This window comes from Arthrobacter sp. P2b (assembly GCF_900168295.1).
GTDB lineage: Bacteria > Actinomycetota > Actinomycetes > Actinomycetales > Micrococcaceae > Arthrobacter.
The window spans coordinates 1-56819 of record NZ_FVZL01000023.1; the positions used below are offsets into that span (position 1 = coordinate 1).

54 protein-coding genes, 2 tRNA genes and 1 riboswitch (1 of these 57 running past the window's edge) are annotated in these 56819 nt (G+C 66.0%); of the genes, 44 read left to right on the plus strand and 12 right to left on the minus strand.

Features of this window, described 5'->3' with window-relative positions:
- The first annotated feature begins 193 nt into the window (after positions 1-193).
- From B5520_RS20575 to B5520_RS20590, 4 genes are all read left to right on the plus strand, one after another.
- Positions 194-265, plus strand: a tRNA-Gln gene (locus B5520_RS20575).
- A gap of 128 nt (positions 266-393) precedes the next feature.
- Positions 394-469 (plus strand) — tRNA-Glu (locus B5520_RS20580).
- 86 nt (positions 470-555) lie between these two features.
- The gene (locus B5520_RS20585) at positions 556-2325 is read left to right on the plus strand and encodes a dynamin family protein (protein ID WP_079598975.1); all 1770 of its coding nucleotides are present in this window, start codon (positions 556-558) and stop codon (positions 2323-2325) included.
- Positions 2322-3938: a GTPase gene (locus B5520_RS20590; RefSeq protein WP_079598935.1), complete on the plus strand. Its 1617-nt coding sequence runs from the start codon at positions 2322-2324 to the stop codon at positions 3936-3938. The genes B5520_RS20585 and B5520_RS20590 overlap by 4 nt, the downstream gene beginning before the upstream one ends.
- A gap of 27 nt (positions 3939-3965) precedes the next feature.
- On the opposite strand, the gene B5520_RS20595 is transcribed toward B5520_RS20590, so the two are convergent.
- Together B5520_RS20595 and B5520_RS20600 are read right to left on the minus strand one after the other, a co-directional pair.
- On the minus strand, positions 3966-4511 hold the full coding sequence (locus B5520_RS20595; RefSeq protein WP_079598936.1) for a DUF1697 domain-containing protein: 546 nt from the start codon (positions 4509-4511) through the stop codon (positions 3966-3968).
- 37 nt (positions 4512-4548) lie between these two features.
- Positions 4549-5268, minus strand: coding sequence for an IclR family transcriptional regulator (locus tag B5520_RS20600; protein ID WP_058266868.1), 720 nt, complete (start codon positions 5266-5268; stop codon positions 4549-4551).
- Positions 5269-5381: 113 nt separating this feature from the next.
- Here B5520_RS20600 and leuC point away from each other — a divergent pair, with 113 nt between their 5' ends.
- The 6 genes from leuC (at position 5382) to B5520_RS20630 (ending at position 11898) form a co-directional block, all read left to right on the plus strand.
- Complete coding sequence (gene leuC, locus B5520_RS20605; RefSeq protein ID WP_079598976.1) at positions 5382-6836, plus strand: 3-isopropylmalate dehydratase large subunit; 1455 nt, start codon at positions 5382-5384, stop codon at positions 6834-6836.
- Positions 6837-6844: 8 nt separating this feature from the next.
- Positions 6845-7456: a 3-isopropylmalate dehydratase small subunit gene (gene leuD / locus B5520_RS20610; RefSeq protein ID WP_079598937.1), complete on the plus strand. Its 612-nt coding sequence runs from the start codon at positions 6845-6847 to the stop codon at positions 7454-7456.
- A gap of 137 nt (positions 7457-7593) precedes the next feature.
- Positions 7594-8919: a UDP-N-acetylglucosamine 1-carboxyvinyltransferase gene (gene murA / locus B5520_RS20615; RefSeq protein WP_079598938.1), complete on the plus strand. Its 1326-nt coding sequence runs from the start codon at positions 7594-7596 to the stop codon at positions 8917-8919.
- A gap of 11 nt (positions 8920-8930) precedes the next feature.
- Complete coding sequence (locus B5520_RS20620; RefSeq protein WP_079598939.1) at positions 8931-9710, plus strand: lysophospholipid acyltransferase family protein; 780 nt, start codon at positions 8931-8933, stop codon at positions 9708-9710.
- Between the two features lie 11 nt (positions 9711-9721).
- Positions 9722-10756, plus strand: a complete 1035-nt coding sequence (locus B5520_RS20625; protein ID WP_079598977.1) for an NAD(P)H-dependent glycerol-3-phosphate dehydrogenase — start codon at positions 9722-9724, stop codon at positions 10754-10756.
- Positions 10757-10758: 2 nt separating this feature from the next.
- Complete coding sequence (locus tag B5520_RS20630) at positions 10759-11898, plus strand: D-alanine--D-alanine ligase family protein (RefSeq protein ID WP_079598940.1); 1140 nt, start codon at positions 10759-10761, stop codon at positions 11896-11898.
- A gap of 56 nt (positions 11899-11954) precedes the next feature.
- Here the strand turns inward: B5520_RS20630 and B5520_RS20635 are convergent, their stop codons facing one another.
- Complete coding sequence (locus tag B5520_RS20635; protein WP_079598978.1) at positions 11955-12431, minus strand: DUF3515 domain-containing protein; 477 nt, start codon at positions 12429-12431, stop codon at positions 11955-11957.
- A gap of 290 nt (positions 12432-12721) precedes the next feature.
- Between B5520_RS20635 and B5520_RS20640 the strand changes: the two genes are divergently transcribed.
- The 6 genes from B5520_RS20640 to rsmD all read left to right on the plus strand — a co-directional run bounded on the left by B5520_RS20640 (position 12722) and on the right by rsmD (position 20545).
- A complete protein-coding gene (locus B5520_RS20640; protein WP_139386285.1) occupies positions 12722-13975 on the plus strand; it encodes a hypothetical protein in 1254 nt (417 codons plus the stop codon).
- Between the two features lie 101 nt (positions 13976-14076).
- Positions 14077-15444: a hypothetical protein gene (locus tag B5520_RS20645; protein ID WP_139386286.1), complete on the plus strand. Its 1368-nt coding sequence runs from the start codon at positions 14077-14079 to the stop codon at positions 15442-15444.
- 206 nt (positions 15445-15650) lie between these two features.
- Positions 15651-16601 (plus strand): thiamine-phosphate kinase, encoded by a 951-nt coding sequence (gene thiL, locus B5520_RS20650; protein ID WP_254865656.1) that lies wholly within the window; start codon positions 15651-15653, stop codon positions 16599-16601.
- Between the two features lie 22 nt (positions 16602-16623).
- Positions 16624-17610, plus strand: a complete 987-nt coding sequence (locus B5520_RS20655; protein ID WP_079598944.1) for a DAK2 domain-containing protein — start codon at positions 16624-16626, stop codon at positions 17608-17610.
- Positions 17600-19873 carry an ATP-dependent DNA helicase RecG gene (locus B5520_RS20660; protein WP_079598979.1) on the plus strand — a complete coding sequence of 758 codons (2274 nt, stop codon included), beginning with the start codon at positions 17600-17602 and terminating at the stop codon, positions 19871-19873. The genes B5520_RS20655 and B5520_RS20660 overlap by 11 nt, the downstream gene beginning before the upstream one ends.
- A gap of 42 nt (positions 19874-19915) precedes the next feature.
- The gene (gene rsmD, locus B5520_RS20665; protein WP_079598980.1) at positions 19916-20545 is read left to right on the plus strand and encodes a 16S rRNA (guanine(966)-N(2))-methyltransferase RsmD; all 630 of its coding nucleotides are present in this window, start codon (positions 19916-19918) and stop codon (positions 20543-20545) included.
- A gap of 43 nt (positions 20546-20588) precedes the next feature.
- Here the strand turns inward: rsmD and B5520_RS20670 are convergent, their stop codons facing one another.
- Positions 20589-21377, minus strand: a complete 789-nt coding sequence (locus B5520_RS20670; RefSeq protein WP_079598945.1) for a spermidine synthase — start codon at positions 21375-21377, stop codon at positions 20589-20591.
- The gene (locus tag B5520_RS20675; RefSeq protein ID WP_254865655.1) at positions 21377-22606 is read right to left on the minus strand and encodes an aminotransferase class I/II-fold pyridoxal phosphate-dependent enzyme; all 1230 of its coding nucleotides are present in this window, start codon (positions 22604-22606) and stop codon (positions 21377-21379) included. Before B5520_RS20675 ends, B5520_RS20670 begins: the two co-directional genes overlap by 1 nt.
- 43 nt (positions 22607-22649) lie before the next feature.
- Here B5520_RS20675 and coaD point away from each other — a divergent pair, with 43 nt between their 5' ends.
- The 7 genes from coaD (at position 22650) to ftsY (ending at position 30812) form a co-directional block, all read left to right on the plus strand.
- Positions 22650-23150, plus strand: a complete 501-nt coding sequence (gene coaD / locus B5520_RS20680; RefSeq protein ID WP_079598947.1) for a pantetheine-phosphate adenylyltransferase — start codon at positions 22650-22652, stop codon at positions 23148-23150.
- A 122-nt stretch (positions 23151-23272) separates the two neighbouring features.
- Positions 23273-23797 (plus strand): YceD family protein, encoded by a 525-nt coding sequence (locus B5520_RS20685; RefSeq protein WP_079598948.1) that lies wholly within the window; start codon positions 23273-23275, stop codon positions 23795-23797.
- A gap of 36 nt (positions 23798-23833) precedes the next feature.
- The gene (rpmF, locus tag B5520_RS20690; RefSeq protein WP_009356569.1) at positions 23834-24037 is read left to right on the plus strand and encodes a 50S ribosomal protein L32; all 204 of its coding nucleotides are present in this window, start codon (positions 23834-23836) and stop codon (positions 24035-24037) included.
- Between the two features lie 21 nt (positions 24038-24058).
- Positions 24059-24787: a ribonuclease III gene (gene rnc, locus B5520_RS20695; RefSeq protein ID WP_079598949.1), complete on the plus strand. Its 729-nt coding sequence runs from the start codon at positions 24059-24061 to the stop codon at positions 24785-24787.
- Positions 24788-24792: 5 nt separating this feature from the next.
- Entirely contained in the window at positions 24793-25764 is a 972-nt protein-coding gene (mutM, locus tag B5520_RS20700; protein ID WP_079598950.1) for a bifunctional DNA-formamidopyrimidine glycosylase/DNA-(apurinic or apyrimidinic site) lyase, read from the plus strand.
- A gap of 171 nt (positions 25765-25935) precedes the next feature.
- The gene (smc, locus tag B5520_RS20705) at positions 25936-29523 is read left to right on the plus strand and encodes a chromosome segregation protein SMC (protein ID WP_079598951.1); all 3588 of its coding nucleotides are present in this window, start codon (positions 25936-25938) and stop codon (positions 29521-29523) included.
- An 83-nt stretch (positions 29524-29606) separates the two neighbouring features.
- Complete coding sequence (gene ftsY / locus B5520_RS20710) at positions 29607-30812, plus strand: signal recognition particle-docking protein FtsY (protein ID WP_079598952.1); 1206 nt, start codon at positions 29607-29609, stop codon at positions 30810-30812.
- A 31-nt stretch (positions 30813-30843) separates the two neighbouring features.
- Here ftsY and B5520_RS20715 read toward each other — a convergent pair whose 3' ends face one another.
- Complete coding sequence (locus tag B5520_RS20715; RefSeq protein WP_079598953.1) at positions 30844-32085, minus strand: MFS transporter; 1242 nt, start codon at positions 32083-32085, stop codon at positions 30844-30846.
- A 226-nt stretch (positions 32086-32311) separates the two neighbouring features.
- Here B5520_RS20715 and B5520_RS20720 point away from each other — a divergent pair, with 226 nt between their 5' ends.
- Both B5520_RS20720 and B5520_RS20725 read left to right on the plus strand, forming a co-directional pair.
- The gene (locus B5520_RS20720; protein ID WP_079598954.1) at positions 32312-33676 is read left to right on the plus strand and encodes an ammonium transporter; all 1365 of its coding nucleotides are present in this window, start codon (positions 32312-32314) and stop codon (positions 33674-33676) included.
- Positions 33673-34011 carry a P-II family nitrogen regulator gene (locus tag B5520_RS20725; RefSeq protein WP_015937412.1) on the plus strand — a complete coding sequence of 113 codons (339 nt, stop codon included), beginning with the start codon at positions 33673-33675 and terminating at the stop codon, positions 34009-34011. The genes B5520_RS20720 and B5520_RS20725 overlap by 4 nt, the downstream gene beginning before the upstream one ends.
- A 116-nt stretch (positions 34012-34127) precedes the next feature.
- Here B5520_RS20725 and B5520_RS20730 read toward each other — a convergent pair whose 3' ends face one another.
- Positions 34128-35537, minus strand: a complete 1410-nt coding sequence (locus B5520_RS20730; RefSeq protein ID WP_079598955.1) for a glucose-6-phosphate dehydrogenase — start codon at positions 35535-35537, stop codon at positions 34128-34130.
- A gap of 84 nt (positions 35538-35621) precedes the next feature.
- On the opposite strand from B5520_RS20730, the gene ffh reads away from it, so the two are divergent.
- The gene (gene ffh, locus B5520_RS20735; RefSeq protein WP_079598956.1) at positions 35622-37205 is read left to right on the plus strand and encodes a signal recognition particle protein; all 1584 of its coding nucleotides are present in this window, start codon (positions 35622-35624) and stop codon (positions 37203-37205) included.
- A gap of 101 nt (positions 37206-37306) precedes the next feature.
- On the plus strand, positions 37307-38041 hold the full coding sequence (locus B5520_RS20740; protein WP_079598957.1) for an alpha/beta hydrolase: 735 nt from the start codon (positions 37307-37309) through the stop codon (positions 38039-38041).
- 71 nt (positions 38042-38112) lie between these two features.
- On the opposite strand, the gene thiC is transcribed toward B5520_RS20740, so the two are convergent.
- On the minus strand, positions 38113-39915 hold the full coding sequence (gene thiC / locus B5520_RS20745) for a phosphomethylpyrimidine synthase ThiC (protein WP_303048446.1): 1803 nt from the start codon (positions 39913-39915) through the stop codon (positions 38113-38115).
- 27 nt (positions 39916-39942) lie between these two features.
- A riboswitch (TPP riboswitch) is annotated at positions 39943-40050 on the minus strand.
- Positions 40051-40126: 76 nt separating this feature from the next.
- Here thiC and B5520_RS20750 point away from each other — a divergent pair.
- The 17 genes from B5520_RS20750 (at position 40127) to B5520_RS20835 (ending at position 53463) form a co-directional block, all read left to right on the plus strand.
- Complete coding sequence (locus B5520_RS20750; protein ID WP_079598958.1) at positions 40127-41209, plus strand: amidohydrolase family protein; 1083 nt, start codon at positions 40127-40129, stop codon at positions 41207-41209.
- Between the two features lie 103 nt (positions 41210-41312).
- Positions 41313-42188 (plus strand): VOC family protein, encoded by an 876-nt coding sequence (locus B5520_RS20755; protein ID WP_079598959.1) that lies wholly within the window; start codon positions 41313-41315, stop codon positions 42186-42188.
- Between the two features lie 94 nt (positions 42189-42282).
- Positions 42283-42723, plus strand: a complete 441-nt coding sequence (locus tag B5520_RS20760) for a hypothetical protein (protein ID WP_079598960.1) — start codon at positions 42283-42285, stop codon at positions 42721-42723.
- Positions 42724-42927: 204 nt separating this feature from the next.
- Entirely contained in the window at positions 42928-43338 is a 411-nt protein-coding gene (gene rpsP, locus B5520_RS20770; protein WP_079598982.1) for a 30S ribosomal protein S16, read from the plus strand.
- Position 43339: 1 nt separating this feature from the next.
- The gene (locus tag B5520_RS20775) at positions 43340-43582 is read left to right on the plus strand and encodes an RNA-binding protein (protein ID WP_009359302.1); all 243 of its coding nucleotides are present in this window, start codon (positions 43340-43342) and stop codon (positions 43580-43582) included.
- A gap of 106 nt (positions 43583-43688) precedes the next feature.
- A complete protein-coding gene (rimM, locus tag B5520_RS20780) occupies positions 43689-44237 on the plus strand; it encodes a ribosome maturation factor RimM (protein ID WP_104443653.1) in 549 nt (182 codons plus the stop codon).
- Complete coding sequence (gene trmD / locus B5520_RS20785) at positions 44238-45047, plus strand: tRNA (guanosine(37)-N1)-methyltransferase TrmD (RefSeq protein ID WP_079598962.1); 810 nt, start codon at positions 44238-44240, stop codon at positions 45045-45047.
- Between the two features lie 269 nt (positions 45048-45316).
- Positions 45317-45676: a 50S ribosomal protein L19 gene (gene rplS, locus B5520_RS20790; protein WP_079598963.1), complete on the plus strand. Its 360-nt coding sequence runs from the start codon at positions 45317-45319 to the stop codon at positions 45674-45676.
- A gap of 86 nt (positions 45677-45762) precedes the next feature.
- On the plus strand, positions 45763-46440 hold the full coding sequence (gene lepB / locus B5520_RS20795; RefSeq protein WP_079598964.1) for a signal peptidase I: 678 nt from the start codon (positions 45763-45765) through the stop codon (positions 46438-46440).
- Positions 46441-47283, plus strand: a complete 843-nt coding sequence (lepB, locus tag B5520_RS20800; protein WP_079598965.1) for a signal peptidase I — start codon at positions 46441-46443, stop codon at positions 47281-47283.
- A 1-nt stretch (position 47284) separates the two neighbouring features.
- Positions 47285-48130, plus strand: a complete 846-nt coding sequence (locus tag B5520_RS20805; protein WP_079598966.1) for a ribonuclease HII — start codon at positions 47285-47287, stop codon at positions 48128-48130.
- Between the two features lie 52 nt (positions 48131-48182).
- Complete coding sequence (locus B5520_RS20810) at positions 48183-48509, plus strand: DUF2469 domain-containing protein (RefSeq protein ID WP_009359307.1); 327 nt, start codon at positions 48183-48185, stop codon at positions 48507-48509.
- A gap of 108 nt (positions 48510-48617) precedes the next feature.
- Complete coding sequence (locus B5520_RS20815; RefSeq protein ID WP_079598967.1) at positions 48618-48974, plus strand: YraN family protein; 357 nt, start codon at positions 48618-48620, stop codon at positions 48972-48974.
- Entirely contained in the window at positions 48975-50519 is a 1545-nt protein-coding gene (locus B5520_RS20820) for a YifB family Mg chelatase-like AAA ATPase (protein ID WP_079598968.1), read from the plus strand.
- Positions 50516-51715, plus strand: coding sequence for a DNA-processing protein DprA (dprA, locus tag B5520_RS20825; protein ID WP_079598969.1), 1200 nt, complete (start codon positions 50516-50518; stop codon positions 51713-51715). Before B5520_RS20820 ends, dprA begins: the two co-directional genes overlap by 4 nt.
- A 75-nt stretch (positions 51716-51790) precedes the next feature.
- The gene (locus tag B5520_RS20830; protein ID WP_079598970.1) at positions 51791-52717 is read left to right on the plus strand and encodes a tyrosine recombinase XerC; all 927 of its coding nucleotides are present in this window, start codon (positions 51791-51793) and stop codon (positions 52715-52717) included.
- 242 nt (positions 52718-52959) lie between these two features.
- The gene (locus tag B5520_RS20835) at positions 52960-53463 is read left to right on the plus strand and encodes a DUF3145 domain-containing protein (RefSeq protein ID WP_009359312.1); all 504 of its coding nucleotides are present in this window, start codon (positions 52960-52962) and stop codon (positions 53461-53463) included.
- Positions 53464-53565: 102 nt separating this feature from the next.
- On the opposite strand, the gene B5520_RS20840 is transcribed toward B5520_RS20835, so the two are convergent.
- From B5520_RS20840 to B5520_RS20855, 4 genes are all read right to left on the minus strand, one after another.
- On the minus strand, positions 53566-54801 hold the full coding sequence (locus B5520_RS20840) for a beta-ketoacyl-[acyl-carrier-protein] synthase family protein (protein ID WP_079598971.1): 1236 nt from the start codon (positions 54799-54801) through the stop codon (positions 53566-53568).
- A gap of 189 nt (positions 54802-54990) precedes the next feature.
- Positions 54991-55236 carry an acyl carrier protein gene (locus B5520_RS20845; protein WP_009359314.1) on the minus strand — a complete coding sequence of 82 codons (246 nt, stop codon included), beginning with the start codon at positions 55234-55236 and terminating at the stop codon, positions 54991-54993.
- Between the two features lie 78 nt (positions 55237-55314).
- Positions 55315-56376 (minus strand): beta-ketoacyl-ACP synthase III, encoded by a 1062-nt coding sequence (locus B5520_RS20850; protein WP_079598972.1) that lies wholly within the window; start codon positions 56374-56376, stop codon positions 55315-55317.
- Positions 56373-56819 carry the 3' end of an ACP S-malonyltransferase gene (locus B5520_RS20855; protein WP_176156940.1) on the minus strand. It continues 483 nt past the right edge of the window, so 447 of the gene's 930 nt are visible here — the last part of the coding sequence; the start codon falls outside the window, past its right edge; it ends in the stop codon at positions 56373-56375. Before B5520_RS20855 ends, B5520_RS20850 begins: the two co-directional genes overlap by 4 nt.

Genomic DNA, 56819 nt, shown 5'->3' on the forward strand with positions numbered 1-56819 from the left:
ATCCGGTGCCGCTCCCGAGAACCACGCCGCTACGCGGAGGTTTTCAAATGAGGCAACGAATCGGTCTACGCGGAGGTTTTCAACGAGTCAACGCGCCGATTTGTGCGAGCCGGAAGTCTCGGGTAAAGTAATTTCTCGTGCTGAGGGGCACGGAGCGGGGCAAAAGCCCTGAAAACCGGCCCGAAAGTATCATTGGGATATGGTGTAATTGGCAACACTACGGTTTCTGGTACCGTCATTCTAGGTTCGAGTCCTGGTATCCCAGCTCCGGTTTGAGCGCCGTTCCGGCCTCAAAACGGAACGGTTTCAAGCGGTCCGCCGATTTGAAACCACAGCGCAGTGTGTGAAACAATCACTGAGCTTGACCAGCGGAAACGCTGGCAGGAAGTACACGGCCCCATCGTATAGCGGCCTAGTACGCCGCCCTCTCACGGCGGTAACGCGGGTTCGAATCCCGCTGGGGTCACCAACGGAAATGGTCCCGGGCAACAGCCCGGGGCCATTTTTCATTTCCCGGCGCGCGGAGCTTTGAGCTGGCATGATGTTGCTGTGACCATGTCCAACGAGCCCCACGATCACACGCAGCCGGAGCCGCGGACCGCCGAAGCGCTGGCGCTGCTGGAGGATGTGCGCAACGGGCTTGCGGACGTCGCCCTGCCGCTGGCACTTCCGGGAGCGGAGCAGGCCCGCCTCGAGGCTGCGAATGCGGTGACCCAGCTCGATGACTACATCCTTCCGCGCTACCGCAGCCTGGATGCTCCACTCCTCGCCGTCGTCGGAGGTTCCACCGGCGCGGGCAAATCGACCCTCGTCAACGCGCTCGTCGGCCACCCGGTAACCCGCGCGGGAGCGATCCGCCCCACCACCCGGCAGCCCATCCTGCTGCACAACCCGGCCGAGGCGCCCTGGTTCGAGGGGCAGCGCGTCCTGCCCGGCCTCAACCGGATCCGCGGCGCCCTCGCCGTGGCCCAGGTTCCTTCCGCTATGGACGTGATCACGTCCGACGCAGCCCCGATGTCGTCGCTGGTACTGCTTGCCGACCCGTCGGTACCTGCCGGGATCGCCCTCCTCGACGCCCCCGACGTCGATTCCATTTCTGACGACAACAGGAAGCTGGCAGGGCAACTCCTGGCGGCCGCGGATCTCTGGATCTTCGTCACAACCGCCAACCGCTATGCCGACGCCGTCCCCTGGAAACTGCTCCTGGATGCCGCCACCCGGGACATCATGGTGGCCGTGGTGCTGGACCGGGTCCCGCCGGGTGCGGAGGCGGAGGTCAGCGAGGACCTCCGTGCACTTTTGGACAAGGAAGGGCTGGGGAGCGCGCCGATGTTCGTCATTCCCGAAACCCCATTGGACTCCAGGGGCATGCTGCCGGAAGGAGCAGTCCGTCAGCTGAAAACCTGGCTGGACGAGCTGGCGGCCGATGCCGTGGGCCGGTCCGAGGTTGCCCGCCGGACCCTGAACGGGTCGGTCCGTGCCCTCTCCGGCCGGGTTGCCGCAATCGCCCAGGCGGCCCGCGAACAGCAGCGCGCTGCCAGCAGCCTGGAAGCCGACGCCGTGGCAGCCTACCGGCATGCAGCGGAGCGCATCCTGGACGCCACCCGGGACGGGGCACTCCTGCGCGGCGAAGTCCTGGCACGATGGCAGGACTTCGTCGGCACCGGCGAATTCTTCCGGACCCTGGAACAGAACGTTGGACGGTTCCGGGACCGGCTGGGAGCCTTCTTCCGGGGCGAGCCGGCACCCGCCGTGCAGGTCGAGGCCGCCATCGAGACCGGCCTGCAGGCAGTGATCGTTGATGAGGCAGCCAACGCTGCCGAGGAGACCGACCAGCGCTGGCGCTCCCATCCGGCGGGACGGCAACTGCTGGGCACTGACGATCTTTCCGGCACCTCGCCGGGCTTCGCGGACCGCACTGCCGAGGAGATCCGTGCCTGGCAGGAGGCACTGATGGAACTCATCCGCACGGAGGGCCAAGGCAAGCGCACCCAGGCCCGCTGGTTGTCCTTCGGGATCAACGGACTGGGAGCGGCTCTAATGATTGTGGTGTTTTCGATGACCGCGGGACTGACCGGCCTGGAGATTGGTGTGGCAGGCGGGACCGCCGTCGTGGGCCAGCGGCTGCTGGAAGCGGTCTTCGGCGAGGATGCGGTCCGGCGCATGGCCGAAAAAGCCCGGGAGGACCTCGCAGCCCGCTGTCAGCGCCTGCTGGACGGGGAGCAGCAGAAGTTCCTGCTCCGGCTGCCTGCTGCCGGCGGAGTTGCCGAAGATGCCCTGCCGGCCCAGTCCGACGCCCTGGCCCGGCTGGCGGGCACCGCGTGAGCCGGCACAGCGACGCACGGGAGTCAACACGGCTGGACGGCCGGCTTCAGGCGCTCAACGACGCCCGGGAGCTGGGCGAAGGCGTCCTTCCCGATGAAACCCTGCAGGAAGTGCTCCGTGTCCTGGAACGGGCCAGTTCCCGCCGTTCACTGTCCGGGGACCACACTGTGGTGGGCTTCTTCGGGGCGACCGGCAGCGGCAAATCGTCCCTGTTCAACGCGGTCAGCGGCGCGGAAATCGCGACGGCGGCCGCCCGCCGCCCGACGACATCCGAGCCTCTGGCGGGGGTGTGGGGAGCGGAGGGCAGCGAGCCGCTGCTGGACTGGCTTGAGGTTCACAACAGGCACCACGCTGCAGCGGTTGACGGCTTCGCCGATGAGGAAACCGGGCTGATCCTGCTGGACCTTCCGGACTTCGACTCCACCCGGCAAGCGAACCGCGAGACAGTGCAGCGGATGGTGGGCCTGGTGGACGTCCTTGTCTGGGTCCTGGATCCACAAAAGTACGCCGACGCAGCCGTCCATCACGGCTTCCTTGCCCCGCTTGCCTCCCACGGCGCCGTCACGCTCGTGGTTCTGAACCAGGTGGACCGGCTGCCCGAGCGGGACGTGCAGCCCGTGCTCGACTCCCTGCGCGGCATCCTGGCCCGCGACGGCCTCGCGGAGGTCCGGGTCCTCGCGTCCTCGGCCACGACGGGTGCCGGCGTTGCCGCCCTCCGCGCTGCCATCCGCAGCGTAGCCATGCAGCGCAAGGCACAGTCACAGCGGCTGGCTGCCGACATCGCCAAGGCAGCACAGGAGCTGCTGGCCGTGTCGGGGGAGGGGGAAGCGGCCGGCGTCCGCCCCGCATCAAAAAAACGGCTTGCCGATGAACTGGCAGTGGCGGCGAACGTGCCGGTGGTGGTGAGAGCGGTAGGCCAGTCCTACCGGCTGGAATCCGTGCGCCGGACCGGTTGGCCCGTCACCCGTTGGTTATCCCGGTTCCGGCCGGACCCGCTGCGCCGGCTCAACCTTCGCAGCAGCGCACCAGCAGAACTGAACCGGACATCACTGCCGCCGGCCGGCGCACCGGAGCGGGCCCGCACTGATGCGACCGTCCGGGAATTTGCCGATGCAGCCAGTGCCGGCGCTCCCGGCCCCTGGCGCGCCGCCATCCGCGGCGCGGCCCGTGAGGGCAGGGAACGACTTCCTGATGCCCTGGACCAGGGCATTGCCGGAACGGACCTGGGCGCCAACCGCACATCCTGGTGGTGGGGCGTGTTCAACGTGGTGCAATGGCTGGCGCTGCTGACTGTCGTGGTCGGGCTCGGCTGGCTTGGCGTCCTGGCGGCGCTGGGCTATTTCCAGATGCCCGTACCGGAGGTGCCCCGAGTGGAAGGGTGGCCGGTCCCGACCCTGATGATCGCTTTGGGAGTGGTGCTGGGGATCTTCCTGGCCATCACCGGGCGCTTCATCGCCGCCGCTGCAGCCCGCGCCCGGGCAGGCAAAGCACGGAAACGGCTCAACGCTGCCGTCGCTTCCGTGGCACAGGAGTTCGTGGTGGAACCGGTGGACGTGGAGGTGAGCAGGCTCGGCGCCTTCAACGCCGCGCTGAAGAAGGCCGGGTCCGGGTAGCGCCCGGCTTCTGTGCTGTACGGGCTCCTACGCTGTATTAAGGGCGGCAGCGGCGTCCCGGACCTTGACCAGGGTCCGCAGGTTGCGGGTGGTGGTGGCTGACTTGAACCTGGCCTTGGCAGTGATCTTGCTGAAGGGGCTGTCCAGCGTTCCGCCTGCCGGTGCCAGCCAGGCCAGGGCCTCGGGTCCCAGCCGCTTTTGCTCGGCGCCGTCGAGGGCCGCCCCTGCCGTCTCCAGTTCGTCCAGCACCGCTGTGTCCGAGGACAGGGTGATGTAGGTGTGCGTGGACCTGTCATCATCAGGGTAAGGGCATGCTTCCACCAGTTCGGCCACCCTGCCCGCGTCAAGGACCACCACCCAGGCTTCGTAGCCGAAAGCGGCGCGCAGGCACTTTTCACATTCCCGCTTGACGACGGCGGCACCGAGGCTGCTGGTCAGCACCACGTTTCCGCTGGCCAGAAGGGTCAGGGCGTCCGGAAAACCGCAGGCATTCAGGGCTTCCCTGAGGTCGGCCATTTTGATGTTGATGCCGCCCACATTGATGCCGCGGAGAAACACTGCGTAGCTGCCCATGGCCACAGCCTAGCGCCCGGGCTCCAGGAGGATGCCGTCAGTCGTTGTTCTTGCGCAGGGCTTCGGTGAGGATCCGCCCGGCGTTGCACACAACCTCGGCGTGGAGGCGGCCCGGCTGGCGGGTGAGCCGCTCGATCGGGCCCGAAATCGACACCGCGGCGATCACCCGGCCGGACGGGCCCCGCACCGGTGCCGAGACGGAGGCGACCCCCGGCTCGCGTTCGCCGAGGCTCTGGCCCCAGCCCCGCCGTCGTACGCCTGCCAGGACGGTGGGCGTAAAGCGTGCGGCCTGCAGGCCCTCGAGCAGGCGGTCGTGGTCTTCCCATGCGAGCAGGACCTGCGCCGCGGAGCCTGCCTTCATGGACAGCTGCGTGCCGACCGGAATGGTGTCCCGCAAGCCGATGGGGCGCTCGGCAGACGCCACGCAGACACGCCAGTCGCCCTGGCGGCGGAAGATCTGCGCGCTCTCGCCCGTGGCATCGCGCAACTGCATGAGTACGGGACCTGCCGAGGCAATCAGGCGGTCCTCGCCGGCAGCCGATGCCAGCTCCACCAGCCTGCTGCCGAGGACGAACCGCCCCTGGATGTCGCGGCTGACCAGCCGGTGGTGGACGAGGGCCAGGGCCAGTCGGTGGACGGTGGGCCGGGCCAGGCCGGTTGCCGCCACCAGCTGTGCCAGCGTGGTGGGGCCGGCCTCCAGCGCATCAAGCACCTGGGCCGCTTTATCAATGACACCGACTCCACTAGAATTGTCCATGTAATGATATTGCCGTCTCATTATCTGAGATGCAAATCTTTCGGCTGGCGCTGTATGGAGCCATGCTGATTCAGTTGAACCATTCAGCCAAACAGCAGTGAAGGGAGATGGCCATGGCAAAGACATTGGCCGAGAAAGTCTGGGACGCACATGTGGTGCGCAAAGGCGACGGCGAAGGAGCCAACGCTCAGCCCGACCTTCTCTTCATCGACCTTCACCTGGTGCACGAGGTCACGTCCCCGCAGGCATTCGAAGGCCTGCGCCTGGCCGGGCGCAAGCTCCGCCGCCCGGACCTGACCATCGCCACGGAGGACCACAACACTCCGACCCTGGACATCGACAAGCCCATCGCCGACCTGACCAGCCGCACCCAGATCCAGACCCTGCGCAACAACTGCGCCGAGTTCGGCGTCCGGCTGCACAGCCTGGGCGACGCCGAACAGGGCATCGTGCACGTGGTGGGCCCCCAGCTGGGGCTCACGCAGCCGGGCATGACCGTGGTCTGTGGTGACTCCCACACCTCCACCCATGGCGCTTTCGGCGCGCTGGCCATGGGCATCGGCACCTCCGAGGTGGAGCACGTCATGGCCACCCAGACGCTCTCCCTGAAGCCGTTCAAGACCATGGCCATCAACGTGGAAGGGACCCTGCGTCCCGGCGTCACCGCTAAGGACATCATCCTGGCCGTCATCGCCAAGATCGGCACCGGCGGGGGCCAGGGCTACGTGCTCGAATACCGCGGCTCGGCGATCCGTGCTTTGTCCATGGATGCCCGGATGACCATCTGCAACATGTCGATCGAAGCCGGCGCCCGTGCCGGCCTCGTCGCGCCGGACCAGACGACGTACGACTACATGTACGGGCGCCCGCACGCGCCGCAGGGCGCGGAGTGGGACGCCGCCGTCGAGTACTGGAACACCCTGCGCACCGACGACGACGCAACCTTCGACGTCGAAGTGGACCTGGACGCCGACACCCTGGAGCCGTTCGTCACCTGGGGCACCAACCCCGGCCAGGGCGTCTCCCTGTCCCAGTCCGTCCCGTCCCCGGAAGACTTCGGCGACGAGAACGCCAAGGCCGCCGCGGAGCGCGCCCTGCAGTACATGGGACTGGAGGCCGGCACCCCCATGAAGGACATCCGCGTTGACACGGTCTTCCTGGGTTCCTGCACCAACTCCCGGATGGAGGACCTCCGTGCTGCGGCGGACATCGTCCGCGGCCGCCAAAAGGACCCGAACATCCGCATGCTGGTGGTGCCCGGTTCGGCACGCGTGCGGCTCGAAGCCGAAGCCGAGGGCCTGGACAAGGTCTTCAAGGATTTCGGCGCCGAATGGCGCTTTGCCGGCTGCTCCATGTGCCTGGGCATGAACCCGGACCAGCTGGACGTGGGGGAGCGCTGCGCCTCCACCTCCAACCGCAACTTCGAAGGGCGCCAGGGCAAGGGCGGCCGCACCCACCTGGTTTCCCCGGTGGTGGCGGCAGCCACAGCCGTCCGCGGCACGCTCAGCTCGCCGTCGGACCTCGAACCCGCTCCCGAACCCGCAGCCATCCGCACCGACGCAGCCTAGGACACATCATGGAAAAGTTCACCAAGCACACCGGCATCGGCGTCCCGCTGCGCCAGAGCAACGTTGACACGGACCAGATCATCCCCGCGGTCTACCTCAAGCGCATTACCCGCACCGGTTTCGAGGACGCGCTGTTCTCCGCCTGGCGCAAGGACCCCTCCTTCATCCTGAACCAGGCGCCCTACACCACCGGCTCCGTCCTGGTGGCGGGACCGGACTTCGGCACCGGTTCCTCCCGGGAACACGCTGTGTGGGCCCTGAAGGACTACGGTTTCAAAGCCGTCCTCTCATCACGCTTTGCCGATATCTTCCGCGGCAACTCCGGGAAGCAGGGACTGCTGGCAGCGCAGGTTGCGCAGGATGACATCGAACTGATCTGGAAAGAGCTGGAAAACGCTCCCGGAACCGAAGTGACGGTGGACCTGGAGTCGAAAACGGTGGTGTGCGGCACCATCGTCGCACCGTTCGAGATCGACGACTACACCCGGTGGCGCCTGCTGGAAGGCCTGGACGACATTGGGCTCACCCTGCAGCATGAGGCGGACATCACGGCCTACGAAGCCACCCGCCCTGCCTTCAAGCCCAAGACCCTGCCCGCGCGGCTTTCCCAGCCGCACTGACGCGGGAATCGGCAGTACGCGGGCCCGCCACGCCCTGCCGGTGGGCCCGCGTATTTCGGTTCGGTAACGCGACCTCCTATGCTTGGTTGGAGCCTTTGCAAGGATTTGGGGGCGAGTAATCGTGAGGAAACCGGTATATGAGTAGTGTTCTGACAATCCGCGGCGGAGTCCCGCTTACAGGCCGCGTCAGCGTCCGCGGGGCCAAGAATCTGGTCCCCAAGGCGATGGTGGCGGCGTTGCTGGGCAACGAACCGTCGGTGTTGCGGAACGTTCCGGAGATCAAGGACGTGGAGGTAGTCACCTCCCTCCTGCAGCTGCACGGCGTCACCGTGGAGAAGGACCCGGTAAACGGCGACCTCACCCTTGACCCCAAGGCTGCCAAGACGGCACCAAGTACGGCCATCGATGCGCACGCCGGCGACTCCCGGATCCCCATCCTGCTCTGCGGACCGCTGATCCACGCGATCGGCGAGGCGTTCATCCCCGACCTGGGCGGCTGCAAGATTGGCGACCGCCCCATTGACTACCACCTGGACGTCCTGCGCCAGTTCGGTGCCGTCGTGGAGAAGCGTCCCGGCGGAATCCACATTTCAGCACCCAAGGGTCTGCACGGAGCCAAGATCTCGCTGCCCTACCCGTCCGTGGGGGCCACCGAGCAGGTACTTCTGAGCGCCACCCGTGCCGAGGGCATCACCGAGCTGTCCGGTGCGGCCACCGAGCCCGAGATCATCGACCTCATTGCCGTGCTGCAGAAGATGGGCGCCATCATCAGCGTCCAGACGGACCGCACCATCAGGATCGAAGGCGTCCGCGACCTTGGGGGCTACAACCACCGGGCCCTTTCGGACCGCAACGAATCAGCGTCCTGGGCGTCCGCTGCGCTGGTCACGCGTGGAGACATCTTCGTCGAAGGAGCCTCGCAGCGGGACATGATGACCTTCCTGAACACTTACCGCAAGGTGGGCGGCGGAATGGACATCGGCGAGGACGGCATCCGCTTCTACCACCGGGGCGGCAAGCTCAACCCGCTGGTCCTGGAAACAGACGTGCACCCCGGTTTCATGACGGACTGGCAGCAGCCGCTCGTCGTGGCGCTTACGCAGGCCGAGGGAGTCTCCATCGTCCACGAAACGGTGTACGAAAACCGCTTCGGCTTCACCGACGCCCTCATCCGAATGGGTGCCAGCATCCAGGTCCACCGCGAGTGCCTCGGCAGCGTTCCCTGCAGGTTCGGGCAGCGCAACTTCCTGCATTCGGCAGTCATCTCCGGGCCCACCCAGCTCAAGGGAACCGACATCGACGTCCCTGACCTCCGCGGCGGCTTCAGCCACCTGATTGCCGCCCTGGCGGCCACCGGTACTTCGCGGGTAACGGGCATCGACATCATCAACCGCGGCTACGAGCGTTTCACCGAAAAGCTTGCCGGCCTGGGTGCTGACTTCGACATCACCACCACGAAGTAACGGGACGGACCGTGAAGGAATCTGCCAAGAGCAGGGCCACATTCGTGTTCATCGCCGGCGTCGTCCGCCCGCTGTTGACCCTCATGATGGGCAAGAAATGGGAGGGGATCGAGAAGCTTCCCGCCGGCGGCTTCATCGCCGCGCCCAATCACTGCACCGAGATAGACCCCCTCGTGGTGGGGCACATGCTCTACAACCAGAAGCGCGCGCCGCACTTCCTGGCCAAAGCAGCGCTCTTCAACGTGCCGGGCCTCGGCTGGCTCCTACGGGCCACCAAGCAGGTGCCGGTGGAACGTTCGACGGCGGGAGCGAACCGCTCGCTGCAGGTCGCCCAGGAGATTGTCGCCGAAGGCGGGGCGATCATCATCTACCCTGAAGGCACGCTGACACGCGATCCGGACCTGTGGCCCATGAAGGGGCATACGGGTGCAGCCAGGCTGGCCCTCGAAGGCGGGATCCCGGTGGTTCCCATCGCCCACTGGGGCGCACACGAGGTATTTCCCCGCTATGGCAAGCGGTTCCATATTTTCCCGCGCAAGCAGTCCAGGGTTGTGGTGGGTGATCCCGTGGACCTCAGTGCATTCTCCGGGCGGCCGCTGGACAAGGCCACGTTGTCGGCCGCCACGGACGCGATCATGGACGCCATCACCGGACTCCTGGCGGGGATCCGGGGCGAGGAGCCACCGGCAGAGCGCTGGGATCCGACCCGCCAGCAGCAGGCAAAGCACGGACGTTTCGTGGAGCGCGAGCAGCAGAAGCAGCAGCCCGGCAATGGGGCGGATGCTCAGTGACCTCCGGGAACATGACGGGCTCCGCCCGTTCCGTCGCCGTGCTCGGCGCGGGGTCCTGGGGTACCACGTTCGCGAAAATCCTCGGGGACGCCGCCATCGCGGCGGACACAGCGCGCGCCATCCGGATCTGGGGGCGGCGCGATGAAGTGGTGGAGCAGATCAACAGCATCCACCGCAATCTTCAGTACCTGAAAGACATCGAACTTCCGGCGAGTATCACAGCCTCCTCGGACGTCCGGGAGGTACTCCAGGGAGCGGATCTGGTGGTCCTCGCGGTGCCGGCCCAGTCATTGCGGCCCCAACTGCGCGAATGGAAGGACATGATCGCCCCCGGCGCCATCGTCGTGTCCCTGATGAAGGGACTGGAGCTCGGCACTGACGCCCGCATGAGCGAGGTCATCAGCGAGGAACTCGCCCTCCCGGCTGAACGCATCGCCGTCGTCTCCGGCCCAAACCTCGCGATGGAAATCGCGCGGGAGGAGCCCACCGCATCGGTGGTGGCATGCGCCGATTCCGCGGTGGCCGGCTGGCTTGCCAGGACGTGCACGGCGCCGTATTTCCGGCCGTACACCACCTCCGACGTGGTGGGCGTCGAAATCGGTGGCATCGTCAAGAACGTCATCGCACTGGCCGTGGGCATCTGCGAGGGCAAGCAGATGGGCGACAACACCAAGGCTTCCGTCATCACGCGCGGACTGGCCGAAACCTCGCGCCTTGCACTGGCGCTGGGCGGGAACGCGAAAACCATGGCTGGCCTCGCCGGCCTCGGCGACCTCGTGGCCACCTGCTCATCACCGCTGTCGCGGAACCACACCGCAGGGCGGCTGCTGGGACAAGGCCTTACGCTGGAGGAAGTGGGCCAGAAAATGACCCAGACCGCCGAAGGCATCAAGTCCGGACAGGCCGTGCATGAGCTGGCAGGCAAGCTGGGCGTCGACATGCCCATCACGGCCGCCGTCGTGGCGGTGCTGGCCGGCAAGCTGTCCGTTGACCAACTGGGGCCCCTCCTGCTGTCCCGCGAACTGAAACCTGAAGGCGATTACTGACGATGTCCCCAGACAACCTGACTGCAGGAGTGCCGGCAAAGCCCCGGGTGGCCGTCCTCTTCGGAGGCCGCTCCAGTGAACACGCCGTGAGCTGCGTAACGGCCGCCGGAGTGCTCGGCGCCATCAACAAAGACAAGTACGACGTGATTCCCATCGGGATTGCCAAGTCCGGACAGTGGGTCCTCGCCTCCACCGACACCGCGCAGTGGTCCCTGGCTGCGTCATCCCTCCCGGAGGTGGCACCGTCTTCGGACACGGTGACCCTGGCCGAGATCGGCGGCGAACACCAGCTGATCGTGGCTTCGCCGAATGAAGTCCCCCGGGAACTGGGCGCCGTGGACGTGGTCTTCCCGCTGCTGCACGGACCCTTCGGGGAGGACGGCACCATCCAGGGGCTCCTGGAGCTTTCCGACACCCGCTACGTGGGTGCCGGTGTGCTGGCTTCCGCAGTGGGCATGGACAAGCACTTCATGAAGGTGGTCTTTGAGGCAGCCGGGCTCCAGGTCGGTCCCTACATCGCGGTGACTGACCGGCAGTGGCGCAAGGATCCGGAAGCCGTCCGCAAGCAGGTGGACCTGCTCGGGTTCCCCGTCTTCGTCAAGCCGGCACGGGCCGGATCGTCCATGGGAATTTCGAAGGTGGACTCCCTCGACCAACTGGATGCCGCCATCGAGGAAGCACGGCGGCACGACCTCAAGCTGGTCATCGAAGCCGGAATCGCCGGCCGTGAAATCGAGTGCGCCGTGCTGGAAGGCAGAGGCACCGACGCCCCCAGGACATCGATGCCGGGCGAGATTTCAGTGTCCGGTGGCAGCCACGAGTTCTACGACTTCAACGCAAAGTACGTGGAGGACGATGCTGCAGCGCTGAGCTGCCCCGCGGAGATCCCGGAGGAAGCCATCGCCAGGGTCCGCGAACTGGCGGCGGCCGCGTTTGACGCCGTCGGGGCCGAGGGCCTGAGCCGCGTCGACTTCTTCTATACGCCCGACGGCGACCTCATCATCAACGAGATCAACACCATGCCCGGCTTTACGCCCAAGAGCATGTATCCGCAGATGTGGGCAGCATCCGGACTGGGCTACGCCGACCTGATCGATGAGCTCATCCACCTGGCCCTGAACCGGAAGACCGGACTGCGCTAAGCAGGGGCCTCTCCACGGGTGAGCGCCGCGAAAGATCCCGGCGGCCCGGGCTGCGCCTACTGGCTCTGCGGCAGGTCCTGGAGTTCTTCCTGGCCCACGCAGTTCCGGATGGCCGGCACCTTCCCGGCCGCCGTTGCGAGGTCTGCCAGCACCGTGGCGGAGCTGATCTTGTCCGGGTCCATCAGGATCTCGGTAGCAGGTTCACGGCCGTAGGTGGTCAGGGTCCACACCGGGTCGCCTTCCTTGATGACCCAGTCGATGCCATTGACTGTCACGCAGCGGTCGGTGGTGGGGCCGGGAACGTTGACGCCGCAGCGAAGGATGACCAGGGACGGGTCCCCCCAGGCCGCGGTAGCCTGGCTGTTCGTCTTGCGCAGGCGGGCGTCCCCGATCGCGTCCGGCAGTGCCACCATCATGGGTGCGCAGGCCGGATCCGCTGCATCTTTGGCAGCGGTGACATCCACCGCGGGAGAACACCCTGCCAACGAAGAGATGATGAACGCCGCTGCGAGAGCCGTTCGCATTTTTGTCATGCGGCCGGGATGTGGCTTGGACAGGAAGATGGGCATGACAACCATCATCTCCGGCCACAGAGCCACACGCCAATCTACCAGGGTCCCGGGATGCGGCGGCCTCTGCACGAACCTAAGGCGAACGCTGCCCCGCGCTCGACTGGACAACCTGCCGGCCGACAGGGCGATAAGCTGAAGAAACAATGACAAGAATAATTGACTCCGCCCCTCCGGCTGTGGAGGCCTCCCGACCGGTGAGGAGCCGCATACTGAAGGCAGCCAGTCTGCTGGGCGCCGCTTGTGTCCTGACAATGATCGCGTGGGGCCGGCTACCGACCCTGACCCGGGAGACCGTGTGGGCCGAGGACGGCGGAGTGTTCCTCCGGGACGTTTTGCGCGCTGGACACCTCCAAAGCATTTTTCTGCCTTATGACGGCTACTTGCACGTCCTGCCCAGGCTCCTGGCCAGCATCTCCCACGCCCTTGTTCCGTTGGAGGGCTACGCCATTGCCATGTCGCTGCTGAGTTGTGCTGTGGTGGCAGGGATATCAATTGGTGTTTTCCACTTGGCTCGCGTACTGACCGAATCAGTATCAGTCCGCCTCATGATCGCCGTAATTCCGATCCTGTTGCCGATTGGTCCGAACGAAGTCCTGGGAAATGCAGCCAATCTGCACTGGTACCTGCTGTGGCTGGCGCCCTGGCTCCTGCTGAAGAAGCCAGCCAACCCGGCGGCCGGTGCCGTGCTTTTCGTGCTTTCCTTCCTGACTGCAGCTAGCGAAATTATCAGCGGCATGTTCTTGCCCCTCGCTGTTTGGGTTGCTTGGAAGCGACGGAGCTACGCAGCACCCGCGGGACTGCTGCTCGGCCTGATTCTCCAAGTCCTGACAACCCTCGTCAACCCGAGGTTCAATGGGGCTGCACCTCCCACCGACGCAGTCGACAAATTGTCAGTCCTGATGGGATACGTGCTGCTGCCCATCGGATCGATCTGGCATCCGGACAGCAGGACCTTGGCATCTGGAATTGTGAACTTCGGTTCGTGGGTCCTTGTTATCCCGACTTTGCTGTTTATCGGGCTGCTGGCGTTTGTATTGGCAAAAGGCACCACAGTTCTGAAATTCGGGGCGGTGGTTGCCATTGCAGCTTCCGGATTGTGTTGGGCGGCATCAGTAGTTTTGAGCGGAAATACCATGTTCAACTACGCCGCCTATGCGGAATCAGATTGGGCCAACAGCTTTACGTACATACGCTATGCGGCTGCCCCTGGGATGTTCCTTCTCCTGCTGGTTCCACTGGCCGTCGCCACTGCCGTGCAGAATGGGCACATCAGTCGCGGCAACGTCCCCTTCTTTGCGGGGATTTTCGTCATATTTCTCCTCATCAGCTACTTTCCCACTGCCACAACCCGTCAAACGGGCCCTGCGTGGGCACCGGGAGTAGACGCAGCCCGCACGGCCTGCAGCAACGACAGAGCTTTGGCCTCTGCAGCGGTGGTAGTCGCACCTGCTACCTGGAAGTTCGCGCAGGTCGACATCGCTTGCCCGGAATTGCGAAGTAAGTGAAAGGTGTAACGGCCAAGCCCATGGGCTGGCTCCTGTGTTCCACTTCGCCCGACTAGCGCGTGGCCCGTGTCGGTTTCTTCTCCTTATAAGCTGGTTCCATCATGAATAACACTGCTGTTGCTGCGCCATGCCACCGGCTGGATCCAGAGAAAAAGGCCAAACGGTCCTACCGTGTACGCAGTCTGAGGGCCGTGAGCGTGGCGGCGGCGGTGATAGGGCTAACCTTTGTGACGTGGTTCCGCCTTCCTGAAGTATCCCGCGGCACTCTTTGGGCCGAGGATGCCGCTGTTTTCCTGGCCGAGACGATATCCGTCGGGTCCTGGCAAAGCATCGTTGAGCCGTACGCGGGTTACCTTCACACGATTCCGCGGGTTGTATCTGCCATTGCCTACACAGCCGGCCCCATCGAGGCGTATGCGATGCTTGTTACTTTCCTCAGTTGCATAACGGTTGCAGCCATAGCAACAGGCACGTACTTTTTGTCCGGGCAGCTTTTCCAGCACAAAAGCTATCGCCTGATGGTGGCCCTCATCCCGGTCCTCATACCTGTTGGGCCGCTTGAAGTTTTGGGAAACGCGGCAAACCTCCATTGGTATCTGCTCTGGCTCTGCCCATGGCTGCTGATTTTTGAGCCCCGCACCTGGCCCGTGCGTGCCGTCCTTTTTGTTGCCACGCTGGCAGCTGCCACGACTGAAATTATCGTAGGAATCTTCCTGCCATTGGCGATCTGGGAGATAGTCAAAAGGAAGAATTATGCCGCGCCGTCCGCGCTCATTCTTGGCATCGGCCTGCAGTTTCTGGCCACAGTCGCAAACCCGCGTTACTCCGAAGCTCCCCGTCTCGATTCGATGGACCCTTTGTCAGTCATCTACGGGTTCCTCCTGCAGCCGGTTGGATCCATCTGGGAGACGGATGCGGACACAATGGCACTCAATGTTGTGACATTCGGTGGGTTTGCTGTGGCCATTCCCGTCATCGTCATTTTCGGACTGCTCGCGTACATCGTGACGTACGGTCGGGCACAGTGGAAGGTGACTGCCCTGTATGCCCTCGCCGCCGCTGCATCCTGCTGGGCTGCCGCAACGGTACTCAATCCGTCACCGGAACTCGATTTCGCCAACTTTTCCAAAGATGATTGGCTGTCAAAATTCACGTTTTTCCGCTACGCGGCCGCACCCTCCATGTTCTTGCTCGCACTGGTTCCCATAGCCTGCGCAGTGGCGGAAGACAAAGGGATAATCGGCCCAAACAAGACCAAGTACCTCGCGCCTGTCCTGCTGGCGGTCTTTCTCTCCAACAGCTACCTGCAGGCTACGCCTGTCCGGCAAACCGGCCCCGAGTGGATGACAGGTGTCCAGACCGCTACCGTCCAGTGCGCCACGGACCCGTCGCTGACTGAGGCGGTTATCCCCGTTACGCCGGCAAACTGGCAGGTAGCTGTTCCTTGCAGGCTCCTACCGGACAAGTAGCTAAGCCGACTCGGGGCCTCAATGTCGGTGCCGCGCTGTAGCGTAGTGCCGTGCCAGAAAAGCCCATGAGCAGCAGTGAACAGACCCGCACTGACGGGATATCCGCAGGCCAGGCCGGACCGGACGGGTCCGGACCGGGAAAGCCGCCGGCCGTGGCTGACCTCTCCGAAGCCGAACTGCTGGCCCGGATCTTTCCCCGGCTTTCCATGGCAGGGGCCCACTCCGCAGCCACCCTCCTTGGCCCAGGGGACGACGCCGCCGTGGTGGCTGCCCCTGACGGAAAGACTGTCATCAGCATTGACACCCAGGTTGAAGACCAGGACTTCCGCCTTCGCTGGTCCAATGGCTACCGCACCACCGGCTTTGACGTGGGGTGGAAAGCGGCAGCGCAAAACCTCAGCGACATCAACGCCATGGGGGCAACGGCAACGTCCATGGTGGTGAGCCTCACCTTGCCGCCGGACACCCCCGTCAGCTGGGTTGAAGGCGTGGCGGACGGCCTTTCAGCGGGCATCAGGGAACTCGGGGCGGACAGCTGCTCGGTGGCGGGCGGCGACCTGGGCCGCGGGCGTGAAATCTCTGTCACCGTGGCCGTGGTGGGCACCCTTCATGGGGGAGAGGCGGTCCTCCGCTCCGGCGCGCGCCCGGGTGACATCCTGGCGTTTGCAGGCACTGCCGGGCATGCCGCTGCAGGCCTGGCCCTTCTTGAATCCCCCGTGAACGTGGAGCTCCTCACCCCGGAGCAGCGCGTCTTCCTTGACCTCCAGTGCCGGCCGCGGCCACCGCTCGCCGCAGGGCCGGCCGCCAGGAAAGCCGGAGCGACAGCCATGCTGGACGTTTCGGACGGACTGCTGCGCGATGGCCGGCGCATGGCGGTTGCCAGCAATGTCGGCATCGACCTCGACCCCGGACACTTGGCGCGCCTGGCAGCGGTGTTGCATCCGGCAGCGGAGCTGCTGGGCATGGACGCAGCGGGATGGGTGCTGGGCGGCGGCGAGGACCACGGACTCCTCGCCACATTCCCGCCGGGCTTCCAGCTGCCTGCGGGATTCACTGCGATAGGCTCGGTACAAGCACTGGGAATCGATGAAGGCCCGGGCGTCATGATTGCGGGCCGGTCCGCGGACACCGGGGGATGGGATCACTTTGCACACTAAGGTTGCCGCCAACGCGCAAGCGATGAAGAGGTGGTTGGGCAAGGCTGAGACGGCCCTGGGCAACCACAGCGACCGCCTGAATGCCATCAATATCTTCCCGGTGGCGGATGGGGACACAGGAACCAACCTCTACCTGACGGTACGTGCCGCGGCCCGGGCCCTTGCCACCAGCGGAGACCAGCCGGTCCAGATGGACGTCGGCGCCGTGCTGGCCACAGCCGGCCAGGCCGCCCTCGAAGAGGCAAGGGGAAATTCCGGCACGCTGTTCTCTGTGTTCCTGTGCGCCGCTGCCGAACCGCTCGCGGGCCATACCCGGCTGACGTCCACGCTGTTGGCCGCGGCCCTGAACCGGGCCCAGATCCGTGCCTGGTCCGCCCTCAGCGACCCCGTTCCAGGCACCATGCTTTCCGTGATGGAAGCTGCGGCACGCGCAGCAGCGGCCGTGGATGCCGGGCAAAACGGAGATGACAGCAACCACGCCCTGGGCCTTGTGCTGGACGCCGCCGTCGAAGCGGCACTCACGGCCGTTATCCACACCGAGGACCAGCTTGACGCACTCACCAGCGCGCATGTGGTGGACGCCGGCGGAGTGGGAATGCTCCTGATCCTTGACTGCCTACGCTCCGCGGTACTGGGCGAGGAACTGCAGAGCGAACTCCTTGACGGCCTCCACGGTTATGACGTCGCCGATCCGCACATTCACACCGACATGCCGGACGACGACGGTGTGGAGGTCATGTGCACCATCAGCCTTTCACCCCTGAATGCCGCCACACTCCGGCAACGGCTGGACGAGATCGGCGAGTCGGTCATCATGAGCCAGGTGGGGAGCGGCATGGATGCCGACGGGAACTACCGGTGGCGGGTGCACGTCCACGTCCCCGACCCCGACCCCGCCGTCGCTATCATCAGATCCCTGGGGGAACCCTCCCAGATCAGCATCAGCGAACTCGCGCTGCCGCGTGATCCGGACACGGACGCAGTGAACTCCAGTGGGCATGAACGCTGAGCTGGACCTGGGCCTGGAACGCCGCATCGGAAAACGTTCCGCCGCCGTCATCGAGAAGCACCTGGGCATCACCACGGTGGAAGAACTGCTGAACTACTTTCCCCGCCGGTACCTGACCCGCGGTGAATTGACGCCGATCAGCGAAATCCCGCGCGATGAGGAGGTCACCCTGATCGCCCGGGTCCTGTCCAGCAGCACCCGCACCATGCGGGCGCGCCGCGGCAGCATCACCGACGTCGTGGTTTCGGACGACGACGGCAAGGCAGGCCTCAGGGTGGTAGGCGGGACGGATTACCGGGGCAAGGTCCCCGGGACACTCAAGATCAGCTTTTTCAACGGATACCGGGCCAAGGCCGAACTGCTGCAGGGACGCCGTGCACTGTTCTCCGGCAAGGTCACCAGCTTCAACGGTGTCCTGGGCCTCACGAACCCCGATTTCCATGTCCTGGACGAGGACCCGTTCAGCGACGGCGGCCAGGATCCGGAGAAGCTGGCGGCCATGCCTATTCCGGTGTACCCCGCCACCGCAAAACTTCCCAGCTGGAAGATCCAGAAGGTCATTACAACACTGCTTGAGACCGTGGACCTCGCTTCGCTTCCGGACCCGGTGCCGCCCAAGGTTGCCGAGCGGGAGAAGTTCCTGTCCCTGGCCCAGGCCTACCGGCTCATCCATGCGCCGGAGACTGCCGCAGACTGGAAGAGGGCCCGGGAACGGCTCCGGTACCACGAAGCCCTGGTCCTGCAGTCCGCGCTCGCCCGGCGCCGGGCCCAACTCGCCTCGGAAGAAGCCACCGCCCGCCGGCCGGTGGCAGACGGGGTCCGGGCCGCTTTCGACAGAAGCCTTCCCTTCACGCTCACAGACGGGCAGGCCGCCGTCGGGAAGACGCTCGCCGCGGAACTGGCCCAGGATACCCCCATGAACCGGCTGCTGCAGGGGGAGGTGGGCTCGGGCAAGACGGTGGTGGCTCTGCGGGCCATGCTGCAGGTGGTTGACGCGGGGGGCCAGGCGGCGCTCCTGGCACCCACGGAAGTCCTCGCCGCCCAGCATTATGACTCGATTCGCCGCACCCTCGGACCGCTCTCCCGGGACGGCCTGCTCGGCGGGCTTGCCGGACCAGACGGCGCATCCGTCCAGGTCACCCTCCTGACCGGGTCCATGCCCACCGCGGCGCGCAAGCAGGCCATGCTGGACGCGGCGTCCGGGACGGCAGGGATTGTGATCGGCACCCACGCCCTGCTCAGCGACAATGTGTCGTTCTACGATCTCGGACTGATCGTGGTGGACGAGCAGCACCGGTTCGGCGTGGAGCAGCGCGATGCCCTTCGTGCCAAGGCCCGAAAGCCCCCGCACCTGCTGGTCATGACTGCCACGCCCATTCCCCGCACTGTTGCCATGACCGTCTTCGGTGACCTGGAGACATCCACCCTCGACGAGCTTCCGAAGGGCAGGGCTCCCATCACCACGCATCTGGTGGGCCTCTCCGAGAACCCGGCCTGGGCAGGGCGCATCTGGGCCCGCGCCCGCGAGGAGATTGACGCCGGTCACCAGGTGTACGTCGTCTGCCCCAAAATCGGCACGGACGACGACGGCGATTTCAGCCCGGGCGAAGCCGAACCGCCCGGCCTTGAGTCGGACGACGCGTCACGCGAACTCGCATCGGTGGCTGCCGTCGTCGAGCACCTTTCGACCGAACCGTCCCTCGCCGGCGTCCCGCTGGCTCCCCTCCACGGGCGCCAGGATCCTGAGGTCAAGTCCGCCACCATGGCAGGGTTCGTCGGCAACAGCGTCAAACTGCTGGTGTCCACCACGGTGATCGAGGTGGGTGTCGACGTGCATAACGCAACGCTTATGGTGATCCTGGATGCCGACCGGTTTGGCATCTCCCAGCTGCACCAGCTCCGGGGGCGCGTGGGCCGCGGCGGCCTGCCCGGAACATGCCTGCTGGTTACGGCCCTGGAGCCCGCTCATCCCAGCCGGCGAAGGCTGGAGGCAGTGGCTGCGACCACGGACGGGTTCATCCTTTCGCAGGAGGACCTGAAGCTGCGCCGTGAGGGTGACATCCTGGGTGCCTCCCAGTCCGGCGGGCGTTCCACCCTGAAACTGCTGCGTGTTCTGGAACACGAGGACGTCATCGCCCGGGCCCGGGAGGACGCGCAGGACATCGTGGGGAAGGATCCCTTCCTGTCCAGCCACCCGGAACTCGCGGATGCCATTAATAAGTACCTCAACCCCGAGAAGGAGGCGTTCCTTGAGCGCGGTTAAGCAGGAGGCCGCAGTGCGCGGCAGTGGATTCAGGTGGAGCACATGACCAGGATCGTCGCGGGTGCCGCCGGCGGCACCCCTCTGTCAGCGGTCCCGGGCTCCCTGACGCGGCCCACTACCGACCGGGTAAAGGAGGCCCTTTTCTCCCGCCTTGACGCCTTTGACGTCGTCGCAGGCGCCCGCGTGCTCGATCTCTACGCCGGGTCGGGTTCGCTGGGGGTGGAGAGCGGCAGCCGTGGAGCCCGGACGGTGGAACTCGTGGAGTCTGACGCCAAGGCCAGCGCTGTCTGCCAGCGGAACGCCGACCTCATCAATGGCGTCCTCGGCCGCAAAGCCGTCACGGTGCACCGTTCCAAGGTCGAGCCGTTCCTGGACCGCGCGGCGCCCGACGACACCTGGGACCTCGTATTCGTCGACCCGCCGTATCCGCTGGAGGAGGAGGCGCTGGCCGCCGTCCTCCAGAAGCTTTCCGCCCACCTGGCACCGGCGGCGGTGGTGGTGGTGGAACGCTCGTCCCGTTCCCCTGAACCGCAATGGCCCGGCGCCCTGGCACGGTTCGCGGAAAAGAAATACGGCGAAACCAGGCTGTGGTTCGCGGAGCCCTTCGTCCCCGACGCCATCGACAGCGATGACGTTCCGGCGGTGGCAGAACCGGAAGGATCCGGGTACTAGCCCCGGCCGGGGAGCCACCCCGGCCGGGCCACATTCCACACGGTTATCCCGCCAGCGGGTCCAAATCCACTCCTGCCAGCACTTTTGCCGGGTGCGGGCCGCGGGCGGCGAGTTCCGCCGACCACTCCTCCGGCCACGGCACCTGCGTTCCGGCCAGGATGATATTGCCCGGATAGCGTCCCTGGAACATCCCTGCTTCGGCAAAGGCGGCCACATCAGCCATCGCCTGCCGCATCGCCGCCACCTGGCTGCGGACCAGCGTCAGGCCCGGCTCGTCGCCCACATTGACCACCAGCACGCCCCGCGGGCCAAGCCGTGCCCGCACCTCCCGGTAGAACTCCGCACTGGCAATATGGGCCGGGGCCTCGGGCCCGGAAAAGATGTCCAGGATCACGACGTCGAACATCAGGCCGGGGTCGAGCTCACCGAGTGCCTCCTGGGCGTCGCCCGTGATGGTCCGCAGGTCCGTTCCCTCCGGAAGCGGAAGCTGGCCGAGGACAAAGTCCAGCAGCTCACGCTCCAGCTCCACTGCGTACTGCTGCGACCCAGGCCGGGTCGCCTGGATGTAGCGCGCCAGCGTCAGCGCCCCTGCCCCGAGATGGAGTGCCTTCACAGGGACTCCGGGAGGCGCTGCGAGGTCCACCAGATGCCCGATCCGCCGGAGGTATTCGTAAAAGATCTCTTCGGGGTGGGAAAGATTTACGTGCGACTGCTCCAAACCGCCAATGCTGAGCACATAGCTGCCCTCGGTGAACGCGTCCGATTCGATGGAGGCATGCTGGCCCGTGGTCTGCAGGAACCGTGCCGCCTGCCCCTGGCTCCTGGCGGCCATCAGAGCCTTCCGCTGAGCGTGGCAAGCCGTTCCGCGGCCTCTTCAAGAACTTCGGTCCTTTTGCAGAAGGCGAAACGGAGCAGGCTGCGCGTCCTGGCGGCGCCCTCCGGATGGCAGAACACCGGGACCGGGATTGCGGCCACGCCAACCAGGGCCGGAAGCCGCCTGGCCAGGTCAACGGAGTCTTCGATGCCCAGAGGGGCGGTGTCCACATTGATGAAGTAGGTACCCTGCGGGGAAAACACATCAAACCCGGCGGCGGCCAGTCCCTGGCGGAGGATGTTGCGCTTATGCTCCAGGTCCGCGGCGATGCCCGTGTAAAAAGCGTCTGGCAGTGCCAGCCCCGCAGCGATGGCTGCCTGGAACGGCGTCCCGGAGCTGTAGGTGAGGAATTGCTTCACGGTGCGGGCAGCAGCAACGAGCTCCGCGGGACCTGAGAGCCAGCCGATTTTCCAGCCGGTGAGGGAAAAGGTCTTTCCGGCGGATGAGATGGTGATTGTCCGCTCCGCTGCGCCAGGCAGGCATGCCACCGGCAGATGGGAAACACCGAACGTGAGGTGTTCATAGACTTCATCGGTGATGATGATGCTGCCGTGTTTCCGGGCGAGGTCCACCACGCGCTGAAGCACGCTCCGGGGAAAGACCGCACCGGTCGGGTTGTGCGGATTGTTCAGCAGCACCACGCGGGTCCGTTCGCTGAAGGCAGCCTCAAGGGCTGCCATGTCCGGCTGGAAATCCGGGGCAAGCAGCGGCGCCGTCACGTGGGTGGCGCCGGCGAGGCCGATCACCGCTCCGTAGGAATCGTAGAAGGGTTCAAAGGTCAGCACCTCGTCGCCGGGACCGGCAAACGCGAGAAGGGCTGCTGCGATACCTTCCGTGGCGCCGGTGGTGACGATGACCTCTGTGTCCGGGTTGATCGTGAGCCCGTAAAAGCGCTCCTGGTGCGCGGCGACGGCTTCGCGCAGTTGCGGGAGGCCCTTGCCGGGCGCGTACTGGTTTGCTCCGGCAGATATCGCGGCACGGGCTGCCTCCCGGATCTCCAGCGGCCCGTCCTCGTCGGGAAAGCCCTGGCCGAGGTTGATGGCGCCGGTCTGGAGGGCCAAACCGGTCATCTCTTCGAAGATGGTGACACCCAGGCTGCCGTCAGGTGCCAGGAGGTTGGCGCCCAGCGCGGCGCGCTGCCAGGGAGCAGGAGCCAGGGGCGGGGAAAGTTCCCGTGGAGGATGCATCCAGTCATGGTATCCCGGGCTTTTCATGGGGTAGGTTCGGAGCATGAGACGAGCTGTCTGCCCAGGATCCTTCGACCCCATCCACAACGGCCATCTTGAAGTCATCGCACGGGCGGCCGGACTCTTTGACGAAGTCATCGTCGCGATTTCCACCAATTACGCCAAAAAGTACAGGTTCACCCTGGACGAGCGGCTGGAGATGGCACGCGAGACCCTCGCTTCGCTCAAAGGCATCGTGGTTGAGCCGGTGGGGGAGGGCCTGCTGGCCGAATATTGCCGCCAGCGCGGTGTGTCGGCCATCGTCAAGGGGCTTCGGTCGTCCTCGGATTTCGACTACGAGCTGCCTATGGCCACCATGAACCGGCAGCTGAGCGGCGTGGAAACAGTCTTCCTGCCGGCCGAGGCCCACTATGTCCACCTGTCCTCCACCCTGATCAAAGAGGTGGCAGCCCTTGGCGGCAGCGTGTCGGAGTACGTCCCAAGATCCGTCCAACGGAGGATGCTGACTGGCGAGCCTGCACAGGATCAGCTGCCGAGGCGGTAGGCTGGTCCGGTACTTCGGCGCCGCCGGCCGCCGGTTTGAGTCCCCGCGACTCTTCAGGCTAAGATGGTACGTCGGTCATATGTTCAACAGGAGTTCTCATTAAAAGAGATGCTGGTTCGCCCTTGGCGTTCGACGTCAAGGACCTCGGGCGCAGCCCGGGAAGCATGCGGACACTGAAGGAACATGTACCCGCACCAAGTGACCTTGGTGTGGCGCTCATTGGTGTTCAGGTAGGCTCGGATGTCGAGCTGGATCTGAGGCTTGAGGCCGTACACGAAGGAATTCTGGTATCAGGAACCGTCCTCACGGAAGTAACCGGTGAGTGCGGTCGATGCCTGGATCCCCTTGCGTATGACCTTGAGGTCAATGTGCAAGAACTTTTCTTCTATGAAGGTGTTGAGCTTTCGGACGAAGAAGATGATGAAGAGCAACGTCGAGTCGAGCACGATGTAATCGATCTTGAACCGGTGTTGCGGGACGCGGTTGTCACCAACCTGCCGTTCCAGCCGGTGTGCCGGGAAGACTGCCAGGGTCTTTGCTCCGAATGTGGAGTTCGCCTGGAAGACGAGCCGGGGCACCACCACGAGGTCTTGGATCCTCGCTGGGCTGCCCTAGCTGATATGGCTAAGCCTGACCGGCAAAATTGATTTGTACGTGTTTGTCTAGAGAGAAATGAGTTAGCCGTGGCTGTTCCCAAGCGGAAAATGTCTCGCTCGAATACCCGCGCCCGCCGCTCGCAGTGGAAGGCGACCGCCCCCCACCTGGTGAAGACCGTTGAGAACGGCCAGGTTACTTACAGCCTGCCGCACCAGGCTAAGGTCGTCACCGACTCTGCTGGCACTGCGCTGTTCCTTGAGTACAAGGGCCGCAAGGTCGCTGACGTCTAATCGGCCACTAAGGCTGACCTGATGTCTTCAACTGAAGAGCTTCTGAAGCGTCTCGGTGTCACTATTGACGCCGGGACGCTTCGTCTTGCGCTCACACACCGTTCGTACGCCTACGAAAACGGCGGCATTCCCACGAATGAGCGGCTGGAATTCCTCGGCGACTCCATCCTGGGTTTCTCCGTTACTGATGCCCTCTACCGGGACAACCCGGACCTTCCCGAGGGAGACCTGGCAAAGCGTCGCTCAGCCGTGGTCAGCACACGCGCGCTGGCAAACATCGGACGCAGCCTTGGAATTGGCGACTACATCTACCTTGGGCAGGGCGAGAAGCTCACCGAAGGCAAGAACAAGGCGTCCATCCTGGCCGACACCATGGAGGCGCTGATCGGTGCCACCTATGTGTCAAACGATATCGAGACCGCCCGCCAGCTTGTCATGAGGCTCATCGGGCCCCTGCTGAAGGACGCGGCCGTGCTCGGTGCGGGGACAGACTGGAAAACCAGCATCCAGGAGCTTGCCGCCAGCCGCCAGCTGGGCACCATCCACTACGCTGTGGACGGTGCGGGTCCGGACCATGCCCGGACTTTCACGGCAGTCTTGAACATCGGTGGCAAGCCCTGCGGCAAGGGCTCCGGACACTCCAAGAAGGAAGCCGAGCAGGAAGCCGCAGCCGATGCCTGGCGCGCCCTTTCCGGAACAGGTCCTTCTGACGCATCCGGCAAGTCCACCGGTTCCGTAGCAGCCAAGTAGCCGCCGTGCCGGAACTCCCCGAGGTGGAAGTGGTCCGCCGCGGCCTGGTGAGCTGGGTCCGCGGCCGGAGCATCGAGGCCGTTGATGTACTGGACCCGCGGTCAGTCCGCCGCCACTCCCTCGGGGTCAGGGATTTCATCGGGAACCTCGAAGGCACCACGGTGACCGACGTTGTACGCCGGGGCAAATTCCTCTGGCTGCCGCTTTCGGACAACTCCCACGCTCAGGAGGGGGCTACCCCCGACGCCTTCATGCGGCCTGCTGTCGCGCTGATGGCGCACCTGGGCATGAGCGGCCAGCTCCTCATGCAGGACAGCCGGGTTCCGGACGAAAAGCATCTCAAAGTCCGGTTCCGGCTCAGCGCCCGTGACGGGATGCCCGAACAGCTGCGGTTTGTGGACCAGCGGATTTTTGGTGGCCTGTTCGTCACGGCCATGGTGCCCACGGACGACGGCGGCCCGGGCGGCCTGGCCGAGACTCCCGTCCCGTTGATTGCGGAAGAGGCCTCGCATATTGCCCGGGACCCGCTGGACCCGGCTTTCTCTTTCGACCTTTTCTACCGCCGGCTGCGGAAGCGCAAAACGGGGCTTAAACGCGCTCTCCTGGACCAGGGCCTGGTGTCCGGCATCGGTAATATCTACGCTGACGAGGCACTGTGGCGGGCGCGGCTGCACTTCGCCCGGCCCACCGAGACACTGCGCAGGGGTGAAGCCGAAAGAGTGGTCAGCAGCGCCCGCGAGGTGATGCTCGATGCACTTGCAGCAGGCGGCACCAGCTTCGACTCCCTCTACGTGAACGTCAACGGGGCCTCCGGATACTTTGACAGGTCCCTCAACGCCTACGGCCGCGAAGGCGAGCCCTGCAAGCGCTGCGCGGCCGCCGGAATCCACGCCACGATCCGCCGTGAGCAGTTCATGAACCGCTCATCGCGCACCTGCCCGGTCTGCCAGCCCCGTCCCCGCAACGGACACTGGTAGCCACTCCCCAAGTACGGACGCGATCCCTGGCGGTGGTCCGGTGAACGGCGCGAACCGGGCCGCCGGAGTGCAGGGCGGAAGCCGTGGGAATCCCGTATTTTGGCCGGAGACGAAGTAGATTTAGGGTCTGCGAAAGCAGCCGCTACAGCCACTCAGGAGATCCGAAACGCCTTGCACCTCAAAAGCCTCACCGTCCGGGGGTTCAAGTCTTTTGCGTCCGCCACCACCTTCGACTTTGAGCCGGGCGTCACTGCCGTAGTCGGCCCGAACGGTTCCGGCAAGTCGAACGTGGTGGACGCGCTGGCCTGGGTGATGGGCGAGCAGGGCGCCAAAACCCTCCGCGGCGGCAAGATGGAGGATGTGATCTTCGCCGGCACATCGGGCCGGCCGCCCCTTGGCAGGGCCCACGTTTCGCTGACCATCGACAACACCGACGGTGCCCTGCCGATCGAATACAGCGAAGTCACCATCTCCAGGACCCTGTTCCGCACGGGCGGGTCCGAGTACGCCATCAACGGCGCAGGTTGCCGCCTGCTCGACATCCAGGAACTCCTGTCCGATTCGGGCCTCGGCCGGGAAATGCACGTCATCGTGGGGCAGGGACAGCTGGACCGCATCCTGCATGCCACGCCTGAGGACCGGCGGGGCTTCATCGAGGAAGCGGCCGGCATCCTCAAGCACCGCCGGCGCAAAGAACGGACGGTCCGCAAACTCGAGGCGATGCAGGCCAATCTCCAGCGCCTCTCCGACCTCACCGGCGAAATACGGCGCCAGCTCACACCGCTGGGCAAGCAGGCCGAGGTGGCCCGCCGGGCCCAGCGCGTCCAGTTTGACGTCCGGGACGCCCGCGCCCGGCTGCTGGCTGACGACCTTGTCCAGCTGCAGCTTGCGCTGGAACAGAATGTGGCGGACGAAGAGGCTCTCAAGGCCCGGCGGACGGTGGTCAACCAGGAGTTGGAGGAGGGCCGCCGGCAGCAGGCAACGCTTGAGCAGCTGGCGGCGGAGGCCACGCCGGCATTGAACGCCGCCAGGGATACCTGGTACCGGTTGTCGGCGGCGAGGGAGCGGCTTCGTTCCCTCGGTTCGCTCGCCGGGGACCGCAGCCGCCTGCTCGGGTCCGTGGATTCCGCACCACCCCCGGGACGGGATCCGGAACAGCTGGAACGCCAGGCCGCGCGTGTCCGCGAGGAGCTTGCCGAACTCGAACGGTCCATCCTGGACCGGCGGGACGCCCTGGAATCCGCCACGGCCGCAAAGGTCCAGGCCGAACGGGATGCCCATGCCGAAGATCAGCGGCTTACCGCGGAACTGCGGGCCGTGGCGGACCGGCGCGAGGGCCTGGCCCGCCTGGCAGGACAAGTGGCGGCGGCCAGGTCGCGGGTCGAATCCGCGCAGGCCGAGCTGGGCAGGCTGCGGGAATCGGTGGCCGCCGGTGCCGAGCGCCGTGCCCGCGCACAGGCCGAATTCACAGCCCTGGAAAACCAGGTGGCAGGAGTTGAAGAGGGCGAGGAATCGCTCGATGCCGACTACGAGGCCGCAAGTGCTGCCCTGGACGGCGTCCTCAGCGAAATCTCCGACCTGAAGGCAGCCATCAACGAGGGGATCCGCAAGCGTGACGCCCTGGCAGCCCGCCGGGATGCGTTAAAGCTTGGGCTGGACCGCAAGGACGGCGCCAGGCACGTCCTGCAGTCCGGAATCCCCGGCGTGCACGCAAGCCTCGCCGCGGAACTCACGGTGGAGTCCGGATTCGAAACGGCGGTCGCCGCCGCCCTGGGGGAGGCATCGGAGGCGATTGTTGTACGGGATCCCGCTACGGCCGCCGAGGTACTGCAGCGGCTCAAGGACGACGACGCCGGCCGGGCGGCAGTCCTCATCGCTTCCGCGGCGGGCGCTGACCTGCAGGACACAACCCTGCCTGACCTGCACGGGGACGCCCAATGGGCCGCGGCCTTGGTGTCCGGCGACGGCAGGTCCCTGGCACTGGTCAGGCACCTGCTGTCCCGTACCGCCGTCGTTCCCGACATTGAAGGCGCCGCCGCACTGGTGGCGGCGCAGCCCGGCCTCACGGCCGTTACCCGCGCAGGGGACATTTTCACGGCCCTGTCAGTCACGGGAGGCTCGGCCAAGACGCCGTCACTGCTTGAAGTCCAGGCCGCCGTGGACGACGCCGACAGACAGCTTTCGGCGGTGACCACCGCGATGGAACAAAACAGGTTCGCCCTGGCAGGCGCTGAAGCCAGGCGCGCCGAGGCGCAGGAACGGGCCGACGCGGCCCTGGACAAGCTCCACGAGTCCGACGCGAGGCTCGCGGCAGTGGCGGAACGCCTCGGCCACCTTAACTCCCTGCTGCGCAGCGCCGTCGGCGAAAGTGACAGGCTGGCGGCTTCGTTGGTCCGTGCCGAGGCAAACGTTGTGGCGGAGGAAGAAGCGCTCGCCGCGGTCGCTGCCCGCCTGGCGGCGGCGCAGGAGGTGCCCCTGGAGCAGGAGCCGTCAACTGAACACCGGGACGCTTTGGCCCGGACGGCGTCCCAGGCCCGCGCCGCCGAAGTGGAGGCGCGGCTGTCCCTGCGGAGCGCGGAGGAACAGCTCTCTGCCACCCGCAACCGCGTGGCATCGCTGGAACGTGCTGCCGCCACGGAACGCCGGGCCCGCGAGGAAGCGGCCGAACGGGCCCGCCGCCGTCGCGTCCAGGCCCGGCGCGCAGCGGCAGTTTCGGCAGCCGTAGGCCTCGCACTCCGCCACGTGGACATCTCCGTTGACCTTGCACGGCACGAGCGGGACCTCGCCGAGGAGAACCGCGAGCTGCGGGACCGGGGGCTGAAGGAAATCCGGAACGCGAATGAGGCGCTGGCCCGGGAGCTTTCCGACCTTACGGACAACGTGCACCGGGACGAGCTGGCCCGTGCCCAACAGCGCGCACGGATCGAGGCGCTGGAGACGCGCTCCGTTGATGAACTGGGGATCACCCCCGACGCCCTGGTGGACGAGTTCGGGCCTCACGTGCCTGTTCCGGTTCCCGCGGACGAAAGCGCCGACAAATGGGCCGCCCTTCGCGCGCCCGTTGATGCCGGCGGGGAGGAGATCAGGGAGGGCAAGCCCTACGACCGCCCGGAGCAGGAGAAGCGCCTGCGGAAAGCCGAGCGGGATCTTGCCAGCCTCGGCAAGGTGAACCCCCTGGCGCTGGAGGAGTTCGCCGCGCTGGAAGAGCGGCACCAGTTCCTCAGCACACAGCTTGAGGACCTCAAAGCCAGCCGCAAGGACCTGCTGGACATCATCAAGGAAGTGGATGACAGGGTCCAGCGGGTCTTCACGGAAGCCTTCGAAGACACCCAGGCCCAGTTCGTCAGGGTCTTCGAACGGCTCTTTCCCGGCGGCGAGGGACGGCTGGTCCTCACGGATCCCGCGGACATGCTCACCACGGGCATCGAGGTGGAGGCCCGCCCCGCCGGCAAGAAAATCAAACGGCTCTCGCTGCTGTCCGGCGGTGAACGGTCGCTGACCGCAGTGGCACTGCTGGTGGCGATCTTCAAGGCGCGGCCGTCCCCGTTCTATGTGATGGACGAGGTGGAGGCCGCCCTGGACGACACCAACCTCGGCAGGCTCATCACCATCTTCGAGGAATTGCGGGAATCCAGCCAGCTCATTGTGATCACCCACCAGAAGCGCACCATGGAAGTGGCGGACGCCCTCTATGGCGTCACAATGCGGGGTGACGGCGTTTCCACCGTGATCAGTCAGCGGCTCGGCGCCGAGGTATAGGCACGGGATCCCGGGGGCGTCGGGGCAGGTCAAGCGTCCTATGCCGCCCAAAACGCCTGTTCCGTTTGTGAGAAGCTAGGGGAGTGAATGACATCCTTCCCATTATCCTGTCCATTGTTGCTGCCCTGGCGGTTATCGGCGGGCTGATTCCTGTCCTGCTGAAGACTCGGAAGAACATCACCAGGTACCCGGGCACCCGTGACGCCAACGATCCGGAAATCCAGTCCGGCGGCAGCACCCTGGTGGCTGACGGCCCGGCGGTTGCGGACCGGAAGGCACCGGAGGAAATTGCCCTCGATGACCTGGACGCCACGACTGTTCCCGACACCGCCGCCGGGCTGGAAGTCATTCCGGTGGAAACCCCGCTGCCCGTGGCGGGCCGGCTCATGCGCCTGCGGGAGCGGCTGGTCCGCTCCAACAACATCATGGGCAAAGGCCTGCTGGCGCTGCTCTCCAGCGACAAAATCGACGAAAACGTCTGGGACGAAGTAGAGGAAACCCTCCTTCTGGCAGACCTTGGCACCGAGCCCACCATGCAGCTGGTGGATGCCCTGCGCGAGCGGGTCAAGGTACTGGGCACCCGGACCCCGGAGGACGTCAAGAAACTGCTTCGCGAGGAGCTCATCAAGCTGGTGGACCCCACCATGGACCGCAGCCTCAACGTCCAGCGCCACGCCGACAAGCCCGCCGTCATGATGGTGGTGGGCGTGAACGGTGTGGGAAAGACCACCACCGTGGGCAAACTGGCACGCGTACTGGTGGCCGAAGACAAGGACGTCCTGCTGGGCGCCGCCGATACCTTCCGCGCCGCAGCCGCCGAGCAGCTTGCCACGTGGGGCCAGCGTGTTGGCGTCCCCACCGTCAAGTCCGACATTGACGGCGCCGACCCCGCCTCGGTGGCCTACGAAGCCGTCAAGGCAGGCATTGACCAGGAAGTGGACGTCGTGATGATCGACACCGCCGGACGCCTGCAGAACAAGGTCGGCCTGATGGACGAGCTCGGCAAGGTCAAGCGCGTCATCGAAAAGCTTGCCGAAGTTGATGAGGTGCTGCTCGTCCTGGACGCCACCACCGGCCAGAACGGCCTGAACCAGGCACGGGTATTCTCCGAGGTTGTCAACATCACCGGCATCGTCCTGACCAAGCTGGACGGGACGGCCAAGGGTGGAATCGTCGTTGCCATCCAGAAGAGCCTCGGCGTTCCGGTGAAGCTGATCGGCCTGGGCGAGGGCGCGGACGATCTTGCCCCGTTCGAGGCCGAGGGCTTTGTGGACGCGCTGCTGAACTGAGCTACGGATCGGTCCTGCGCCCGGCCGGTTCCTAGGGCCTGGCTGACTGGAGGGTCTCCCGGGTGGCGAGCCAGGTGAACGCGGCCACCAGCATGATGCCGCCGGTGACACCGAAGGCCCAGCCGAAGCCCAGCCGGTCGGCAAGCACGCCCGCCAGGACGGGCCCAACAATCGCGCCGACGTCGGACGTCATCTGGTAGACGGCCAGCACCTTCCCGCCGGAACGCCCGCTGCCGATCACGTCGGCGACGGCGGCCTGCTGGGCAGGGCCAAACAGCCCGGAGCCGATGCCGGCAACCGCTGAAGCGGCCAGGAACCAGCCGAGGTCTGACGTGAAGCCGATGCCGGCGGTGGCGAGACCGGCCACCAGCAGGCCCCAGATCATCATGGGTTTGCGTCCCAAGCTGTCGGCCAGGCGACCGGAAAACGTCAGGGCGGCGGCGTTACCGGCGGCAAAGACCGCCAGTGCCAGCCCCGCCGCTTCGGGGCCGGAGCCGAACGCAGCGGCAGCAAACAGGGGAACGGTGGCCATGCGGACTCCAAAGGTGGCCCACCCGTTGGCGAAGCTGGAAAACAGGGCTGACCGGTAGGCTCCGGTCCCCAGCGCCTCCCCGAAGCGCATGTCCGGCGCCTTGTCCCGGGACTCCCTGGACCCGCGGCGCTGGTGGCTCAACTGGGTCTGCACCACGATTGCGGCGATCACCAGGGCGCCGGCGTAGGCCAGGAATGGGATCCGCAGCCCGAAACCGGCCAAAAGGCCGCCCACGATCGGACCGCAGACGTTGCCGATCAGGAACGCCGACGCATAGGCGCCGGACACCCTGCCCCGGCTCTCCGGCGGGGCCAGCCTGACCACCAGAGCCATGGATGCGACGGTAAACATCACGGAACCGGCACCGCCCAGTCCACGGAAAAGCAGCAACTGCCAGTAGTCCTGGGCAAAGGCGCACGCCGCCGTGGACCCGGCCACAATCAGCAGGCCCGCCACGTAAACGGGCCGTTCGCCCAGCCGGCCGATCAGGGTTCCGCCTGCCGGAGCAAAAATGAGCCGCATGAAGGCAAAAATCGCCACGATCACCGCCGCCTCGGTGTTTCCCACGCCAAAGGTTGTGGCGAATTGCGGCAATACGGGCGCAACAAGCCCGAATCCAAGCGCGATCAGGAACGCGGCGGCGAGCATCACCTTGATGTCGCGCGGGAGCTTGTCCCGTCGCGGCCGAAGGCGCGCCAAAATCCTTGATGTGGCGCCGCTCACGCGGGGTGCTGCAGTCATGAAGCGGAGTTCCTTGCAGAGAGTGCGGCCGGGGTCCGGCGGGAGTGGTGAAACACAACCGTAACAACCCGGATATGCACCATTTACTTCCTAGAGGTTCTTGTAACAGAGCGGCAATCTAAATCCTCTCCGGGCGAAACACGCCGCCGACACAATTTTTACAGGACGCAAAAAGGCGTTGGCAGGCGGAGCATTCCGCAACATTCGATGAGAGAGGACGTGCACCATGGAACTTACCGCAGGTCACGTTTGGCTCATGGTGGCGGCAGCACTTGTGCTGTTTATGACACCTGGCCTGGCATTTTTCTACGGCGGCATGACCCGTGCCAAGGCAGCACTCAACATGATGATGATGAGCTTCATCTCCATCGGCATCGTGAGCGTTGTGTGGGTACTGTGGGGCTACTCCATGACGGGCGGTGATGGCTTCCTGCAGATCGTCGGCAACCCGTTCACCAGCTTTGGTCTCGAGGGAGTCAACACGGCAGACACGCCGGACGGCCTTATCCTTGTCGGCTACGGTGCCACCTTTGCCATCATCACTGTGGCCCTGATCAGCGGTGCGATCGCTGACCGCGCCAAGTTCGGCGCCTGGTCCGTGTTCGTGCCCGTGTGGGTGACCCTCGTGTACTGCCCGCTCGCCTACATGGTGTGGGGTGGCGGCCTCTTCGGTGAGGAAGGCGCGATTGGCCAGGCCCTCGGCCCGGCCATCGACTTCGCCGGCGGCACCGTCGTCCACATCAACGCCGGTGTGGCGGCCCTGATCCTCGTCCTGATCATCGGCAACCGCAAGGGCTTCGGCAAGGACCCCAACCACCGCCCGCACAACATCCCGTTCGTGATGCTCGGAGCAGCCATCCTGTGGTTCGGCTGGTTCGGCTTCAACGGCGGCCTTGCCTCCTCTGCTGAACAGGGCGGCGTCATCTGGGTCAACACGCTCGCGGCTCCCGCAGCGGCGATGCTCGGCTGGCTCGTCACCGAACGCATCCGCGACGGACACCCCACCTCCCTCGGCGCCGCTTCCGGCGTGGTCGCCGGCCTGGTGGCCATCACCCCGGCCTGCGCCAACGTCAGCCCTGTCGGTGCCCTTGGCCTCGGCGTCGTGGCCGGTGTCGCCTCTGCCCTGGCTGTTGGCCTGAAGTTCCGCTGGGGCTTCGACGACTCGCTCGACGTTGTAGGCGTCCACCTCGTGTCCGGCATCATCGGCACCGTTGCCCTCGGCTTCATCGCACTGCCCACAGACGGCGTGGGCGGCGGCCTCTTCTACGGCGGCGGCATGACCCAGATGTGGGCACAGCTGGCAGCGGCAGGCATCGCCATCGCGTACTCGGCAATCCTGACCGCGATCATCGCCTTCGCCATCCACAAGACCATGGGCTTCCGCGTCTCGCAGGAACAGGAAACGGTGGGTGTGGACCTCAGCCTGCACGCCGAGACCGCCTACGAGTTCGGTGTGGGCGGCCACGGTGGAAGCTTCCAGCCGCTGCACGACATGATCACCGGCAAGAACCAGCAGGAAACCTCTGACCAGCCCGCAACGGCTGCCCAGAAGAACGAATCAGCAACAGGCAAGGAAAGCGTGGGGGCATGAAACTGATTACTGCTATCGTCAGGCCGGAAAAGCTCGAAGCCATCCGGGAAGGACTGGAAGCCTACGGCGTACAGGGCCTGACGGTCAGCGCGGCCAGCGGTTACGGCCGGCAGCGGGGCTACACCGAGGTTTACCGCGGTGCAGAGTACAACGTGGACCTCCTGCCGAAGATCCGGGTGGAGGTGCTGGCCACGGACGAACAGGCTGACGACATCCTGGACGTCATCATCGCCAGCTCCAACACCGGCCGTGCCGGTGACGGCAAGGTTTGGACCATGGACGTTTTCGAAGCCGTCCGGGTCCGGACCGGTGAACGGGGAGTCGCCGCCATCTAGGGCGGAGCGTCTTCTCCCGCAACCTGAAAAGCAAAGCAGGAGCGGGCAGGAAACCGGAAGGTTTCCTGCCCGCTCTGTCGTTAATGGCGCAGGGCCGTAAGTCGTCCGCCCGGTCCTCAGGACCCGCTGTCAGCACCTGCGGTAGGCCAGGAAGCGGGCCCGGCCGAACCGGCGTCGTACTCCTCAAGCGGGACGTCGTTGCGCTGCCAGGCCAGAAGCACCGGCTCAACAATCCGCCAGCAGTCCTCCGCGGTGTCGCCGCGGACAGACAGCAGGGGGTCACCGGCCAGCACGCCTTCCAGGACTTCGCCATAGGGGAGGAGTTCGGAGGCACTCAGTTCGGCCTGAAGGGTGGCCCGGCTCAGGCTGAAGATGTCTCCGGGGCCGTTGACATCGACGTCGAACTGCAAAGTATCCGGGCCGAAGCCGATCCGCAGCTGGTTTGGGGAGTCCACGCCTGTGAAGCCTTTGGGCAGGTGGGGGACCGGGCGGAACGTGACCACGGCTTCCTTGCGCTTGGCACCCAAAGCCTTGCCGGACCGCAGGACGAACGGGACATCCTTCCAGCGCCAGTTGTCGATCCCTATCCGGATCTCCGCGAGGGTTTCGGTTCCGCGGTCCGCGTCCACTCCCTCCTCCCTGGCGTAGTCCGGCACCGCCTTTCCTGCCACAGAGCCTGCGGTGTAGCGTGCCCTGCGGGTGGAGGCGGCGAAGGGGGCACGGACGCTGCTGGCCCGAAGAACGGCGGAGATGGCGTCGCGCAGGTCCCGCTCGCCCACGGTGGCCGGTGGCTCGATGGCCATCAGGGCCATGATCTGCAGCAGGTGGCTTTGGATCATGTCCCGGAGGGCGCCGGCGCCGTCGTAGTAGCGCGCCCGCCCTTCCAGGGCCAGGTCCTCGTCAAAGATGATTTCCACCTTTTCAATGTGGTGGCGGTTCCAGACGGGCTCAAGGAAGTTGTTGGCAAAGCGCAGGCCCAGGATGTTCAGCACGGTGGCCTTGCCCAGGAAGTGGTCAACCCGGTGGATGTGGTCCTCCGGAACAAGGCGGACCAGGGTCCGGTTAAGGGACCGTGCGGATTCCTCGCCCGACCCGAACGGTTTCTCCATTACCAGCCGCGTCCCGTCCGGGACGTCCTCGGGCTGCAAGGCCTCACACGCGAGCTGGCTGATCTTCGGGGGGAGCGCAAAATAGACGGCCACGGGCCCCTCGAGGCTGCGCAGCAGTGCGGCAAGGCCGCCGCCGGCGGTGACGTCCAGCTGATGGTAGACAGTTTCCTTTTCGAGCGCCTGAAGCGCTTCCTGTCCCTCGGCGGCGGCAGCGTCAGCTGCAGCGGCGAATGACGAATGCACCCTCTCCCGCCACTGTTCCGGGGTCCACGGATCAGATCCCGCCCCGACGAGCCGCAGCCCTGCGGCGCGGCCCTTCGCCACCAGCCGCGCCAGCCCGGGCAGGAGGAGCCGGCCGGTGAGATCGCCGGAGGCACCGAGGATGAGCAGGGTTCTTACAGTTGTTTGGCTCGTCATTTTGCCAGCATGCCATCTTGGGTGCCCGACTTGGTACCCTAGATAGTCGAGTCCCGATCATCCACTGAAAGAAGTGCACGGCGCGTGTTCAATTCACTCTCTGACCGGTTGACAGCAACCTTCAAGAATCTCCGCGGCAAAGGCCGCCTCACCGAGGCCGACGTCGATGCAACAGTCCGCGAGATCCGCCGCGCCCTTCTGGACGCCGACGTTGCAGTCCCCGTTGTCCGGGAATTCACGGGGCGGGTCCGCGAACGCGCCCTGGGCGCCGAGGTATCGGCCGCACTGAACCCGAGCCAGCAGATCGTCAAGATCGTCAACGAGGAACTCGTGGAGATCCTCGGCGGCGAGACCCGCCGCATCCGGCTGGCCAAAAACGGCCCCACGATCATCATGTTGGCCGGCCTGCAGGGTGCCGGTAAGACAACCCTGGCCGGCAAGCTGTCCAAGTGGCTGAAGGCGCAGGGCCACAGCCCCATGCTGGTGGCATGTGACCTGCAGCGACCCAACGCCGTCACCCAGTTGCAGGTGGTGGGCCAGCGCGCCAACGTGCCGGTGTTCGCGCCCCACCCGGGTGCCACCTCGTCCGAACTTGAGCACCCTGCGGGTGACCCCGTGGCGGTGGCGCGTGCCGGCGTCGAGGAAGCCCGCCAGAAGCTGCACGACGTCGTCATCGTTGACACCGCGGGCCGCCTCGGCGTTGACGCCGACATGATGGAACAGGCACGCCAGATCCGCCGCGCCATCGTGCCCAACGAAGTCTTGTTCGTCATCGACGCCATGATCGGCCAGGACGCCGTGAACACGGCGCACGCCTTCGACGAAGGCGTCAACTTCACCGGCATCGTCCTCTCCAAGCTCGACGGCGACGCCCGCGGTGGTGCCGCCCTGTCCGTAGCGTCGGTCACCGGTAAGCCCGTGATGTTCGCCTCCACCGGCGAGGGCCTGGACGACTTCGAGCTGTTCCACCCGGACCGGATGGCCTCGCGCATCCTGGACATGGGCGATGTCCTCACGCTCATCGAGCAGGCCGAAAAGTCCTGGGACAAAGATGAAGCTGCCCGGATGGCGAAGAAGTTCGCCGACCAGGAGGACTTCACCCTGGACGACTTCCTGGCCCAGATGCAGCAGATCCGCAACATGGGCTCCATGAAGAAGATGCTCATGATGATGCCCGGCGCGCAGAACATCCGCCAGCAGCTGGAGCAGTTCGACGAGCGCGAGATCGACCGCGTGGAAGCGATTGTCCGCTCCATGACACCGCACGAGCGCGTTGCGCCCAAGATCATCAACGGGTCCCGCCGCGCCCGCATCGCGCGCGGCTCCGGTGTGCACGTTTCCGAGGTCAACGGACTCCTGGAACGATTCGCCCAGGCCCAGAAGATGATGAAGAAGATGGCCCAGGGCGGCATGCCGGGAATGCCCGGGATGCCCGGAATGCCCGGGGCGGGCGGCGGAGCCCGGAAGAACGCCAAGAACGCACCGAAGAAGAAGGCAAAGTCGGGCAACCCTGCAAAGGCCGCCCAGGAGCGCAAGGACGCCGAAGCACGGCGTGCCAATGCAGCCAAGGCCCTGCCCACCGGCGCGGCCTTCGGCCAGCAGGGGGGCGACTTCGATCCGTCCCAGCTGAACCTGCCCAAGGGCTTCGACAAGTTCCTCGGCAAGTAACAGCATCCCGACCAGGTAGCAGCAGGTGTCGTTTTGAGGGCTCAAAACGACACCTGCTGCCGTTTGCAGGGGTTGCCGGTGCCGTGGAATAGGGTTGGGTCATGTTCAAGCAGAGGGTAGTGTTCGTGCACGGCGCCGGAAGTTTCGGCGCCGCGGCCTGGCCGCGCCAACACGGTATGGCGCTGTCCTACGACGCACTGTTCCTGCGCCGCCACGGGTACGATCCCGTCGCCGAACCCGTGGAGTCCTCCTTCGCCGAGGACACGGCCATCGTGCTGCGGTCCCTGGCCGACGACGGCCGCGGTGCCGCGGGCGGACACATCGTAGCTCATGCACAAGGGGCCATCGCCGCCATGATGGCCGCCGTCGAACGGCCAGACCTCGTCTATTCGCTGACCCTCGTGGAGCCGGCGTGCCTCTCCCTTACAGCGGAACTGCCGGCCACAGCGGCCCATATCCGCCTAATGCAGCCGTTGTTCGACGTCCGCCGCCAACTCAGCGACGAGGATTTCCAGCGGGAGTTCGTCCGGCGGGTCTACGCCACGGACCTCCAGGAGCCGGTCACTGCCGAGGAGAAGCGCTCGGCCAGGCGGCTGCGGCTGCAATCACCGTCGTGGGAGGCACCGCTGCACATCGTTCCGGGCGTCCCCACCCTGGTCCTGACCGGAGGATGGGAGCCCCTCTATGAGGAGATCGCCGGCTACCTCCGTGAGACGGGCGCCCTGCACCGCGTTGCTGCCGGGGGCCACCGGCCCCACGACTCACGGGACGGCGACCGCGCCATCCGCTCCTTCATCAGCGAGGTCAGCAGGACCGAGCCTGCCAGGGCTTCCTGACCCCGGCCAGCACGCAGCCTTCCCGTCCGGCCGGCCCCCAATTGCCGGCCGGATGGGAAACTCGAGGGGAGTCAGCTACGTCCCGCTGCCGGAACGTTCAGCTCCGGCAGGTACACCTTGGCCCCAGCGGCCATGAACTCCCGGCTCTTCGCGCGCATGCCTGAAGCCGCCTCGGCCAGGGCCGCCTGCGCCTCGGCGGACCCGTATTCGTCCCGGATGTCCTGGCTGATCCGCATGGAGCAGAACTTTGGCCCGCACATCGAGCAGAAGTGGGCAGTCTTGGCCGGTTCCGCGGGGAGCGTCTCGTCGTGGAAAGCCTCGGCCGTCACCGGGTCCAGGGACAGCGCAAACTGGTCCCGCCAGCGGAACTCGAAGCGTGCCTTGGACAGCGCGTCGTCCCGCTCGTGCGCCCCCGGGTGGCCCTTGGCAAGGTCGGCGGCGTGGGCGGCGATCTTGTAGGTGATGACACCGGTTTTCACGTCGTCCCTGTTGGGCAGGCCCAGGTGTTCCTTCGGCGTGACGTAGCACAGCATTGCCGTGCCGTACCGGGCGATTTCCGTGGCGCCGATCGCGGACGTGATGTGGTCATAACCGGGAGCCACGTCAGTGACCAGCGGCCCGAGTGTGTAGAACGGTGCTCCCTTGCAGAGTTCCTGCTGCCGTTCGACGTTTTCCCGGACCAGGTGGAACGGAATGTGCCCCGGGCCCTCGACCATCACCTGCACGTCGTATTTCCAGGCCCGCTGGGTGAGCTCGGCCAGCGTGTCCAGCTCCGCGAACTGCGCGGCGTCATTGGCATCCGCCGTAGCTCCCGGCCGCAGGCCGTCGCCGAGGGAAAACGCGACGTCGTACCTGGCGAAGATTTCACACAGCTCGTCGAAGTGCGTGTACAGGAAGTTTTCCTGGTGGTGGGCCAGGCACCAGCCTGCCATGATGGAGCCTCCGCGCGAGACGATGCCCGTGACCCGGTTGGCGGTCAGCGGAACATACCGGAGCAGGACGCCGGCATGCACGGTCATGTAGTCCACACCCTGCTCGCACTGCTCGATCACGGTGTCGCGGAAAATCTCCCAGGTCAGCGCATTGGCTTCCCCGTTGACCTTCTCCAATGCCTGGTAGATGGGCACGGTGCCGATCGGGACGGGGGAGTTGCGGATGATCCACTCCCGGGTGGTGTGGATGTCATCGCCGGTGGACAGGTCCATCACGGTGTCGGCCCCCCACTGGGTGGCCCACTGCAGCTTGTCCACTTCCTCGGCAATGGAACTGGTGACGGCCGAATTGCCGATATTGGCATTGATCTTGACCAGGAAGGCCTTACCGATGATCATCGGCTCAGACTCGGGATGGTTGATGTTGTTGGGAATGATGGCCCGGCCGGCCGCGATTTCACTGCGGACCAGCTCAACGTCGCAGTTCTCGCGCAGCGCCACGAAGCGCATCTCGGGGGTGATGATGCCCTGCCTGGCGTAGTGCATCTGCGTTACCGTCTCGCCCTCGACGGCGCGGCGGGGCACCGGCTGGGCCCCCTGCCACTCGGCGGAGGCTGCGCCGCGGCGGACAGCCGAGCGGCCGTCGTCGAGCAGGTTCCGCTCCCTGCCGCCGTACGCTTCGGTGTCGCCCCGCGCCACGATCCATTCGGACCGGAAGGGGCTGAGGCCGCGAACCGGATCGCTGCCCGGTCCGGCCGTCCGGTAGGTCCGGAAGGGCTCGTTCGGTTCCCCGTTGGGGGAAGGCTCCAGGGCAATTTCCGTTACGGGTACCCGGATTCCCGACTCTGCGTCTTCGATGAACGCCAGCGAATGCGACGTCAGGGACTGGGTGACCTGGCCTTCCGCCGCCCCACCGGCAAGGCTTTCGCGGGACTGATTCAGGGCAGGGGCCAGCTGTTCATTGGGTGTATTCAAGGAATACTCACTTCCTTCGCCGGCATTACCCGGACAGGTTCAACGGTCGCAGGCTGCGTCAGCCCGATCTCAGCCCCTGCAGGGGCACCCGTGTGGTCAGGAAGAAAGCTACCACAGCCTTCCGGGAGGGGCTTGTCACATGGCCGGTGCTAGCCTGACTGGCGGGAAAAGGAGTCCAATGCCGGAGATCATCGAATTCAGCGGCCCGGTGCTTGCCGGGCCGGACAGCGAGCGGCGGGGCCTGTGGTCCATTGACGGGCTGTTGACCTTCACACGCCCGCCGCAGGTGCCGGACAAGGTGCTGGAGGGCTGGGTCCTGCCAGGTTTCGTGGATGCCCACTGCCACATCGGGCTCGGACCCGGCGGCCCGGTGGACGCTGCTGCCGCCGAAGACCAGGCCCGGGCAGACCTGGCGGCCGGCACCATGCTGGTCAGGGATGCCGGCTCCCCGGCCGACACCCGCTGGATGCAGGGCGGCCGGGACTTCCCGGTGCTGATCCGCGCTGGACGGCACGTTGCCCGGACCCGCCGATATCTTCGCGGTTTCGCCGACGAGGTGGAACCGGAAGGCCTTGTGGAAGCCGTGCGCAAGCAGGCCCGCGACGGTGACGGCTGGGTCAAGCTCGTGGGGGACTGGATCGACCGCGGCATTGGCGACCTGGCGCCGTCCTTTCCTTCCGCCGTCGTGCGGGACGCGGTACAGGCGGCGCATGACGAAGGCGCCCGGGTCACCGCCCACTGCTTCGCTGAGGACACCCTGGACCAGATGCTGGACGCCGGCATCGACTGCATCGAGCATGCCACCGGACTCCTGCCCCGGCATCTTCCCCGGTTCGCCGAACAGGGAGTGCCGATCGTCCCCACACTCATCAACATCGCGACGTTCCCGGACATCGCCGCCCAGGCCCGGCCCAAGTTTCCGCGGTACGCGGACCACATGCTGGCGCTGTGGGAGCGGCGGATGGAGCGGGTGGCGGAAGCTTACGGGGCCGGCGTGAGGATCTTCGCCGGCACGGACGCCGGCAGCGTCATCAACCACGGAAGAATCGCGGACGAGATTTTGGCCCTGCATGAGGCCGGACTGCCCATGGCCGCTGCACTGGACGCAGCCTGCTGGTCAGCCCGCAAGTGGCTCGGTGCGGACGGCCTCCACGAAGGGGCGCGCGCCGACGTCGTCCTCTGCAGCGAGGATCCGCTGACGGTACCCCGGACGATCAGCCAACTCGCCCATGTGGTGCTGGGAGGCCGCATCATCCGCTAAGGATATTTCCGGGCCGAAGCACTTGGAATAAATTGAAGCTTCAAGTAATTTTAACTGTGACAGGCCGCCCCATCCCGACGGCCGCCAGCACAGGGAGCGTTCAATGACTGCAGAAGCCACCAGCCAGGATCTTCTTCCTGCCGACCTCACCATGGGCACCGTCATGCTCAAGGTCGGCGACATGAAGGTCATGACCGATTACTACCAGCGCGCCCTTGGCCTTGAGGTGGTCGCCGAGCAGGACGGCGGGCTGTACCTGGGGCGGCTGCAAAAGCCGCTGGTCCATCTTGCGCCCGCGCCCGGGCTGAACCTCCCGGGCAGGGGAGAAGCGGGCCTGTTCCACACCGCCCTGCTGTTCGAGGACCAGGCCTCCCTCGCGGCGACCATCGCCACCGCCGCCCAATACGAGCCGCGGTCCTTCACCGGGAGCGCCGACCACCTGGTCAGCGAGGCCTTCTACTTCAACGACCCCGAAGGCAACGGCATAGAGCTCTACTGGGACCGGCCCCGCAGCAACTGGTCCTGGAACGGAACCGACGTGGTCATGGACAGCCTGGCCCTGCCGCCGCAGCGGTACCTTGAGCAGCACCTGACGGAGGATTCCCTGGAAGGGCAGCACAGGACAACCGCAGGAGTGGGCCACGTCCACCTCCAGGTGGGTGACGTGCAGTCCGCGCGCGATTTTTACGTCGGTGTCCTGGGGTTCGAAAAAACGGCCGGATGGCATGGCCAGGCCCTCTTCGTCTCCGCCGGCCGTTACCACCACCACATGGCCATGAATGTCTGGAACAGCCGCGGCGCGGGGCCGCGCAAGGACACGCTGGGCCTGGGTGAAGTCCTCATCGAGGTGCCCGCGGGTGACGACGTCGGCGCGTTGGCGGACCGCCTGAAGGTCGCCGGCGTGCGGGCCCACCACACCGGAGCCGAACTGCGGTTTGAAGACCCCTGGCGGAACAGCATCCGGGTAGCGGCACGCTGACCCGGGCGTTCCCGTACTAGGCTGAACCCGAACGGCCGGGCGGCAGGCATTGCTCCCGGCCGGCACCACCGTCAACGGAAGAAGGGTACTTCCCATGGGCTTCACCGAGATCTTTGTCGCCACCCATGACGCCGCGCTCAAGCGTGCCGGCGTCTTGGACGAAGGCGGCAGTGCACCCGCCGGCCAGGCCGTCCGCATCCCGGGGATCAGTGATTTCGAAGTTGAACAGCTGGGGGACCTCGCCGGTACTGCCGTGCACGCCGGCGGTGCCGACTATGAGCTGACCATGGTGGACGTGTCCAGCGATTCGCTGCTGGCCGTCCCGCCGGCCATGGTCCGCGCCCTGGCGGACCTGCTCTCGTATGAAACCGAAGGCGAAGGCAACATCCTTCATGATGTTGCCGCGCAGTGGGCAGCCCAGGACGACATGCCCTTCGGCGCAGACCAGGCGCGGACCTACGTGCAGCAGCTGGCTGAACTGGCCGGCAGCGTCGACGATTCGGAGCGGACGGGGCTCTACGTCTGGTCCGCCTGAGCGGCCCGCCCCCGGCCATCTTCCGGCCGCCGCTGTGTCAAGTCGAAATCCCGTCGCTGATCTGGCACAATAAACAGGTACTCGATCTGCGTGGCCCCTCTCTCCGCGTCCGGATCCTGTCCTTCGAACCCGCAAGTACGGCCCGCCCCACGGGTGCAGAAAGCCGGGTTCACCCCCTTTTCTGAAACAGGAGTGACCACAAAAGTGGCCGTAAAGATTCGCCTTAAGCGCTTTGGCAAAATGCGCGCACCGTACTACCGCATCGTTGTCGCCGACTCACGCACCAAGCGTGACGGCCGTGCCATCGAAGAAATCGGCAAGTACCACCCCACCGAAGAGCCCTCATACATCGAGGTCAACTCCGAGCGTGCCCAGTACTGGCTGTCCGTCGGCGCCCAGCCGTCCGAGCAGGTTGCAGCCATCCTGAAGATCACCGGTGACTGGCAGAAGTTCAAGGGCCTGCCGGGTCAGGAAGGCACCCTGAAGACCAAAGCTGAGAAGGAAGCCTTCGTTGCCCCGGAAAAGGGTTCCGTGATCATCCCGGAAGCCATCACCAAGAAGGCAGCCAAGTCTGACGCCGCCGAGGCCGAAGCAGAGACCACCGAGGCTGAGTAAATTGCTGGCAGACGCGCTGGAACACCTGGTCCGGGGAATCGTTGATTCCCCGGACGATGTCAAGGTCAGCTCGAAGAGCAACCGCCGCGGGGACACCCTCGAGGTGCGCGTTCACCAGGATGACCTCGGACGGGTGATCGGCCGCCAGGGCCGCACGGCACGCGCGCTGCGCACCGTTGTGGCAGCCCTGGCCGGCGGCGAACCGGTAAGGGTTGACGTCGTCGACACCGACCGCCGCCGCTGAGCGTCCGGCAACATCAGCTATGCTCCGGCCCCTCCACCATCAGGTGGAGGGGCCGGAGTGCTTTTCCCGAACAACCGCAATCCACACATTTGGAACAGAGGAACACATGCAGCTTCAGGTGGCCCGCATTGGCAAGCCCCACGGCATCCGCGGGGAAGTCACGGTCCAGGTCCTGACCGATGCCCCTGGGGACCGGTTTGTCCCCGGCACCGAGATGGTGGTTGACCCCGCGGCCCTGGGCCCCCTGACGGTGAGCAGTGCGCGCTGGAACAAGGACATCCTCCTGCTCGGCTTCGAAGAGGTGGCAGACCGCAACCAGGCAGAGACACTGCGCGGCGCCAAGCTCTTCATTGAAACCGAGGAGCTGGATGAGGACGACGACGAAGGCTGGTACGAGCACGAACTCGTTGGACTCGAGGCCCGGGTGGGCTCAGACGTGGTGGGCAAGGTTGCCGCGCTCAACACCGGGACCGCGCAGGACCTGCTCATGGTCACCACCCCGGACGGCAGCGAAATCCTGGTTCCGTTTGTCGAGCAGATTGTTCCCGAGGTCAACATTGAGGAAGGGTACATCCTCCTTACGCCGCCGGCCGGCCTTTTCGAGCTGAACGCGGAGGCCGAAGCAGCCCCCTCGGAACCAGAAGGCAACGCCTAAATGCGCATCGACGTCGTCAGCATCTTTCCCGAGTACCTGGCTCCCCTTGAACTCTCGCTGATCGGCAAGGCCCGGCAGGACGGAATCCTGGACCTCCACGTCCACGACCTCCGCAGCTTCACCACCGACAAGCACCGTTCCGTGGACGATACCCCCTACGGCGGCGGCGCGGGCATGGTCATGAAGCCGGAACCCTGGGCGCAGGCCCTCGCCTCCATCGCCGAAGAGCGGCCCCGGGCCGAGGGCAAGCCCGTCCTGATCGTCCCCTCGCCCGCAGGGGAGCGGTTCACCCAGGCGCTGGCCTACGAACTCGCGGAGGAAGAGCATCTTGCTTTCGCCTGCGGGCGCTACGAGGGAATCGATGAGCGCGTCATTGAGTGGTCACGCGAGCACTTCGATGTGCGGCCGGTCAGCCTGGGGGACTACGTCCTCAACGGCGGGGAAGTGGCCGTCCTGGCCATGGTGGAGGCCATCGGCCGGCTGCTGCCCGGCGTGGTGGGCAATCCGGAATCATTGGTGGAGGAGTCCCACTCCGACGGCCTCCTGGAGTATCCCGTGTACACCAAGCCCGCCGTCTGGCGGGAGCGGGAAGTGCCGGCCGTGCTGCTGAGCGGCAACCACGGCAAGATCGCCCAGTGGCGCCGCCACGAGCAGTTCCGCAGGACGGCGTCGCGCCGCCCGGACCTGCTGGAAGGGTTCGACGCCGGAAGCCTCCCCCGTGCGGACCGCACCGAACTGCAGAACCTGGGATACGACGTCGTGGACGGGAAGCTGGCCCGCCGCCCCGAAGCGACCGGGCAACACCCCTGATTTGCGCCGCCCGGCGTACCCTGCCTGCCGGGGCCCGGCAGGATTGGCTGTAACGGTTCCACTGTGGCAAAATTAGTCCTTGTGTCTGCTGGGTCCGCACCTGCCACAGGGGGAGCGCAACCAACAGCTTAGGCAACCGGCCTCGTCAACCATTGAGGCGGCCGGACCACTTAACTTTCGGCAGCAATTTCCGGGCCGCTGACAAGCGCCCGGGCTTGCCTGCCGTGACCCAAAGTGAATGACCTGTGGCGTTCACCAGGAGTGCAATCATGCATATTCTCGATTCCGTAGATGCAGCTTCGCTGCGCACCGATGTTCCCGAGTTCCGCGCGGGTGACACCCTCAAGGTTCACGTGAACATCATCGAAGGCAAGAACTCCCGCGTCCAGGTGTTCCAAGGCTTCGTCCTTGGCCGCCAGGGTGACGGCGTCCGCGAGACCTTCACGGTCCGCAAGGTCTCCTTCGGTGTCGGCGTTGAGCGTACCTTCCCGGTACACTCCCCGATCATCGACAAGATCGAAGTTGTCACCAAGGGCGACGTTCGCCGCGCCAAGCTTTACTACATGCGTGCACTGCGCGGTAAGGCTGCAAAGATCAAGGAAAAGCGCGACTTCAGCACTGCCAAGTAAGTCCCTCCCGGACCTACGAAGGCTGGGCCGCAGCCGTAACCGGCCAGCGCCGGAGCCCATCAGCACCAGCGCAGCAGGATACGGACATGGACCAGACAAAACGCCAGCCCCCAAAAATGGGCTGGCGTTTTGCGTTCCTGGCGCTCCTCCTGGCGGTCGCGGTCAGCGGCCTGGTCCGGTCGCTGTGGATCGATGTCTACTTCATCCCGTCCGAATCCATGGAGCCTGTCCTGGAGGGCGGAGACCGGATCCTCGTATCGCGGACAGGCTTCCAGGAAGAACCGATACGGCGGGGAGACATTGTTGTCTTTGACGGGCGGGGCACGTTTGCGCCGCTCAACAGCGGCCGGGGCCCGCTCGCGGACGCCGCATCGGGAATCACCCAGTGGCTCGGACTCACCGGCAGCGACACCACCTACGTCAAGCGGGTCATCGGACTCCCCGGTGACAGTGTGGTCTGCTGCGATGCGGGAGGAAAGATCACCGTCAACGGCCAGATCCTGGAGGAGCCGTACATTTTCGACGGCGACGCGCCCAGTACCCAAAGGTTCAGTGCGGTGGTCCCGGACGGCCGGCTGTGGCTGCTGGGCGACCACCGTTCCCTGTCCGCAGACTCCCGCAGCCTGCTGGGCGCTCCCGGCGGGGGGATGGTGCCCATAGACCGGGTTATCGGCAGGCCCGTCCAGATCGTCTGGCCGCTTGATAGATTTGCTCCAGTACCACGGCCGCCCGCGGCTGAACCAACCATAGAGAACGGACAGTAGATGCCCGAGAACCACGCGCGGACACCGGAACCGCGCCACGACGGCACTTCGGATACCCCGGCCGGCCCGGCCTCCGGGGCAACTGTCCCCGGTGCGGACGAACCGGCCCCCGCGTCTCCTGCCCCGGCGCCGGCGGAAAGCCGTTCGGCTGCCAAAGCGGCGGACAAGCCGACCGGCAACCCCGTGTTCGCCTGGCTGAAGGAAGTGGCCACCGTTGTGGTGATCGCCGTCGTGCTCTCCTTCCTCATCAAGACTTTTCTTTTCCGGGCCTTCTTCATCCCGTCCGAATCCATGGTGAACACACTGGATGTCGACGACCGGATCTTCGTCAACCTCCTGGTGCCTGAACCCTTCTCGCTCAGCCGCGGGGACGTTGTGGTCTTCCGCGACACCAAGGGCTGGCTGCCGGCAGCGCCCGCAAAGGCGGAGGGGCCGTTTACCTGGGTGCAGGACGGTCTGACGTTCGTTGGGTTGCTGCCGGACAACTCGGAGCAGCACCTCGTCAAGAGGGTCATCGGCCTGCCCGGGGACCACGTGGTCTGCTGCGACACCGGCGGTAAAATCACTGTTAACGGGACCGCCCTTGACGAAACATACGTCAACCCTGCCGAGGTTCCGCAGGTCCGCAACTTCGACGTCGTTGTCCCGGAAGGGAAGGTGTGGGTGATGGGTGACAACCGGAACCACTCCGCCGATTCCCGCGCGCACATGGACGCCGACGGCGGCTTCATCGACGTCGACGACCTCGAGGGCAAGGCAGCGGTCATCGCGTGGCCTTTGAGCCGCATCACCTCTCTGGACAACCACCCGGACGTGTTCCGGAACGTGCCGGCGGCCCCCTGACATGTGCCCGGCAGTCAAGGCGGCCCCGGCTAAGGCCGATGCGGCGCAGACCAATCCGGCACAGGCCGCTCCTGGAAGGACCCGGTCCGGATCCACCAAGGTATCCGCCGTCCGCGCCAAGGCCCCGACGTTGCGCCACGAGCGGTCGTTCAAGGCGCAGGGGGTCCGGTACCTTGCCGGGGTGGACGAGGTGGGACGCGGTGCACTGGCAGGCCCGGTGAGCGTGGGCATCGCCGTGGTCGACCTCGAACGGCAGAAGTCACTGGCCGGGGTGCGGGACAGCAAGCTCCTGGCCCCTGCGGAGCGGGAGCGGCTGGAGCCCCTGGTGCGGCGGTGGAGCGTGGCCTCCGCGGTGGGGCATGCCTCCGCCCAGGAGATTGACGCGCTTGGCATCATCGCCGCGCTGCGTCTGGCCGGTACCCGTGCCTGGCATGACATCCTTGCCGGCGGAGTTACCCCGGACATGGTGCTGCTCGACGGGAGCCACAACTGGCTCTCGCCGGCCGGGCAGCCGTCCCTGTTCGATCCGCCCGTCCCCGACGTTGCCTGTGACGCCCCGGTGCATACCAAGGTCAAGGCGGACATGCAGTGCCTGAGCGTGGCCGCCGCCAGCGTCATCGCCAAAGTTGAGCGGGACCGGACCATGCGGGAACTGCACGTTGAGTACCCCGACTTCGGCTGGGACATCAACAAGGGGTATGCCACTGCGCTGCACCGCGACGTGCTCCGCGCGGCTGGGCCTACTCCCTACCATCGGGTGAGCTGGCGCCTGCTGGGCGGGGAGCTGCAGGACGGGGAGCCGGACCCCGGCGGGCTGCCAGGCGGGGAAGATTCGGCGGAAGACTGAGTCCTGCCATGCCCCGGCGCCTGTGGCGGTGGAGATGGTGCAAGATGGAACCATGAGTGCTGAAGATCTTGAAAACTATGAAACCGACATGGAGCTGCAGCTCTACCGTGAATACCGCGACGTCGTCGGACTGTTCAGCTACGTTGTCGAGACCGAACGGCGCTTTTACCTGGCCAACCATGTTGATCTTCAGGCCCGCAGCGCGGACGGTGAAGTCTATTTCGACCTGACACTGCAGGACGCCTGGGTGTGGGATGTGTACCGGTCGGCGCGGTTCGTTAAGAGCGTCCGGGTCCTCACATTCAAGGACGTTAACGTGGAAGAGCTTCCGCGCAACGAGGAGCTGGCCATGCCCAAGGACGTGGACCTGGGCAACTAGCGCCGGCCGCCACTCCACTTCTCCTCCACATCCTGCCCGGTCCACATAGGGCAGTTGTTCCCTTACCTCCGCTTGCTTCCGGCAGCAGGCTGGTTGCGGAGGTAGAAGATGAAATCAAAAGACCTGTTGGGCCGGCACGGCGAGGACCTCGCCGTCGAATACCTTGAATCCCTGGGCATGCTGGTGGTGGAGCGCAACTGGCGCTGCACCGAGGGCGAAATAGACATCGTGGCCCTCGACGGCGACGCGCTGGTCATTGCCGAAGTCAAAACCCGCCGCTCGCTGGATTACGGCCATCCCTTCGAGGCCGTCGGACCCGAAAAGCTCGCCCGGCTGCACCGGCTCGGTTCGGCGTGGTGCCGGGACCGGGAACTGCGGATGCCCCTGCGGCGCGTGGACGTGATAGCGGTCGTGGACGACGGCGGCGGCGAACCCTTGGTGGAGCACCTCAAGGGGGTGGGGTGAATGGCGCTGGGCCGCACGTACTCCATAGCGCTGGTGGGTTTGAACGGGTACATAGTGGAGGTTGAGGCCGATATCGGCCAGACCCTCCCGGCTTTTGTGATCCTCGGCCTGCCGGATGCCGCCTTGAATGAAGCCAAGGAGCGCATCCGGTCCGCGGCGAAGAACTCCGGCATCCCGCTCAGCCGGCGGAAGATCACCGCCAACCTGATCCCGGCATCGCTTCCCAAGCGCGGCTCGGGTTTTGACCTCGCTGTCACCATGGCTGTGCTCCGGGCCGCCAACGACATCAAGCCGACCGGCCGCACGGTCTTCATCGCGGAACTCGGGCTTGACGGCCGGCTCCGGCCCGTCCGGGGAATCCTTCCTGCCGTGATGGCCTCGGTGCAGGCCGGATATCCGGAGATCGTGGTGGCGCAGGCCAACCACGCCGAGGCGTCGCTGGTCCCCGGCGCCAACGTCCGCGGATACCGGACCCTCGCCAGGCTGGCGCTGGACTTCGGGGCAGACCCGCAGGAACTTGCCCTGGATTTCGAACCGGACGACGCCGAGGACTACGGCGACGCGCCCGGCGGGGCCTCCAGCTGCCCGGACATGGCGGATGTGTCAGGCCAGGGCGACGCCCGCCGTGCCCTTGAGGTCGCGGCCGCCGGAGCCCATCACCTGCTGCTCACAGGTCCGCCGGGCGCCGGCAAAACAATGCTCGCGGAACGCCTGCCAGGCCTGCTGCCTGACCTTGGCGACCATGAATCCATGGAGGTCACCGCCATCCACTCGTTGTGCGGCCTGCCGTCCTCCGCGGTCCAGCTCCTGCGCCGGCCGCCCTTTGAAAACCCGCACCACTCCGCAACCGCCGCTGCCATCATCGGCGGCGGCTCCGGGCTGCCCCGGCCGGGAGCGGCATCGCGGGCACACCGCGGGGTGTTGTTCCTGGACGAGGCCCCCGAGTACGAACGCCGGGTCCTCGATGCCCTGCGGCAGCCCCTGGAGAGCGGTGAGCTGGTCATCCACCGGTCCGCAGGAACCGCTGCCTACCCCGCGCGTTTCCAACTGGTGCTCGCCGCCAATCCCTGCCCGTGCGGCAAGGCCTCCGGCAAAGGGCTCGATTGCACCTGCACCCCCATGATGCGGCGCCGCTACCTCGCCAGGATGTCAGGGCCTTTGCTGGACCGCGTGGATATCCAGCTCCAGGTCGAGCGGGTGTCCCTGGCCGAGTTCGGACAGGCCGGGGAAGAGGAGGATACGGCGTCAGTTGCCCGGCGGGTGCGGGCTGCGCGTTCCCGGCAGGCCGAGCGGTTAGGCCCGTTCGGGTTGGAGACCAATTCGCAGGTGCCTGGCCGCATCCTGCGCGGGGAGTTGCGGCTTCCCCCAACTGCCACCCGCATCCTCGACCATTCCCTGGAACGCGGCGTCCTGACAGCCCGCGGCTACGACCGGGTTCTGCGCCTGGCGTGGACCCTTGCCGACCTTGCCCATCGGGACGTCCCCGATACAGACCACATCGGGCAGGCCCTGGGCCTGCGGCAGGCAGCGGCGGCCGCGGCATGAAGGAACCAGCCATCGATGCGGAACGGCTGGCGCGCGCCGCGCTGTCACGGCTCATGGAGCCCCAGGATGCTGCGGGCCTCGCCCTCGTCCAGCTGGCGGGCGCGGTGGACGCCCTCGGAATCGCCACCGGCCAGCTGAAGGCGGGGCCCGAACTGGAGCGCGAAATCACCGGACTCCTTGCTGACAACGGCTCCGCCACAAGCTGGGCCGGAATGGCCGCTGCGCTTAAGCGTTGGCAGCCACGGATCCCTGACCTGGCGCCGGAACGCGACCTCGCTACCATGGCCCGCCTGGGCGGACGTCTCATCATCCCGTCCGACGATTTGTGGCCCGGCCAGTTGGCCGACCTCGGAATCCAGGAACCGATCTGCCTGTGGTGGCGCGGCCAGGAGCAGCCGCTCCCGGCCGCTGACACCTGTATCGCCCTGGTGGGGTCGCGGGACAGCACCAGCTATGGAGCGGCCGTCACGGGCGACCTCGCCTACTCGCTCGCGCAGCGCGGATTCACCGTGGTCTCGGGTGGCGCATACGGCATCGATGCCCATGCCCACCGGGCTGCGCTGGCCGGGGGCTCCGGCGCCGTACCCACCATCGCCGTGATGGCGGGCGGTGTGGACCGGTTCTATCCGTCCGGGAACGAGGATCTCCTGCGGGCTGTCTGCAACCAGGGAGCGGTGCTTGCCGAGGTACCTCCCGGTTCTGCGCCTACCCGGTACCGGTTCCTGCAGCGGAACCGGCTTATTGCCGCCCTGTCTGCCGTAACCGTTGTGGTGGAGGCCCGATGGCGCTCCGGGGCACTTAACACTGCCCACCATGCCGAAACGCTGGGCCGTGCCGTCGGGGCCGTTCCGGGATCGGTACACAGTGCCAACTCGGCAGGCTGCCACCGGCTGTTGCGGGACGGGGGAGCGGTGTGTGTCACTGATGCTGCAGAAGTGGCGGAGCTGGCATCACCAAGCGGTGCAGCGCTGCCGGAACAACGGCCGGGGCGCGCCCAGGTCCAGGATGGGCTCACCCTGGAGGACCTGATCCTCCTGGATGCGCTGCCGCTGCGCTCCACCACCTCTGTCGAGAAACTGTCCGCAGTCGCCGGCCTGGGTGTCGAATCGGTGCGCGCCGGGCTCGGCCGCCTGGGATTGCTCGGACTGGCAGTTTCGGAACGGGGCGGCTGGAAACGCGGCAAGGCATCAGCGTGATTCGGCACAAATGCTGTGCAGCGGCCTGGCCGTGTCAGCCGGCGGTTCGCCGGCCACAACTGAGACAGTAGGAGAGTGGATCATGAGGAATTGCCCGCAGAGCTCGAGGAAGCACTGGATGCGTTCGCCGGTTATCTGTCAGGGGAGCGGGCCCTGTCGGCCCACACCCGGCGGGCGTACCTGGGTGACCTGCGGAGCCTCCTGGCCTACGCAGCAACCGAAGGTGCCGCCGGACTCAAGGACCTCGAGTTGGGGACGCTCCGCCGCTGGCTGGGGGTGCAAAGCCAGGCAGGTGCCGCACGGGCAACCCTTGCCCGCCGGTCCGCCACCATAAGGTCGTTCACGGCGTGGGCGCTGCGCGAGGAGCGGATCGCAGCCGATCCCGCCCTCAGGCTGAAGGCGCCCAAACGTGAACAATCCCTGCCCGGCGTCCTGCAGACTTCCCAGCTCACCCGTCTGCTGGCAAAGATGGAGGAAGCGGCAGCCGACGGTGAACCCATGGCAGTCCGCGACCGCGCCATCGTGGAACTCCTCTATGCCACAGGCGTACGCGTGGGTGAACTGGCAGGCCTCGACATCGATGACCTGGACCCGGACCGCCGGACACTGCGGGTCATCGGCAAGGGCAACAAGGAACGGACGGTGCCGTTCGGTGTTCCGGCTGCTGTCGCGGTGGATGACTGGCTGCGGCGGGGCCGGCCGCTGCTGGCCAGGGACACCAGCGGTCCGGCACTCTTCCTTGGTGCCCGCGGGGGACGGGTGGACCAGCGGCAGGTCCGGGCTTTGGTGAACAGCCTCTTCGGGTCACTGGGGGACACCTCGGCATCCGGACCACACGCCCTCCGCCACTCCGCAGCCACGCATCTCCTTGACGGTGGTGCGGACCTTCGAGCGGTCCAGGAAATCCTGGGACACAGCAGCCTCGCCACCACCCAGATCTACACCCATGTTTCGGTGGACCGGCTGCGCAAAAGCTACCAGCAGGCACACCCCCGCGCATGAGTGACAGTGTGGGTAATCGCACTGGCGTAATTCGGCGGGGTACGGCACAATAAGAGTCACGTCCGGCAACTTTCAAGTGACGCTTGAAGCTCATGAGGCTTTACGCGGCGCGGCAAGTCCGGACACAGCTTAATCCGATACATCTGAATAACCGGGCAGGCAACTCCCGCAGGAAAAGGCACAGCAGTTCCATCCAGGCAGAGGTCGTTGGGGAAGACGTACCTAGAGCTATGGAGGATGGAATGTCTGTTGCAATGACCCGTGGTGTGCTGTTTGTTCACTCGGCCCCTACGGCCCTGTGCCCTCATGTTGAGTGGGCCATTGGCTCCGTCGTGGACAAACGGACGGACCTTGAGTGGACCCCTCAACCTGCCGCGCCCGGAATGTTCCGTGCCGAGCTGTCCTGGACCGGGACACCCGGGACGGGAGCCAAACTGGCGTCCTCGCTCCGCGGCTGGGCGCACCTGCGCTTCGAGGTCACGGAAGAACCGAGCCAGGGTGTGGACGGCGGCCGCTGGTCCCATACCCCCGAACTCGGTATTTTCCATGCGGTCACCGACGTGCACGGCAACATCATGGTGTCCGAGGACCGGATCCGCTACGCGTACGAGTCCGGAGCAGGCGATCCCGCAGCGGTCTACCACGAGCTGTCGCTCGCACTGGGCGAGGCCTGGGACGAGGAACTTGAGCCCTTCCGGCACGCCGCCGAAGGCGCCCCCGTGCGCTGGCTCCACCAGGTGGGCTGACCGCCGTCGTACGTTTTTCAGTAAGGACTCCATAGCAAAGAGGAGGCCCCGCCAGCCGGCGGGGCCTCCTCTTGTGGTCCGGGATCAGGCTCGGGGCCGGTGTCAGACGCTCCGGACAGCGACGACGGCGTTGTGGCCGCCGAAACCGAAGGAGTTGCTCAGTGCCACAATGTTGCCTGCCGGCAGGTCGCGGGCAGACGTGACAACGTCCAGCGGAATTTCCGGATCCTGGTTTTCGAGGTTGATCGTGACGGGCGCTTTGCGTTCGTAGACGGCGAGCACGGTGAGGACGGCTTCGACGGCACCGGACGCGCCCAGGAGGTGGCCCATCTGCGACTTGGTGGCCGAAACCGCCACGTTGTCGATGTGCGAACCGAGGGCGGCGCGGAGGGCCGTGTATTCCGGCTTATCGCCAACGGGGGTGGACGTGGCATGCGCGTTCACATGGACCACGTCTTCAGCCTGGATCCGCCCGTCGAACATGGCTGCCTTGAGTGCGCGGGTTGCACCGAGGCCTTCGGGGTCCGGTGCGGTGATGTGGTACGCGTCGGCGGTAACGGACGTTCCGGCGAGTTCACCGTAGATCCGGGCTCCGCGTGCCAGGGCGTGCTCTTCGGCCTCAAGCACCAGTGCGCCTGCGCCTTCGCCCATCACGAAGCCGTCGCGGCCAAGGTCGTAAGGCCGGGATGCGCGCTCCGGTTCATCGTTCCTGCGCGAGAGGGCCTGCATGGAGGCGAAGGCCGCGAGGGGCATGGGGTGGATGGCGGCTTCCGCGCCGCCGCACATCACCACGTCCGCTTTGCCCGAGCGGATCAGGTCCAGGCCCAGGTGCAGTGCCTCAGTGCCGGAGGCGCAGGCAGATACGGGCGTGTGGGCGCCTGCACGGGCTCCCAGGTCCAGGCTGACAGCCGCCGCAACACCGTTGGGCATCAGCATGGGAACGGTCATGGGGAGGACCCGGCGGGGGCCCTTTTCCTTCAGCGTGTCCCAGGCGTCCAGCAGGGTCCAGACCCCGCCGATGCCGGTCGCGAAGGCAACAGCCAGGCGGTCCTTGTCGAATTCGGTGATGCCGGAGTCGGCCCAGGCCTCGCGGGCAGCGATGACGCCGAACTGGGTGGAGGGGTCCATCCGCTTGGCCTCGACACGGCTGAGCACGTCAAGTGCCGGGGTGCTGCACCGGGCGGCGAAGTGGACGGGAAGCTCGTACTTGGCGACCCAGTCGTCTTCCAGGGTGCGGGCACCGGAGACCCCCTTGAGCGCGTTGTTCCACATTGTGGGTACATCGCCGCCGATGGGCGTGGTGGCACCCAGACCGGTAATGACTACTTTGCGTGTCATGGGATCACTCTCTGTCGGTGGGAATCCGTCTCCGTCGTCCGGAGGGTCCCGCGTGTTGTTGAACGGCGCTCGGCCGGATAGGAAGCAGGAGTGCCGGCTGGGGCACGCTGCTGAAAAAAGCGGCGGGCTGCCGGTCCGGCCATCCGGACCGGCAGCCCCGCCATGCCGTCGAAACGGCGGTAGCCTTGACTAGGCCTGTGCTCCGGCGATGAAGCTGACAGCGTCGCCAACGGTCTTGAGGTTCTTGACCTCTTCGTCCGGGATGCGCACGCCGAACTTCTCTTCCGCGTTGACCACGATGGTCATCATCGAGATGGAGTCGATGTCCAGGTCCTCGGTGAAGGACTTGTCCAGCTCTACAGCCTCCGGGGCCAGGCCGGTTTCTTCGTTGACGATTTCAGCCAAGCCGGCCAGGATCTCTTCGTTGCTAGCCATTAGTGGCTCCTTTTCTTGTGTTGCCGGCAGGGGCTGCCGGAAATGGGCCGGGCCGCGGATGCGGCCCGTGGGGCGTTGCTAGGGAAGGACAACTACCTGGGCGCCGAACACCAGCCCGGCGCCGAAGCCGATCTGCAGGGCGAGACCGCCGCTCAGCTCCGGGTTTTCCTGCAGCAGGCGGTGCGTTGCCAGCGGGATGGACGCGGCAGACGTGTTGCCGGCGTCGGCAATGTCCCGTGCCACTGTAACCGTCTCCGGCAGCTTCAGCTTCTTCACCATCTCGTCGATGATGCGCATGTTGGCCTGGTGGGGAATGAACGCCACCAGGTCTTCGGCCTCGACGCCGGCAGCCTCGAGTGCCTGCTGGGCCACCTTCGCCATTTCCCAGACAGCCCAGCGGAACACCGTCTGACCGTCCTGGCGAAGCGTGGGGTAGAGCTCCTGGGCTTCTTCCAGCAGCGCGAGGTCGCCGGTGGAGTCCGACTGGCGGGCAGCCATGCCGAGGTCGCGTACGTCCAGCATGGAGCGCGTCATACCGATCGCGTCCCACTTGCTGCCGTCGGATCCCCAAACCGAGGGCGAGATGCCCGGAGTGTCGGACGGGCCGATGACGACGGCGCCGGCACCGTCGCCAAGCAGGAAGGAGATGGTTCGTTCCCGGTTGTCGATGACGTCGGAGAGCTTCTCCGCTCCGACCACCAGCACATACTTGGCCGTTCCGGACCGGACCAGGGCGTCCCCCTGGGCGATGCCGTAGCAGTAGCCGGCACATGCTGCGGAAATGTCGAAGGCAGGGGCCGGGGTGGCACCCAGCCGGTCAGCCAGGCTTGCAGCGGCCGAAGGGGTGGCGTAGGGGTGGGTCACCGTCGAAACGATCACGGCGCCGAGGTCAGAGGCCTGGATTCCGGCCTTCTCCATCGCCTCACGGGCAGCGCCCTCGGCCATGTCAATGACGCTCACATCCGCCTTGGCGCGGTGGCGCGTCACGATTCCTGTGCGCTGCCGGATCCACTCGTCCGAGGAGTCGATCCACTGGCACACATCCTCGTTGGTGACGATGACGTCCGGCCGGTAAGCGCCCAGCCCAAGGATCCGGGTGTGCTCCTGGAGGGGAGCCTGCTTCAGCGTGGGAACGCTCATGCGTTGCCCTCCAGTTCTGCGAAGAGTGCCAGGGCGGCGGAAAGATCGTCGGGGGTCTTGACCGCCACCGTCTTGACCCCTGGCATGCCGCGCTTGGCCAGGCCGGCGAGGGTACCGGCGGGAGCCAGTTCAATGACGCCAGTGACGCCGCGCCGGACCATGGCTTCCATGCAGAGGTCCCAGCGCACGGGGCGGGATACCTGGGCGATGAGGCTGTCGACGGCGGCAGGGCCGTCGGTGACTTCGCCGCCGTCGTAGTTCGACAGCAGGGGAACAGTGGGCGCCTGCGGCTTCAGCTGCGGCTCAAGCGCCTTCAGCGCGCTGACTGCGGGGGACATGTGGCCCGTGTGGAAGGCGCCGGCAACCTTCAGCGGGATGACCCGTGCTTTGGCCGGCGGGTTGTCGGCGAGTGCCTTCAGCTGGTCAAAGGTTCCTGCGGCCAC

Excerpts from the sequence above, each read along its gene's own strand:
- dprA (WP_079598969.1), top strand. The coding sequence starts at position 50,516 with ATGAAGGAACCAGCCATCGATGCGGAACGGCTGGCGCGCGCCGCGCTG.
- B5520_RS20845 (WP_009359314.1), bottom strand. The coding sequence starts at position 55,236 with ATGGCTAGCAACGAAGAGATCCTGGCCGGCTTGGCTGAAATCGTCAAC.
- B5520_RS20715 (WP_079598953.1), bottom strand. The coding sequence starts at position 32,085 with ATGACTGCAGCACCCCGCGTGAGCGGCGCCACATCAAGGATTTTGGCG.
- B5520_RS20840 (WP_079598971.1), bottom strand. The coding sequence starts at position 54,801 with ATGACACGCAAAGTAGTCATTACCGGTCTGGGTGCCACCACGCCCATC.
- rimM (WP_104443653.1), top strand. The coding sequence starts at position 43,689 with ATGCAGCTTCAGGTGGCCCGCATTGGCAAGCCCCACGGCATCCGCGGG.
- B5520_RS20760 (WP_079598960.1), top strand. The coding sequence starts at position 42,283 with ATGGGCTTCACCGAGATCTTTGTCGCCACCCATGACGCCGCGCTCAAG.
- murA (WP_079598938.1), top strand. The coding sequence starts at position 7,594 with ATGAGTAGTGTTCTGACAATCCGCGGCGGAGTCCCGCTTACAGGCCGC.
- leuD (WP_079598937.1), top strand. The coding sequence starts at position 6,845 with ATGGAAAAGTTCACCAAGCACACCGGCATCGGCGTCCCGCTGCGCCAG.
- B5520_RS20660 (WP_079598979.1), top strand. The coding sequence starts at position 17,600 with ATGAACGCTGAGCTGGACCTGGGCCTGGAACGCCGCATCGGAAAACGT.
- B5520_RS20820 (WP_079598968.1), top strand. The coding sequence starts at position 48,975 with ATGGCGCTGGGCCGCACGTACTCCATAGCGCTGGTGGGTTTGAACGGG.
- lepB (WP_079598964.1), top strand. The coding sequence starts at position 45,763 with ATGGACCAGACAAAACGCCAGCCCCCAAAAATGGGCTGGCGTTTTGCG.
- B5520_RS20585 (WP_079598975.1), top strand. The coding sequence starts at position 556 with ATGTCCAACGAGCCCCACGATCACACGCAGCCGGAGCCGCGGACCGCC.
- B5520_RS20625 (WP_079598977.1), top strand. The coding sequence starts at position 9,722 with ATGACGGGCTCCGCCCGTTCCGTCGCCGTGCTCGGCGCGGGGTCCTGG.
- B5520_RS20850 (WP_079598972.1), bottom strand. The coding sequence starts at position 56,376 with ATGAGCGTTCCCACGCTGAAGCAGGCTCCCCTCCAGGAGCACACCCGG.
- B5520_RS20670 (WP_079598945.1), bottom strand. The coding sequence starts at position 21,377 with ATGGCCGCCAGGAGCCAGGGGCAGGCGGCACGGTTCCTGCAGACCACG.
- rnc (WP_079598949.1), top strand. The coding sequence starts at position 24,059 with ATGTCTTCAACTGAAGAGCTTCTGAAGCGTCTCGGTGTCACTATTGAC.
- B5520_RS20740 (WP_079598957.1), top strand. The coding sequence starts at position 37,307 with ATGTTCAAGCAGAGGGTAGTGTTCGTGCACGGCGCCGGAAGTTTCGGC.
- trmD (WP_079598962.1), top strand. The coding sequence starts at position 44,238 with ATGCGCATCGACGTCGTCAGCATCTTTCCCGAGTACCTGGCTCCCCTT.
- B5520_RS20835 (WP_009359312.1), top strand. The coding sequence starts at position 52,960 with ATGTCTGTTGCAATGACCCGTGGTGTGCTGTTTGTTCACTCGGCCCCT.
- B5520_RS20595 (WP_079598936.1), bottom strand. The coding sequence starts at position 4,511 with ATGGGCAGCTACGCAGTGTTTCTCCGCGGCATCAATGTGGGCGGCATC.
- B5520_RS20675 (WP_254865655.1), bottom strand. The coding sequence starts at position 22,606 with ATGCATCCTCCACGGGAACTTTCCCCGCCCCTGGCTCCTGCTCCCTGG.
- rsmD (WP_079598980.1), top strand. The coding sequence starts at position 19,916 with ATGACCAGGATCGTCGCGGGTGCCGCCGGCGGCACCCCTCTGTCAGCG.
- thiL (WP_254865656.1), top strand. The coding sequence starts at position 15,651 with ATGGCAGGGGCCCACTCCGCAGCCACCCTCCTTGGCCCAGGGGACGAC.
- B5520_RS20630 (WP_079598940.1), top strand. The coding sequence starts at position 10,759 with ATGTCCCCAGACAACCTGACTGCAGGAGTGCCGGCAAAGCCCCGGGTG.
- B5520_RS20805 (WP_079598966.1), top strand. The coding sequence starts at position 47,285 with ATGTGCCCGGCAGTCAAGGCGGCCCCGGCTAAGGCCGATGCGGCGCAG.
- B5520_RS20640 (WP_139386285.1), top strand. The coding sequence starts at position 12,722 with ATGATCGCGTGGGGCCGGCTACCGACCCTGACCCGGGAGACCGTGTGG.
- B5520_RS20755 (WP_079598959.1), top strand. The coding sequence starts at position 41,313 with ATGACTGCAGAAGCCACCAGCCAGGATCTTCTTCCTGCCGACCTCACC.
- B5520_RS20810 (WP_009359307.1), top strand. The coding sequence starts at position 48,183 with ATGAGTGCTGAAGATCTTGAAAACTATGAAACCGACATGGAGCTGCAG.
- coaD (WP_079598947.1), top strand. The coding sequence starts at position 22,650 with ATGAGACGAGCTGTCTGCCCAGGATCCTTCGACCCCATCCACAACGGC.
- lepB (WP_079598965.1), top strand. The coding sequence starts at position 46,441 with ATGCCCGAGAACCACGCGCGGACACCGGAACCGCGCCACGACGGCACT.
- B5520_RS20720 (WP_079598954.1), top strand. The coding sequence starts at position 32,312 with ATGGAACTTACCGCAGGTCACGTTTGGCTCATGGTGGCGGCAGCACTT.
- B5520_RS20655 (WP_079598944.1), top strand. The coding sequence starts at position 16,624 with ATGAAGAGGTGGTTGGGCAAGGCTGAGACGGCCCTGGGCAACCACAGC.
- B5520_RS20600 (WP_058266868.1), bottom strand. The coding sequence starts at position 5,268 with ATGGACAATTCTAGTGGAGTCGGTGTCATTGATAAAGCGGCCCAGGTG.
- rplS (WP_079598963.1), top strand. The coding sequence starts at position 45,317 with ATGCATATTCTCGATTCCGTAGATGCAGCTTCGCTGCGCACCGATGTT.
- B5520_RS20730 (WP_079598955.1), bottom strand. The coding sequence starts at position 35,537 with ATGACGAGCCAAACAACTGTAAGAACCCTGCTCATCCTCGGTGCCTCC.
- B5520_RS20635 (WP_079598978.1), bottom strand. The coding sequence starts at position 12,431 with ATGACAAAAATGCGAACGGCTCTCGCAGCGGCGTTCATCATCTCTTCG.
- B5520_RS20815 (WP_079598967.1), top strand. The coding sequence starts at position 48,618 with ATGAAATCAAAAGACCTGTTGGGCCGGCACGGCGAGGACCTCGCCGTC.
- B5520_RS20750 (WP_079598958.1), top strand. The coding sequence starts at position 40,127 with ATGCCGGAGATCATCGAATTCAGCGGCCCGGTGCTTGCCGGGCCGGAC.
- leuC (WP_079598976.1), top strand. The coding sequence starts at position 5,382 with ATGGCAAAGACATTGGCCGAGAAAGTCTGGGACGCACATGTGGTGCGC.
- B5520_RS20725 (WP_015937412.1), top strand. The coding sequence starts at position 33,673 with ATGAAACTGATTACTGCTATCGTCAGGCCGGAAAAGCTCGAAGCCATC.
- B5520_RS20645 (WP_139386286.1), top strand. The coding sequence starts at position 14,077 with ATGAATAACACTGCTGTTGCTGCGCCATGCCACCGGCTGGATCCAGAG.